Origin of the sequence: Rothia sp. HMSC066G07 (genome assembly GCF_001814485.1) — a bacterium.
Lineage (GTDB): Bacteria > Actinomycetota > Actinomycetes > Actinomycetales > Micrococcaceae > Rothia.
In genome coordinates this window covers 67,895-125,565 of the sequence record NZ_KV816927.1, presented here as the reverse complement: position 1 = coordinate 125,565, position 57,671 = coordinate 67,895, and the positions used below count along the sequence as shown (strand labels likewise).

The 57,671-nt window shown below is 57.4% G+C and carries 48 protein-coding genes and 1 tRNA gene; 15 read left to right on the top strand and 34 right to left on the bottom strand.

Annotated features, from left to right (window positions below; translation table 11 throughout):
* Positions 1 to 138: 138 nt before the first annotated feature.
* Both HMPREF2971_RS06290 and rfbB read right to left on the bottom strand, forming a co-directional pair.
* Positions 139 to 1,563 (bottom strand): sugar nucleotide-binding protein, encoded by a 1,425-nt coding sequence (locus HMPREF2971_RS06290; protein ID WP_049350006.1) that lies wholly within the window; start codon positions 1,561 to 1,563, stop codon positions 139 to 141.
* A complete protein-coding gene (rfbB, locus tag HMPREF2971_RS06285) occupies positions 1,563 to 2,561 on the bottom strand; it encodes a dTDP-glucose 4,6-dehydratase (RefSeq protein WP_005506949.1) in 999 nt (332 codons plus the stop codon). Before rfbB ends, HMPREF2971_RS06290 begins: the two co-directional genes overlap by 1 nt.
* A gap of 74 nt (positions 2,562 to 2,635) precedes the next feature.
* On the opposite strand from rfbB, the gene rfbA reads away from it, so the two are divergent.
* The 4 genes from rfbA (at position 2,636) to HMPREF2971_RS06265 (ending at position 6,340) form a co-directional block, all read left to right on the top strand.
* On the top strand, positions 2,636 to 3,496 hold the full coding sequence (gene rfbA, locus HMPREF2971_RS06280) for a glucose-1-phosphate thymidylyltransferase RfbA (RefSeq protein WP_012904014.1): 861 nt from the start codon (positions 2,636 to 2,638) through the stop codon (positions 3,494 to 3,496).
* A 96-nt stretch (positions 3,497 to 3,592) separates the two neighbouring features.
* Positions 3,593 to 5,065, top strand: coding sequence for a tyrosine-protein kinase domain-containing protein (locus HMPREF2971_RS06275; RefSeq protein ID WP_012904015.1), 1,473 nt, complete (start codon positions 3,593 to 3,595; stop codon positions 5,063 to 5,065).
* 112 nt (positions 5,066 to 5,177) lie between these two features.
* Entirely contained in the window at positions 5,178 to 6,035 is an 858-nt protein-coding gene (locus tag HMPREF2971_RS06270; protein ID WP_049356079.1) for a nucleotidyltransferase family protein, read from the top strand.
* A complete protein-coding gene (locus tag HMPREF2971_RS06265; RefSeq protein WP_070507827.1) occupies positions 6,032 to 6,340 on the top strand; it encodes a PqqD family protein in 309 nt (102 codons plus the stop codon). Before HMPREF2971_RS06270 ends, HMPREF2971_RS06265 begins: the two co-directional genes overlap by 4 nt.
* 88 nt (positions 6,341 to 6,428) lie before the next feature.
* On the opposite strand, the gene HMPREF2971_RS06260 is transcribed toward HMPREF2971_RS06265, so the two are convergent.
* The 12 genes from HMPREF2971_RS06260 to HMPREF2971_RS06205 form a co-directional block, all read right to left on the bottom strand.
* A complete protein-coding gene (locus HMPREF2971_RS06260; RefSeq protein WP_070691947.1) occupies positions 6,429 to 7,676 on the bottom strand; it encodes a glycosyltransferase in 1,248 nt (415 codons plus the stop codon).
* Between the two features lie 12 nt (positions 7,677 to 7,688).
* On the bottom strand, positions 7,689 to 8,636 hold the full coding sequence (locus HMPREF2971_RS06255; protein WP_049352040.1) for a glycosyltransferase family 2 protein: 948 nt from the start codon (positions 8,634 to 8,636) through the stop codon (positions 7,689 to 7,691).
* A 65-nt stretch (positions 8,637 to 8,701) separates the two neighbouring features.
* Positions 8,702 to 9,745: a glycosyltransferase family 4 protein gene (locus tag HMPREF2971_RS06250; protein WP_070691945.1), complete on the bottom strand. Its 1,044-nt coding sequence runs from the start codon at positions 9,743 to 9,745 to the stop codon at positions 8,702 to 8,704.
* Positions 9,746 to 9,749: 4 nt separating this feature from the next.
* On the bottom strand, positions 9,750 to 10,658 hold the full coding sequence (locus tag HMPREF2971_RS06245) for a glycosyltransferase family 2 protein (protein ID WP_070691943.1): 909 nt from the start codon (positions 10,656 to 10,658) through the stop codon (positions 9,750 to 9,752).
* Positions 10,651 to 11,982: an O-antigen ligase family protein gene (locus HMPREF2971_RS06240; protein WP_070691941.1), complete on the bottom strand. Its 1,332-nt coding sequence runs from the start codon at positions 11,980 to 11,982 to the stop codon at positions 10,651 to 10,653. The genes HMPREF2971_RS06245 and HMPREF2971_RS06240 overlap by 8 nt, the downstream gene beginning before the upstream one ends.
* Complete coding sequence (locus tag HMPREF2971_RS06235; RefSeq protein WP_070691938.1) at positions 11,979 to 13,097, bottom strand: glycosyltransferase family 4 protein; 1,119 nt, start codon at positions 13,095 to 13,097, stop codon at positions 11,979 to 11,981. The genes HMPREF2971_RS06240 and HMPREF2971_RS06235 overlap by 4 nt, the downstream gene beginning before the upstream one ends.
* Positions 13,094 to 14,179: an acyltransferase family protein gene (locus tag HMPREF2971_RS06230; protein WP_070691936.1), complete on the bottom strand. Its 1,086-nt coding sequence runs from the start codon at positions 14,177 to 14,179 to the stop codon at positions 13,094 to 13,096. The genes HMPREF2971_RS06235 and HMPREF2971_RS06230 overlap by 4 nt, the downstream gene beginning before the upstream one ends.
* Before the next feature lie 11 nt (positions 14,180 to 14,190).
* Positions 14,191 to 16,434 carry an N-acetylneuraminate synthase family protein gene (locus HMPREF2971_RS06225; RefSeq protein ID WP_070691934.1) on the bottom strand — a complete coding sequence of 748 codons (2,244 nt, stop codon included), beginning with the start codon at positions 16,432 to 16,434 and terminating at the stop codon, positions 14,191 to 14,193.
* A 90-nt stretch (positions 16,435 to 16,524) separates the two neighbouring features.
* Entirely contained in the window at positions 16,525 to 17,253 is a 729-nt protein-coding gene (locus tag HMPREF2971_RS06220; protein WP_070691932.1) for an acylneuraminate cytidylyltransferase family protein, read from the bottom strand.
* On the bottom strand, positions 17,253 to 18,353 hold the full coding sequence (locus HMPREF2971_RS06215) for a hypothetical protein (protein ID WP_005506930.1): 1,101 nt from the start codon (positions 18,351 to 18,353) through the stop codon (positions 17,253 to 17,255). The genes HMPREF2971_RS06220 and HMPREF2971_RS06215 overlap by 1 nt, the downstream gene beginning before the upstream one ends.
* Complete coding sequence (locus HMPREF2971_RS06210) at positions 18,344 to 19,342, bottom strand: CgeB family protein (RefSeq protein ID WP_070667137.1); 999 nt, start codon at positions 19,340 to 19,342, stop codon at positions 18,344 to 18,346. Before HMPREF2971_RS06210 ends, HMPREF2971_RS06215 begins: the two co-directional genes overlap by 10 nt.
* A 258-nt stretch (positions 19,343 to 19,600) precedes the next feature.
* On the bottom strand, positions 19,601 to 20,521 hold the full coding sequence (locus tag HMPREF2971_RS06205; protein WP_070691930.1) for a glycosyltransferase family 2 protein: 921 nt from the start codon (positions 20,519 to 20,521) through the stop codon (positions 19,601 to 19,603).
* Positions 20,522 to 20,702: 181 nt separating this feature from the next.
* Between HMPREF2971_RS06205 and HMPREF2971_RS06200 the strand changes: the two genes are divergently transcribed.
* Together HMPREF2971_RS06200 and HMPREF2971_RS06195 are read left to right on the top strand one after the other, a co-directional pair.
* Positions 20,703 to 21,665 (top strand): alpha-1,2-fucosyltransferase, encoded by a 963-nt coding sequence (locus HMPREF2971_RS06200; RefSeq protein ID WP_070691927.1) that lies wholly within the window; start codon positions 20,703 to 20,705, stop codon positions 21,663 to 21,665.
* A complete protein-coding gene (locus HMPREF2971_RS06195; protein WP_070691925.1) occupies positions 21,662 to 22,630 on the top strand; it encodes a glycosyltransferase family 2 protein in 969 nt (322 codons plus the stop codon). The genes HMPREF2971_RS06200 and HMPREF2971_RS06195 overlap by 4 nt, the downstream gene beginning before the upstream one ends.
* Before the next feature lie 109 nt (positions 22,631 to 22,739).
* On the opposite strand, the gene HMPREF2971_RS06190 is transcribed toward HMPREF2971_RS06195, so the two are convergent.
* Genes HMPREF2971_RS06190 through HMPREF2971_RS06180 form a run of 3 tightly spaced genes read right to left on the bottom strand, consistent with a single transcriptional unit; the run spans position 22,740 to position 26,649 of the window.
* Positions 22,740 to 24,557, bottom strand: coding sequence for an ABC transporter ATP-binding protein (locus HMPREF2971_RS06190; RefSeq protein ID WP_070691922.1), 1,818 nt, complete (start codon positions 24,555 to 24,557; stop codon positions 22,740 to 22,742).
* An 8-nt stretch (positions 24,558 to 24,565) separates the two neighbouring features.
* Positions 24,566 to 25,642, bottom strand: a complete 1,077-nt coding sequence (locus HMPREF2971_RS06185; RefSeq protein ID WP_070667129.1) for an acyltransferase family protein — start codon at positions 25,640 to 25,642, stop codon at positions 24,566 to 24,568.
* A 32-nt stretch (positions 25,643 to 25,674) separates the two neighbouring features.
* Positions 25,675 to 26,649, bottom strand: coding sequence for a glycosyltransferase family 2 protein (locus HMPREF2971_RS06180; RefSeq protein ID WP_005506913.1), 975 nt, complete (start codon positions 26,647 to 26,649; stop codon positions 25,675 to 25,677).
* A gap of 318 nt (positions 26,650 to 26,967) precedes the next feature.
* On the opposite strand from HMPREF2971_RS06180, the gene HMPREF2971_RS06175 reads away from it, so the two are divergent.
* Positions 26,968 to 28,098 carry an arsenate reductase/protein-tyrosine-phosphatase family protein gene (locus HMPREF2971_RS06175; RefSeq protein ID WP_070691920.1) on the top strand — a complete coding sequence of 377 codons (1,131 nt, stop codon included), beginning with the start codon at positions 26,968 to 26,970 and terminating at the stop codon, positions 28,096 to 28,098.
* Positions 28,099 to 28,258: 160 nt separating this feature from the next.
* On the opposite strand, the gene HMPREF2971_RS06170 is transcribed toward HMPREF2971_RS06175, so the two are convergent.
* The 3 genes from HMPREF2971_RS06170 to HMPREF2971_RS06160 form a co-directional block, all read right to left on the bottom strand.
* Positions 28,259 to 29,239, bottom strand: coding sequence for a ribose-phosphate diphosphokinase (locus HMPREF2971_RS06170; protein ID WP_049327934.1), 981 nt, complete (start codon positions 29,237 to 29,239; stop codon positions 28,259 to 28,261).
* 20 nt (positions 29,240 to 29,259) lie between these two features.
* Positions 29,260 to 30,714, bottom strand: coding sequence for a bifunctional UDP-N-acetylglucosamine diphosphorylase/glucosamine-1-phosphate N-acetyltransferase GlmU (gene glmU / locus HMPREF2971_RS06165; RefSeq protein ID WP_049362296.1), 1,455 nt, complete (start codon positions 30,712 to 30,714; stop codon positions 29,260 to 29,262).
* Positions 30,715 to 30,801: 87 nt separating this feature from the next.
* A tRNA-Gln gene (locus HMPREF2971_RS06160) sits at positions 30,802 to 30,872 on the bottom strand.
* A gap of 235 nt (positions 30,873 to 31,107) precedes the next feature.
* On the opposite strand from HMPREF2971_RS06160, the gene HMPREF2971_RS06155 reads away from it, so the two are divergent.
* Entirely contained in the window at positions 31,108 to 32,937 is a 1,830-nt protein-coding gene (locus tag HMPREF2971_RS06155) for an ABC-F family ATP-binding cassette domain-containing protein (RefSeq protein ID WP_049362297.1), read from the top strand.
* Between the two features lie 86 nt (positions 32,938 to 33,023).
* Here the strand turns inward: HMPREF2971_RS06155 and HMPREF2971_RS06150 are convergent, their stop codons facing one another.
* The 6 genes from HMPREF2971_RS06150 to rsmI all read right to left on the bottom strand — a co-directional run bounded on the left by HMPREF2971_RS06150 (position 33,024) and on the right by rsmI (position 39,625).
* Positions 33,024 to 34,028, bottom strand: a complete 1,005-nt coding sequence (locus HMPREF2971_RS06150; RefSeq protein WP_049362299.1) for a GHMP family kinase ATP-binding protein — start codon at positions 34,026 to 34,028, stop codon at positions 33,024 to 33,026.
* 68 nt (positions 34,029 to 34,096) lie between these two features.
* The gene (rsmA, locus tag HMPREF2971_RS06145; protein WP_049355014.1) at positions 34,097 to 34,969 is read right to left on the bottom strand and encodes a 16S rRNA (adenine(1518)-N(6)/adenine(1519)-N(6))-dimethyltransferase RsmA; all 873 of its coding nucleotides are present in this window, start codon (positions 34,967 to 34,969) and stop codon (positions 34,097 to 34,099) included.
* Positions 34,970 to 35,014: 45 nt separating this feature from the next.
* A complete protein-coding gene (locus tag HMPREF2971_RS06140; RefSeq protein ID WP_049346770.1) occupies positions 35,015 to 35,836 on the bottom strand; it encodes a glycosyltransferase family 25 protein in 822 nt (273 codons plus the stop codon).
* Positions 35,837 to 36,221: 385 nt separating this feature from the next.
* Positions 36,222 to 37,043 carry a glycosyltransferase family 25 protein gene (locus tag HMPREF2971_RS06135; protein WP_044150717.1) on the bottom strand — a complete coding sequence of 274 codons (822 nt, stop codon included), beginning with the start codon at positions 37,041 to 37,043 and terminating at the stop codon, positions 36,222 to 36,224.
* Between the two features lie 476 nt (positions 37,044 to 37,519).
* Positions 37,520 to 38,593: a TatD family hydrolase gene (locus tag HMPREF2971_RS06130; protein WP_070691918.1), complete on the bottom strand. Its 1,074-nt coding sequence runs from the start codon at positions 38,591 to 38,593 to the stop codon at positions 37,520 to 37,522.
* 66 nt (positions 38,594 to 38,659) lie between these two features.
* The gene (gene rsmI / locus HMPREF2971_RS06125) at positions 38,660 to 39,625 is read right to left on the bottom strand and encodes a 16S rRNA (cytidine(1402)-2'-O)-methyltransferase (RefSeq protein ID WP_070691915.1); all 966 of its coding nucleotides are present in this window, start codon (positions 39,623 to 39,625) and stop codon (positions 38,660 to 38,662) included.
* Between the two features lie 197 nt (positions 39,626 to 39,822).
* Here rsmI and HMPREF2971_RS06120 point away from each other — a divergent pair, with 197 nt between their 5' ends.
* Entirely contained in the window at positions 39,823 to 41,469 is a 1,647-nt protein-coding gene (locus HMPREF2971_RS06120; protein WP_070691913.1) for a dolichyl-phosphate-mannose--protein mannosyltransferase, read from the top strand.
* Between the two features lie 167 nt (positions 41,470 to 41,636).
* Here the strand turns inward: HMPREF2971_RS06120 and HMPREF2971_RS06115 are convergent, their stop codons facing one another.
* The 3 genes from HMPREF2971_RS06115 to HMPREF2971_RS09470 all read right to left on the bottom strand — a co-directional run bounded on the left by HMPREF2971_RS06115 (position 41,637) and on the right by HMPREF2971_RS09470 (position 43,789).
* Positions 41,637 to 42,968 (bottom strand): TIGR01906 family membrane protein, encoded by a 1,332-nt coding sequence (locus HMPREF2971_RS06115; protein WP_070691910.1) that lies wholly within the window; start codon positions 42,966 to 42,968, stop codon positions 41,637 to 41,639.
* A gap of 162 nt (positions 42,969 to 43,130) precedes the next feature.
* Positions 43,131 to 43,352, bottom strand: coding sequence for a DUF3499 family protein (locus HMPREF2971_RS06110; RefSeq protein WP_070691908.1), 222 nt, complete (start codon positions 43,350 to 43,352; stop codon positions 43,131 to 43,133).
* 20 nt (positions 43,353 to 43,372) lie between these two features.
* Positions 43,373 to 43,789, bottom strand: a complete 417-nt coding sequence (locus tag HMPREF2971_RS09470; protein ID WP_049346778.1) for a WhiB family transcriptional regulator — start codon at positions 43,787 to 43,789, stop codon at positions 43,373 to 43,375.
* Positions 43,790 to 44,483: 694 nt separating this feature from the next.
* Here HMPREF2971_RS09470 and HMPREF2971_RS06100 point away from each other — a divergent pair.
* The gene (locus HMPREF2971_RS06100) at positions 44,484 to 45,284 is read left to right on the top strand and encodes a TIGR03089 family protein (protein WP_044150721.1); all 801 of its coding nucleotides are present in this window, start codon (positions 44,484 to 44,486) and stop codon (positions 45,282 to 45,284) included.
* A 180-nt stretch (positions 45,285 to 45,464) separates the two neighbouring features.
* Here the strand turns inward: HMPREF2971_RS06100 and HMPREF2971_RS06095 are convergent, their stop codons facing one another.
* A complete protein-coding gene (locus HMPREF2971_RS06095; RefSeq protein ID WP_012904046.1) occupies positions 45,465 to 46,082 on the bottom strand; it encodes a GtrA family protein in 618 nt (205 codons plus the stop codon).
* A gap of 363 nt (positions 46,083 to 46,445) precedes the next feature.
* Here HMPREF2971_RS06095 and HMPREF2971_RS06090 point away from each other — a divergent pair, with 363 nt between their 5' ends.
* From HMPREF2971_RS06090 to HMPREF2971_RS06080, 3 genes are all read left to right on the top strand, one after another.
* Positions 46,446 to 47,636: a 5-(carboxyamino)imidazole ribonucleotide synthase gene (locus HMPREF2971_RS06090; protein WP_070635024.1), complete on the top strand. Its 1,191-nt coding sequence runs from the start codon at positions 46,446 to 46,448 to the stop codon at positions 47,634 to 47,636.
* Positions 47,637 to 47,735: 99 nt separating this feature from the next.
* The gene (gene purE / locus HMPREF2971_RS06085; RefSeq protein ID WP_049350050.1) at positions 47,736 to 48,374 is read left to right on the top strand and encodes a 5-(carboxyamino)imidazole ribonucleotide mutase; all 639 of its coding nucleotides are present in this window, start codon (positions 47,736 to 47,738) and stop codon (positions 48,372 to 48,374) included.
* A 19-nt stretch (positions 48,375 to 48,393) separates the two neighbouring features.
* On the top strand, positions 48,394 to 49,395 hold the full coding sequence (locus tag HMPREF2971_RS06080) for a lipid II:glycine glycyltransferase FemX (RefSeq protein ID WP_070691906.1): 1,002 nt from the start codon (positions 48,394 to 48,396) through the stop codon (positions 49,393 to 49,395).
* Between the two features lie 215 nt (positions 49,396 to 49,610).
* Here HMPREF2971_RS06080 and glpX read toward each other — a convergent pair whose 3' ends face one another.
* Complete coding sequence (gene glpX, locus HMPREF2971_RS06075; RefSeq protein WP_049327916.1) at positions 49,611 to 50,618, bottom strand: class II fructose-bisphosphatase; 1,008 nt, start codon at positions 50,616 to 50,618, stop codon at positions 49,611 to 49,613.
* Between the two features lie 417 nt (positions 50,619 to 51,035).
* Here glpX and HMPREF2971_RS06070 point away from each other — a divergent pair, with 417 nt between their 5' ends.
* Positions 51,036 to 51,755: a carbonic anhydrase gene (locus HMPREF2971_RS06070; RefSeq protein WP_005508935.1), complete on the top strand. Its 720-nt coding sequence runs from the start codon at positions 51,036 to 51,038 to the stop codon at positions 51,753 to 51,755.
* 224 nt (positions 51,756 to 51,979) lie between these two features.
* Complete coding sequence (locus tag HMPREF2971_RS06065; RefSeq protein WP_049338717.1) at positions 51,980 to 53,386, top strand: class II fumarate hydratase; 1,407 nt, start codon at positions 51,980 to 51,982, stop codon at positions 53,384 to 53,386.
* Positions 53,387 to 53,564: 178 nt separating this feature from the next.
* On the opposite strand, the gene HMPREF2971_RS06060 is transcribed toward HMPREF2971_RS06065, so the two are convergent.
* The 3 genes from HMPREF2971_RS06060 to HMPREF2971_RS06050 all read right to left on the bottom strand — a co-directional run bounded on the left by HMPREF2971_RS06060 (position 53,565) and on the right by HMPREF2971_RS06050 (position 57,177).
* A complete protein-coding gene (locus HMPREF2971_RS06060; RefSeq protein WP_049350049.1) occupies positions 53,565 to 55,316 on the bottom strand; it encodes a pyruvate dehydrogenase in 1,752 nt (583 codons plus the stop codon).
* A gap of 183 nt (positions 55,317 to 55,499) precedes the next feature.
* Complete coding sequence (locus HMPREF2971_RS06055) at positions 55,500 to 55,790, bottom strand: NUDIX hydrolase (RefSeq protein ID WP_246822917.1); 291 nt, start codon at positions 55,788 to 55,790, stop codon at positions 55,500 to 55,502.
* Positions 55,791 to 55,905: 115 nt separating this feature from the next.
* Positions 55,906 to 57,177 (bottom strand): MFS transporter, encoded by a 1,272-nt coding sequence (locus HMPREF2971_RS06050; protein WP_246825058.1) that lies wholly within the window; start codon positions 57,175 to 57,177, stop codon positions 55,906 to 55,908.
* Positions 57,178 to 57,671 lie beyond the last annotated feature (494 nt).

The window sequence follows — 57,671 nt, the reverse complement described above, 5'->3', positions numbered from 1 at the left end:
TCGTGTATTCCACCGCCTTGGCCAAGACAATATTGTACAGGTTCCCGGCTCTTCTTCAAGGGCCGGGAACCTGTGATATGGCGCTTTTCACGCCTTTTATGCTGTTGTCAGCAGATATAGAGCCAATTCCTTAGAGGATTAGGAGCCCATTTCTGCCAAGTAGGCGGCAAGCGCCTCGCGGTGATCGCGCGGGGTGAAGCCTGCAGCAATCAGCTTGGACAGGTCCATTGCCGAGTTCGTCGGACGGTGAGCGAAGAGCTCAGCGTTGGCGAAGTATTCCTCGGTGGTGGTGTCGCTGACTCGTGCCGGGTCGTGGCCGGTGCCCTCGTACACCGCACGAGCGAACTGTGCCCAGTTGATGACTTCACCGGTGTTCGACACGTTGTAGGTGCCGTATTCAGCGCCGGAGAAGAGCAGGTGCAGAGCAGCAGCTGCCAGGTCCTGGGTGAAGGTCGGGCGGCCCCACTGGTCGGCGACCACGGACGGGTCGATACCGCGCTCAGCCAGGGATGCCATGGTGCCAACGAAGTTCTTGCCGGCGCCAACAACCCAGCTGGTGCGCAGGGTGTAGTGCTTACGCCATGCGGCAGCGGCAACCTCACCGGCAGCCTTGGACGCGCCGTAGACGCTCAGCGGTGCCAGGGGGTAATCCTCCGGGTATTCCTCGCCCAGGGGCAAGGAGCCGTCAAAGACGTAGTCGGTGGATACGTGAACCAGCGGCAGGTTAGCTTCTTCACAGATGGAGGCAAGAGCGCTCACGCCTAGGGCATTAGCTGCCCAGGCGTCGCAGCGACCCTCGGGGGTTTCAGCCTGATCCACTGCGGTGTACGCTGCAGCGTTGATGACCGCGCGGAAGGAACGCCAACGGAATGCGTCGCGCCACTGCTCGGGCTTGCCCAGGTCGAGGCGGTCGCGATCCACAGCCAGGAAGGGTACGTTCTGCTCGGTGAGCTGGCGAACCAGCTCGGTGCCGAGCTGACCGCCCGCGCCAATGATCAGGATCGGGTCGGCTTCCAGGGGCTTGATCTCGTTCAGACGCGGGTGGTTACGGTCCTTCTCGGAGAGCTCTGCCTTCGCCAGGTCGATGGGCCAGTCGATTGCGACGGTCTCATCGGCAAGGTTCAGGAAGCTGTAGCCGGATACTGCGTCCGCCGACCAGTGGTCGTTCACCAGGTAGGTGTAGGCGGTGTTCTCTTCCAGGGTCTGGAAGGAGTTACCCACGCCGCGGGGCACGAAGATTGCGGTGTCCGGGCCCAGCTCCACGGTGACGACCTTGCCGAAGGACTCGCCCGCACGCAGGTCAACCCACGCACCAAAGATACGGCCGGTCGCAACAGAAACGTACTTATCCCACGGCTCGGCGTGGATACCGCGAGTGGTACCTACCGAAGCGTTGAACGAGATGTTGTTCTGGACGGGGTTGAAGTCGGGCAGACCGGCGGCGAGCATCTTCTCGCGCTGCCAGTTTTCCTTGAACCAGCCGCGGTTATCGCCGTGAACCGGCAGGTCAATAATGAGCAGACCCGGAATCTCGGTTTCAGTAACCTTCAATTCCTTAGTCATTACTGGCCAGCCTTTGCGTACTTAGCCTCAACCTCAGCCTTCAGAGGCTCCCACCAGCCGCGGTTCTCGGTGTACCACTTAATGGTGTCGGCAAGACCGGACTCGAAGTCGGTGAACTTCGGCTCCCAGCCGAGCTCTGCACGCAGGCGGCTACCGTCGATTGCGTAGCGCAGGTCGTGACCGGGGCGGTCAACCACGTGCTCGAAGTCGTTCTCGTCCTTGCCCATTAGGCGCAGGATGGTGCGCAGAACGGTGATGTTGTTCTCTTCGCCGTCTGCACCGATGAGGTAAGTTTCGCCAATCTTGCCCTGCTCCAGGATGCGCAGCACAGCAGAAGAGTGGTCGGATGCGTGAATCCAGTCACGAACGTTCAGGCCCTCGCCGTACAGCTTCGGGGTCAAACCCGAGAGGATGTTAGTGATCTGGCGGGGGATGAACTTCTCGATGTGCTGGTAGGGGCCGTAGTTGTTGGAGCAGTTAGAGATGGTTGCTTCAATACCGAAGGAGCGGACCCATGCGCGCACGAGCAGGTCGGAGCCTGCCTTAGTGGAGGAGTAAGGGGAAGAGGGGTTGTAGGGGGTGGTTTCGGTAAACTTTGCCGGATCGTCCAGCTCGAGGTCACCGAAGACCTCGTCGGTGGAGATGTGGTGGTAGCGAGTGCCGTGCTTACGGACTGCTTCCAGGAGGCTGAAAGTACCGATGAGGTTAGTGTGAATGAACGGTTCGGGGTTGGACAGGGAGTTGTCGTTGTGCGATTCCGCTGCGTAGTGAACGACAGCGTCTGCCTTGCCGACCAGCTCGTCAGCCAGCTCGCGGTCGGCAATGTCGCCTACGACGAGCTTGAAGCGGGATTCGGGAAGACCCTCCAAAGACGCAGCATTTGCGGCATAGGTCATCTTATCCAGCACAGTAATAGTGTGATCAGTGTTATCGATGAGGTGGTGAACAAAGTTCGAACCAATAAAACCGGCGCCGCCGGTAACAAGAATGTGAGCCATACGGTAGATTTTACCTGGCTAAACAGCGATTTTTATGCCTCAACAAAGAGATAAACATGACACAATAAGAAGTTATGAAGGGAATTATTCTTGCCGGCGGTACCGGAAGCCGTTTGCACCCTATCACTCAGGGCATTAGCAAGCAGCTCACTCCGGTCTATGACAAGCCGATGATTTACTACCCGCTGTCCACTCTCATGCTGGCGGGTATCCGCGATATTTTGATTATTACCACTCCTGCCGACCAGGAGCAGTTCCAGCGACTGCTCGGTGACGGTTCCCGTTTCGGTATTAATCTCGAATACAAGGTGCAGCCTTCCCCGGACGGTCTTGCACAGGCATTTATTCTGGGTGCCGACTTTATTGGTAATGACCCCGTAGCCCTCGTGCTCGGTGACAACATCTTCTACGGTCCCGGTCTGGGTACTCAGCTTGCCACCTACGAGCAGAAGGACGGCGCAACCGTCTTCGCTTACCGGGTTGCTGATCCTCGCGCCTACGGCGTGGTGGAGTTCGACGAGAACTTCAACGCACTGTCCATCGAAGAGAAGCCCGAGAACCCCAAGAGCGACTACGCTATTCCGGGTCTGTACTTCTACGACTCCAAGGTTGTAGAGTATGCACGTCAGATTAAGCCTTCTCCGCGCGGTGAGTTGGAAATCACTGACCTCAACCGCGTCTACCTGGAACAGGGTAAACTGAAGGTTGAGGTTCTGCCTCGCGGTACCGCGTGGCTCGATACCGGAACCTTTGATTCACTCGCTGATGCCACTAACTTCATCCGCACTGTTCAGAGCCGTCAGGGCCTGTCAGTTGGTTGCCCGGAGGAAATTGCGTGGCGCCACGGTTGGCTCTCCGATGAGCAGTTGCGCGACATTGCTACCCCGCTTGTTAAGAGCGGTTACGGTAGCTACCTGCTCGGATTGCTCCGCTAATAAACACCAGGGGATTTTCGTATCCCTTCACCGCCTGCAACAACACTCCACGTTGCAGGTACACTAACTCAAACTTTCTGGAGTATTCTCACTACCATGACCATTTTGGAATTTTTCCGCACCACGAGGGCTAACCTCTGGCTGCTGATTATTGGCATCGTTGTCGGTGCCGCAGCGGGCTTCGGCTATGCCTCTCTCCAGCCGAGGGTCTACGCTGCTTCGTCCTCGGGCTACGTGACCGTGGGCGAGTCCGGTACGGTGGATGTTCTCTCCGGCTCTACAGCCGCTAAGGAGCGCGCTCGTTCCTACGCTGCTATCGTCTCCTCTGAGGCCGTGGCACAGAAGATTAAGCAGAACAACCCCGAACTCTCCATGACTACCGGGCAGATTCGTGCAAGCCTCACTGCAACTGCGGGTGATAACGCCGCGCTGATTACCGTGAGCGCGCAGGCTTCTTCCCCGAAGAACGCACAGTTGCTCGCTAACGGTGCGTTGCAGGCTACCGCCGACTACATCAAGGAGATTGAGCAGAACCCCGGTAATGCTCAGGCTCTGGTAAACGGCGAAAACACCGGTGCATCCCCGACTGGCGGCAACACCGTTCGCGTGATTCCGCTGAATAACGCAAGCGTGAACCCGCCGCTGGTAGCTCCGAATTACCAGCAGAACACTCTTATCGGTGCTGGCACCGGTTTGGTTCTGGTCTACGCTGCAATCTTCCTGCGCCGCGCACTGGATCAGCGCATCCGCACTCGTGACGATGCTACCAAGGCAACCGGCGCGAGCATCCTGGGTGTTCTGCCCGTCAGTGACGACCTGAACGAAGAAAACATCGTTAACGGCAACACCGACGACCACATCGCACAGGAATCCATTCGTCAGTTGCGCACCAACCTGCGCTTCGTGAACGTTGACACTCCCCCGCGTTCGTTCATCGTCACCTCCGCAGTGCCCGGTGAAGGTAAGTCTACCGTGTCGCTGTCGCTGGCTCGCGCAATGGCTGATGCGGGTTCGCCCGTCATCCTCATTGACGCCGACCTGCGCCGCCCGACCGTGGCTAAGAAGCTGAAGCTCGACGCTAAGGTCGGTCTGACCCAGGTTCTGGCTGGTCAGGTTGAGATTGCTAACGCTGTGCACCAGCTGGGTGATTCGAACCTCTTCGTCCTGCCTGCAGGCCGTATCCCCCCGAACCCCTCCGAACTTCTGGGTTCGGATAAGATGCGCCAGCTGATTAACGAGCTCTCCGAAGAGTTCATCGTGGTCGTTGACGTTCCGCCGCTGTTGCCCGTGACCGACGCTTCGCTGCTCTCCCACTCCGTGGATGGCGTGATCCTCGTTGGTTCTATCGGCCGAAGCCACCGTGAGCAGATGACCGAGGCTGCCAACATCCTGAAGAAGGTCAACGCTAACCTCCTCGGTATGGTTCTGAACCGTGCACCCCGTAAGGGTCTGGGTAACTCCTACTACGGCTTCGGCTACGCAAGCGCCTACGTTGGTTATGCAACCTACTACGGTTACGGCAAGGACGGCGACAAGAAGTCGTCAAAGAAGTCCTCGGCTAAGAAGTAATAACGTAATAAGCGCCCTAAATTATAGGGAGCGACTTAGGGCGGGATGGGCAGTATTTTCTGTCTGTCCCGCCTTATACTTATCTGGTATACATGTGCACCGAAAGGCTATTGTGACCACTCACTCATCCAATACCCCGGAGCCGCAGACTACTCCGCTCGCGGCACGGATTCGGCTTGCGCACGCCTACTTCCAGCGAATTGCCGACATGCACTCCATCGATATTCTGCATGTCAAAGGCTACGCTTTCTCCCAGGAAATTTACCGCAAGGGCAGGTACAGCTCCGACGCTGACCTGCTCGTCCGTCCCTCTCACGTGGACCGCTTTGTAGAGATCCTTCTGGCAGATGGATGGCGTATCCAAGCCCACTTCGAAACAGGTTCCGTGTTCGAGCACGCGATGACGCTCTACCACGCTTCATGGGGCCTGACCGATATTCATCGTTTCTTCCCCGGTCTGGGACGCCACGGCGACTACGAGAAGGCGTTTGACCGCATCTGGGCAGCGCGCAAGACCCGTATGATTGCACACCGCCCCTGCACTGTCCCCAGTGACCTGGACGCGCGTCTTCTCGTGGTGCTTCACCGCGCCCGCGCTGCCTCACGTTACAGCGCAGATATTAACTACCTGGTCTCCCTGCTCTCGTACAGCGATTGGCAGCGCCTGCGAGCCCGCGCGGAAGAGCTTGACTCCTCCCTCGCATATAGCGCGGCTATGGGCGGTCTGGAGCAGTACCGTGACGACCGAGACTACCTGCTGTGGCTGTCGGTCTCGCAGGATGTGCCCCACTACATTCAGTGGATTGGGCGTTTGCAGTCGGCATCCACCCTGCACGATAAGCTGCGCACCCTCAAAAATATTTTCTTTGTGAACAAGGACCATTTGGCGATGCAGCTGGGACGCACCCCCACTAAGGCAGAGATACGTGCAAAGTTCTTTGAGCGTTTCGGAATCAAGGTGAAAAAATGAGCAATCCGGTAGATTCCCGTCAGACCGTCTACGGTATTCCCGAGAACATCGCGTACGTTCATTCTGAAGAGTTCGCTAAGTACTCCCCCACGGCAACTTATCTCGCGAATCTTGCCAACGGGGAGCTGTCTGTCCTTCAGGACTCAGCCTCCATTATTTGGAGTATTTTTGAAGACCCGATGTCTCTGCAGGAGGCTATCGACGTGCTCTGCGAGATGTATGAACAGCCCGTAGAGACTATGGGGCCGCAGATTGAGGGTTTTATTCCCGAGTTGCTCTCCAAGGGGCTCCTAGAGGCCCGCTAAGGCCTCCAGAAGGCGCAAAGAAGGCGGGGCGGTAGAAAAAACCTTAGTTTCTACCGCCCCGCCTTCTTCTATGAGCCGTTGAGCTCTTTTAGTCTTCAGGCAGAGCCTGCACGTACATCTTCAGGCGGCTGATGAAACGAGCCTCCGAGAAGCCATCAACGTGCTCACGGATGTAGTCGGCATCCCAGTCATCCGGATTGAAAGCCTTGAGGGCTTCCACCAGCTGTTCCACAGTCGGCTGGTTGATGAACATGCCGGTCTTACCTTCCTGAATGGTATCCAGGAAGCCACCCGCACGGTAGGCAATCACGGCCTTGCCGCTAGCGCCCGCCTCCAGCGGGGTAATACCGAAGTCCTCATAAGAGATAGCCAGCAGCGCCAAGCAGTGACGGTACGCGTAACGAAGCTGCGCATCCGAGACACCCGAAGCAATACGAACAGTCGGGCCAGCAAGGGCCTCCAGGCGTTCCTTCTCCGGGCCGCGACCAATCACCAGCAGCTTCTTACCCAACTCATTACACGCCTCAACAGCCTTATCAACATTCTTGTAGGGCAGCAGACGCGAAACAATCAGGAAGTAATCGTCCGATTCGGTAAACTCTTCCAGACCCGGAATAGGCTCAACCGGTGCGGTGGCGTCTACCGAGTGCGGCGGGAAGAAAATCGGAACGTCCTTCTTACCGTAGACGTTCTCAATACGCTTCTTAATCACGCTCGCATTCGCCACGTACACCGCCGAACAGTGAGCCGCCCAGTGATCCCACAGCATCAGTGCAGGACGCAGAGTCTTCAGCAGCAACGGCACGGGACCGGTGCTCTTCTCACCCAGGTACTGATCGCTCAGGTACAGCCAACGCGCCGGCGAATGGCAGTAAATGAACTTACGACCAGCAAAGTTGAAGCCGTGCGCCCAGCCGGTCGTCGACACCACAGCACGCTCAGCCGGCACCTTCAAGAGAGAAGAAGCAAACGGCAGAATCGGCAGAGCCATACGGTGGTTACGACGCAGGTAGCCAATCTTGTTCAGCGGACTCGTGATAATCTTCGCGTCCTTGAACTCGGGGAAGGTGCCCTCCGGGTCGTACAAAGTCGTGTAAATCGGTGCGTCAGGGAATGCACGATGCATTGCCAGCACAACACGCTCCGCACCGCCACGCTGAGTCAGGTAGTCGTGGGCAATTGCTATCTCTTCAGTAGCCTCAGGCTTGACCAGCGGCACGTAACGGCGCGCCAGATGGGCAAGCTTCTTGAGGCTCTTCGGGATATCCGCGAGCACCGCGTCAGGGTTCTTCGGCCCGGTAAACGGAGCGGAGGTCAAGAGCTGAGTGAGTGACATTTTCTTTTCCTCCTAAAAGACTTTCTGAGCACGCTCAGGGTAGTGAATACCGGCGTAAGATGCAGCCTCAACCTGCAGTGCCACAAGCTTCTCAGCGGCCTTAGCGGGCAGCTTCAGCAGAATCTTATCGCTCGCATCGCCCAGAGCCTTAATGGTCTTCTCGGTGGTGAAACGAGCGAGGGTCTTGACCAGCAAACCCCACGGACCCGTCGGGTTCGGGGCAGGGTGTGCTTCCTCGCCGTGCTTACGCACGAAGATGGTGCGGGCAGAGCCCGAGTGCAGGGCACGCAGGGCACGCACTGCAGTGGTGGTAGCCTCGGCATAGTGCTTGACCTCAACTTCATCAGAGATGATGATGCGGCCACCAGCGTCATGAACCATTTTGCCCATGTCTACGTCTTCCCAGCCGTAGAGACGGTACGCGGGGTCGTAGCCGCCAGTACGCTCAAAGTACTCCGCAGAGATAGAAGAGTTACCGTTCCAGTACAGCCAACGGCCTTCTTCAGCTACGCTGAGGGCGCCCTCTTTGAATCGAGCATCGCGGAAGTTACCGTACACACGAGAGTAGGGAGTGTCCGGGTACACGTTCTTCAAGGTACCAATCACACCGTCGTAATCACGGTGCAGGCGGATCTGCGCCTCGACGTAGTCGGATGCCGGCTCAAGATCATCATCGCAACGGATGAGGACATCCGCATCAGCCGCACGGTGGCCAGCGTTCAGCGCAGCCACGCGGCCACGGTTCTCCTCGAAAACGATCTTGGTCAGGTTCAGCTTGCCTTCGGCAATGTAGCGGTCAAGCACAGCTTCACTGTTATCGATATCGCCGTCGAGGACCACGATAACTTGGAAGTCCTTCTCGGTCTGGGCGGCAAGCGCATCCAGCGGGTAGTGCAGAATATCTGCACCACCGCGAGACGGAATGATAACCGCGGCCTTGTAACGGTGGGTAGTCGTCATAATTTTCCTTCGGGGTTTGAGTGAGAGGATATCCGTTGGGAATGGCCTATACGTTTAGAGGCACCTTAGCGGATAAAACGCTCCAGAATCTCACCAACACGGACCTGACCAGCCTCAGGCGAATAGTTCTCCTGCCAACGCCAGAACAGCTCGGAGGTTCGCTCCGCCAGGGCATCCGTATCTTCTCGAAGCTCAGTACCCAGGCTCTTAATGGCCTGTGCAAGAGCTACCGGCTGATCAGCAGGCACAACGTACGGGTACGACGCGCCGCCCAGCACCTCCGACAGAGCACCAGCATCACTGACAACCACAGGGACGCGCGCGCTCATCGCTTCAGCGACCACCAAGCCAAAGGACTCAGGGGCAATCGAAGGTACAACAAGCATGTCAATGTCACCGAAAAGACGGTCCGGGGTAGTCCAGCCCAAACGCGTGCTGAACGTAGCAACACGGGCTAGGGCGTCCTCAACCTCAGCACGTTCTTCATCAGATGCGAAGACAGGCTCACCACCAATCACCAGGTCGTATTCAATACCGTTAGAGTTCAAGGAACTCATCGCCTGGCACAGGGTCGCGATGCCCTTAGACGGAGTCAAACGCCCCAGGTAACCGACGCGAAGTCGGCGCTCCCCCACACGGTGATCCAGCTCGGTGGATACGCCACTGACCCAGTTCGCGAACAGCTCGCTACCGGGGCAGGCACGAGCCACATAGCGGCTAGGCACCAGGGTGACAGACGCCTTATGGCGGGCAAAGGGTACGAGCTTCGCGTTCACACCGGTAGGCAGCTGGTGCAGGTGCACGATGCGGTTCTTACGGCCGCCCGTTGCCGCTGCGGGAACCAGACCATTGCACCACAACAGAACGTCCTTATGGCGAGCGTGCCAGCTACGCAGAGCCACCATGTACTGTGCGCGGTTCTTAGCCGGCAAGACAATGCGGGGGAACCCCTCATCCGCAGCAGCTTCTACAAGCTGCTTCGGCTCGGAAGGACCCACAATAGTGACCTTGTAGCCAAGGCTACGGGCTGCGCGAGCAATATTCAGGAGCATGACCTCGCCGCCGCCCATGTCACCGTTATTGGTGGCGATGTAGAGTTCTTTCTCCATCCTTCTACTCCTTCACCAGCTTGCGGGCGGGCACATAATTCTTACCGGAGTATTTGATACTTCCGCGGATACGGCCCAGCGATGCAACCCAGTTGGCAACATCTCGACGAGCAACTTTACGTTGGGTCACAGCCTGACGCAGGATATTCAACAGCTGCTGAACGCTGCCAGTCACAGTAGACTTCAACGAATACGTTGCAGAATCATACTTCGGGAAACGACGGGCCATCAGCACACGTCCCACACCCAGCTCGTACTTCTTACGGATAGAGCTCTTCCCCTCCGAGAGAGTAAAACGAATCTCTGCTTCAGGGATAAAGCGCATCACACCGTCGGCTTCCTGATGACGCCACGAAATATCCACATCCTCGTAGCCGTAGCGGGGAAGGGACTCATCGTAGCCGCCAATTTCAAAAAAGCGTGCACGGGTCATAGCGCAATTGCAGTTGCCCACGTGCGGCAGATAAGGAGTTGCAATCAGACCTTTGCCGAAGGCATCGGGGCGAGGGCTGCCATTAGCGTCAAAAGCGCGAATCCAGCCACCTGCCAGTTCCATATCCTGCACCTCTGAAAACGCCTGAACCCACTGAGGAGATACTTCATCATCAGCATCACAGAATGCCAAGACTCTACCCGATGCGGCACGTGCACCGGAGTTACGGGCCGCGGGAATACCTGGAGTTGCGGAGGCGTCCACGACCTTGACCGTGAACTTATCCTCTCGGGGTTCCTGAGCCCACGCTTCCATAACGGCGCGGGTGTCGTCCTCTGAACCGTTGTCTACCAAAATTACTTCGTACGGAAGCTCAGTTTCCTGGTTCTCCAGGGCCTTAAGCTGGCGAGGAAGAGTCAATGCAGCGTTCAGCGCACAAATAATAACGCTAACTTCAGGAGCTCGATTAGTCTTAGACATTTTCTTCCTTCCACATCGGCGCAGCGTGCCGCGACTTTTCTTCCGCCTCACGAATTTCAATTCGCTCGTCGAAGCCTTCGATATTCGCTTCATCATGGCCGGTGCCAAGACGCTGTTCGCGTTCAAGCAGCAACACGCGCAGAGCCAAACCACAGGCAACAGCCCACGGCCAGGTGTAGAACACCTCGCCCAGACGCGATGCACAAATCATGATGGCAACGCCAGCACCCTGCACGACATAGAACTTCGGCGGCAGAGTCTTTTTGCCGCTAAACACGTTCACGATAAAGAGCAGGGTGATGGTAACAACCAGAATCATCCATGGCCAGCCGCCCTCAATCAGAGCAGACCAGTACGAGTTATGGAGGAACCAGGTCTTCGAACCGGTATGTGCCAGGTATACGTATGCCTCGCCCAAGCCCTGGCCGAAGAAGCCAGTTGCCTGAACCTTGATTTCAGATGCCTGGTCAATCAGTGCACGAAGCGCATCCGAACCTGCGCGGTCGGCGAACACACCCGAACGAGAGTAGTCGCTGGTCAGCACATCAATCATGACGTACAGGAAAATACCCAACGTAATACGCCCAAAAGTCCTCATGCGGTGAGCAATAACGACCCAAATCAGACCCGCTACATACGCAGCAATCGAGGTACGAGAACCAGTAGCCCACAACAAAGCAGAGAAAACCACAATGGCAAGAATGACTTCAATCTTGTTACGGGCGAAGCTCAGAATCAGCAAGCCAAAGAGGCAATACACCAGACCCGCGAAATTCTTATCACCCAGCCAGCCGGTCAAACTACCATAGTAGCCAGTAACCGGGGCAAAACCGGCAAAATAGGCTACCGCGTTGAAAAGAATCGCCGTTGAGTATCCAAGAACAATAGAACGAATATGCAGACGCCCAGCAGCAATAGTCCAAATCAGCACTGTCGCAGCGACTAGACGAATCAGACGACGAGTCCAGTCTGAGCCGTCCTCAGAGTGCACACCGTTGATTGAAACGATTGCGAGGTAACCCATCGCGATAAACATGATGGCGCGTAGGCCCGAAAAATGACTCACATCAAAAGTCGGTTTACGGGTCAGACCGTACACGGCCAGTGCTATGATGACCGCTTGGTTGAAGGGCAGACCAAGACCCGGTACCGCGTCACCAAAAAGCAAGAGGAACGCCATGATGAACTCAGGCATACGAATCTGGCTAGTCTGATGGCGGACGTAATCGCTACCGCGAGACATAGTTTCAGAGAAACGCGAAATCTCTGGCTTCTCGGTGGGTTCGTTCAAATGTGCGTAAACCTGCGAAGTCTGGCTCATCATCGACCTCCTCGAAGTACACGAGTGTAAATATCAACCGTCTGAGCAGCCATCTGCTCATTCGAAATCCAGGTGAAAGGCTCAGCCTCACTCTTCTGCAGCTGCGCACGCATAGCCTGCAGAACATCCTGAGTCAAGGTTGCGCTTTGACGGTCTACCAGCTCGTCGGCGCCCAAAATCTCCGGGTTGCCGCCCACAGCGGTAGCGATCGTCTTCAGACCAGCTGCCTTAGCGTCCAGCAGAGTGTATGAGCAGTTCTCCCACACCGACAGCTGAACAATCATGTCGCTACGGCCCATCGCCTCAATCGGGTTAACGAAGCCGCTGAAGGTCACCGATTCCCCCAGGTTCAGACGCTGAGCCTGAGCCTGCAACTCGGACGCCAAATCGCCAGAGCCCGCAATCTCAAGATGAGCCTGCGGGTAATCAGCACGAAGCTGCGCAAAAGCGTCCAGTAGCACGTCAATGCCCTTCTCAGGGGACAGACGGGACAGCGAGAGAATACGCGGACCTCCCTCTGCGGGAACACGCTGCTGCTCAACAGCCGCATGCACCTCGGGGATATCCACGCCGTTGTACACCAGCTCCACGCCACGAGCGCCCCACTTGGCACGCATCTGATCAGCGGTAGAACGAGAAACAGCAATGGCCTGATCGGTGCCCCACAGGCGCACACGATGCACGGTCTCCATGAGCTTAGAACGCCAGGAGCTACCGTGGTACACCGAGTCATTACCGGCAATACCGTGCTCAGTGGTCAGAAGCTTCGGTACGCAGGTGCCGCGCTTGATGACGCTACGGATGCGTAGTGCGTTGACCACAGCGGTCGCTACAACGTCCGCATACGCCAGGTGGCTGTGCACAATATCCGGGCGGAGCTGCTCAACAGCCTTCTGCAAAGAAACAAAGGAAGTCTTAAAACCGTAGTCGGGGCCGAACTCAGCCTTGATGACGGTGACGCCCAGTTCCTCGAGGCGGCTCGTGAGCTTACCCTCGGGCGCGAGAACCACCAGGTTAAAGCCGGGGAGCCCGGCACGTGCCATATCGACAACGTGCCGAGCTACTCCACCAAAATCGGGAACCGGAACGACCCATAGAGCCGTTGGTGTAGAGGTCATGCCTTAGTCAACTTTCGAGTGAGGAAAGAACGGAAGGAAGCAGAAACCTTAGTTTCAATGGAAATATGCACCAGGTAGGCGAAGCAAATCACCAAAACCAATGCGATGATGCGTGAACCCCATTGACCGGCCACCGGGTAGAACAGGTCCAGCAACATATAGCCAACCATTGCGTGCCCCAGGTACAGGGGGTAGGAGATACGACCCAGGAAGTTCAGCGGACCCCTCGAAAGTACCGGAACGTTCTTGAGGTACACCACCACGAAGAACATGAGGCAGATAAATGCCACACCGATACCATGATCAAGGTCATGCATCAGCGCTGCGTTGATGGAAGCCAGAATCGCGAAGAATGGGATATGCCAGGTGAACTTTCGATCATGGCTGTACATAAAGAACACCATGCCCAAGCTAAAGAGCGAGGAGTGCTCCGCAACAGCGGCCCACACAATCATCTTCGGTGCCCCGCCCAAAGAATTCTCCGGGTGGAAGAGCAGGCACAGAGCCGTACCGATAACCGACCAGGTGAGCAGAATCGTAGTCAGCTCCCTACGGTAAATCTTTCCGCGTCGGAGAATCAGGTACAGGGCAACCATCACGTAGAACTGCAGCTCCACTGCCAGCGTCCAGTACACCTGATCCACGTTATCCACACGCAGGAAGCGTTGCAGCATCGTCGTGTTAATCAGGGTCTGCGGAATCGTAATATGGCGTCCGGGGTTTCCGTAGACGAAATACACCAGAGCCGATACAGCCAGCGCAAACCAATAGGTCGGGTAAATACGAGAAAAACGCGAAATAGCGAACTTCAGTGCCGAGCCGCTCTTGATAGCGCTGAGCAGGATCACGAAACCAGAAATGATGAAAAAGAGCTGCACACCCAACTCGCCCAGAGGGATGTCATAGGGGGCAGGGGCGATCCGCGGATAGTTTTGAGTAGCCGGAACACCCCAGTGATAAATCACCACGGTAATGGCAGCCAGGCCGCGGAAGCCGTCCAGCTCCCGGAAACGCCCGGGGGTGATAAAGTCTTGATCTAGAACTTCACCCTCCCGAGCTTTTACGGTCAGAGAGTTAGCCATTGACCTTGCCCCTATAGCCACTTCTCGAGGCGGTCCAGTGCGGTGAAGAAGCCTTCACCGTTGTTGATGTGGCCCTGCCAGATTTCGGGAATGAAGGATGCCTTCGGTGCCAGCTCACGCAGCTGCTTGCCCAGGGATGCCCAGTCGACGTCGCCTTCGCCAACCTGAACGCCTTCACCGTCAACGCCGGTGCCGTCCACCAGGTGCAGGTGGATGGACAGCGGTGCCAGCTGCTCAACAGCCTCCGACAGCGGAATGTTCAGGAAGTTGCAAGCAAGCATGGTGTGGGAGATGTCCAGGCAGAGCGCGGTGTCGAACGCACGCGAGAACTCTGCAGTGTCCTTCGGATCCAGGAACAGGTTGTGGTACTGCTGACCACCCATCAGCCAGGGGTACGGAGGCAGAGTCTGAGCAGCCAGGCGAACGCCAGATGCGTCCAGACGCTTCAGAGCCTCACCGATACGCTCGTACTTCTCAGCACGTGCAGCAACGGGGATATGCTTGTCCTTGGTAAAGCCACCCATGGTCACAACCATGACCGGGTCCTCATCCACAGTGAAGTAGCGAGTCAGGTCACGGGTGATGTCGATGGTGCGCTGCACCTCAGCGATGGAGCGCTCCCACACCTCAGGATCCTTGGACGCGAGATCCACCAGGAAGTCACCTGCGAACAGGTCGGGCAGGTGGGTGGTGAAGCCCATGTCCAGCTTGGAGTCAAAGACGTCGTCGATGTTAATCTCGAGGTCCTTGTAGGAGAAGTGGAACTCCAGGAAGTCCGGCTTAGCCTCTTCAATCAGCGGCTTGTAGTCGTGGTAACGAACCGGCAGACCCCAGGGGCGGTCGAACTTGAAGTCGCGGCGGGTCACCAGGTCGTCCTTCAGATCGCCCTCGAAGAAGAATGAGCCTTCTTCAACGTCGCGCTGCATGGTGCGGCCCAGCAGCTGCGGCAGGTAGTTCGGCTGCAGACCGCGGCCGGGGGACTTCACAGCAACATCAGCCTCGGTCACAACCTCGCCCTTAGCGATGTGGCGGGTAGCAACCAGGGACTTTGCCAGGTTCACACGGTTCATCAGCTCACCGGTGGACACCTCGCGAGGAGCAGCAGAGCCAATAGCCGCCTCAACCTCACGAATCTGCTGAACCATTGCCTTGAATTCCTCAGGCAGCAGGGAGACGGTGTGGTCGTTACCCTCGAGGGTCTTGTCGGTGGTGAAGTGCTTCTCAATAATCTTCGCGCCGCGAGCAACAGCAGCAATCGGCACGTGGTAGCCACGCTCGTGACCGGAGTAGCCGACCAGGCACTGACCAATCTCAGCCAGGCGGTCCATATACGCCAGGTTGACGTCCTTGAAGGGTGCCGGGTATGCGGACTGGCACTGCAGCAGAGCGTAGGACGCGCCAGCGTTACGCAGCAGGGCAACCGACTCGCGGATTTCCTCTTCGCGGCTCATACCGGTGGAAACCAGCATGGGCAGGCCGCGGGAAGCCACGTCGCGCAGCAGCTCGTGGTTGGTCAGGTCAGCAGAAGCAATCTTCATGCCCTGGATGCCGTAGTCAACCAGCGCCTGAACGGAGGGTGCGTCCCAGGGGGTGCACATGATGTCCATGTCGTGCTGCTTGACGTGGTCGAAGACCTCGTACATCTGGTCAACGGTCAGGGAGAAGCGAGAGAGCAGGTCCAGGGTGTACTGCACGCCCAGGTCCTCGCCCGCGGTGGCGGCACCGCGCTGACGGTAGAGGGCGTCCATGTCACGCAGCTGGAACTTCACGGCGTCGGCACCGGACTCAACGGCCAGGTCCACCAGTTCCTTAGCGAAATCAACGCTACCCTGGTGGTTGTTGCCGATCTCGGCGATGATGAAGGCCGGGGAGTCCTCGCTGATGGTGTGCTTACCGATGCGCAGGACGTCCTGCTCGTCCATGGCGAGCGCCACGAGGTGGCCGCGCTCGTCGGTCAGCGGAACGTGGTTGATGCCCTTGGCAAAGTATGCGCGCAGGGTCTCGGGGTCGGCATCTGCCGGAGCGGTCTGCGGGTTGGTGTTAGCGGCATCCAGGGCGCTGGTCTCCAGGGATGCGGTCGGGTTAGCAATCAGCCAACGACGGAAGTCACCGTCAGAGAGCGAACCGCGCAGAATACCGGACTCATTCACCAGGAAGATGATGCGCTGGCCGTTAGCAGAAATCTTCTGCAGGGCGTTGAGAATCGGGTCTTCAGCGAAGACCACGTAGGGGGCAATATTGCGTTCAATAATCACGATTTTGACCTTTTCGTTTGAGCGTTTAGTTGAATGCCTGAGTGCTGGTCAAGCCGGAAGCGGCAGAAGAGGTACTGCCGCGGGTGAAGGTTACTTGCCTTCGGACAGGATCTGAGTGAGCTGGTGCTCTGCCGCGGAGAAGTCAATCGGTGCGTCAATATCGACACCCTCGACCTCGTCCAGCATGAACAAATCAATGGTACCGCCGGGGTAGCCCGCCAGGCGGTTGTGGTGGTCCATGTACACGTGGGTCTTGGTGATGTACATCGAACCGTTCTCACGGTAGCGGAAGGTTTCCTTGGTCAGCTCCTGGCGGCGCGGGCGAGCCATAATCTCGAACGCCGCGGTGGGCTCACCGTCAGCGTGCCAGGTCCAGATGAACGGACCAATCGGAATCACACCGACCATGGAGTCCTTACCGTTCTCCGCGAACTGGCGGACCGCACGAGCCAGAGTACCGGGCAGACGCACCGGGCTGGTTGCCTGCAGCAGCATGACGGCCTCGGGTTCCCAACCGTTTTCGGTGTAGAACTCGATGGCGTGCTCGATGACCGGCTCGGTTGCAGTGGTGTCTTCAGCCAGGTGTGCCGGACGAATGAACGGTACCTCAGCACCGTACTCGCGGGCGATATCAGCCAGCTCAGCATCGTCGGTGGAGACGACAACACGCAGCTCGTGCTCGCCGGCTACTTCTTCCTTAGCAGCCAGTGCCTGCTCGATGGTCCATGCGACCAGCGGCTTACCCGCGATGGGGCGCAGGTTCTTACGCGGAATGCCCTTTGAGCCACCGCGCACGGGGATGACGCAGAGAATACGCATTATGCCTCCAAAGTTTCAATCATTAGTTCAGCGATACGCTGTGCCGGTTCCTTCTTCGGCTGAACCGGTGCCGGGGTCGGTTCCTGACCCCACTGGTTCATGCCGTAGCGGTCCCAGAATTCCACCAGCCATGTCGGCGGTGCCGGGTGGTAAACCCACGCCGGGATACCGCGGATTGCAGCCTCCAGAACACCGGTAGAGAAGATGGACACCACCGGGTTCGGTACCTCGTTCAGCGGGGTGCCGGAGCGGTCAATGCGGATGCCTTCCTTCTCCCACAGCTTGTGGGTCAGCACCGACAGCTTGTCCTTCTCGCTCGGGTGCGGGCGGTAGGTTCCACCAAACTTCTTCAAGAAGGAGTGCGAAGCGTACGCGAAGGATGCGCGCGGCAGTTCCGCACCGTGCATCTGTCCAAGGAAGATCGGTTCCAGGTCGTTCTGCTTCTGCGCCTCAGCACCGGCTGCCTTCTGCGCCGCGAGGTAGAGTAGCTGCGAACCCACCGCGTGAGTGGTGACATCGCGGCGGCCTGATGCCCAGAATTCGGCATCAGCTTCGCTGAAAGCCAGCAGGGTACATCCGACCGGTAGCGGCGGCGCCTGAGGCACCAGCAGGCCGTGCTGAACCACCCAGTACTCAGCGCCAATCGCGCGAGAGAACTCGTAGGCTGCCGCACCGCGTGCCAGGTAGTGGCCCAAGGAGAGAACCACACGCACACCGGGCAGGAGCTCCTGCAACTGGTCTCCCGTCGCTTCCTGTTCGCTCCAGGCATCGCGGTCGTAACGTTCAGTGGCGTACTGGCCGTTGAGGTACTCCGAAGCGTCCTCAGGGACCCACAGGGCCACACCCACGTTTTCGAGGTACTTGAGCGGCTCCAATAGGGAGTTACGGCTCGTCGGCGAGAACGAATCGAGCACGATGAGCACGCGGGGTACGGCACCGCGGGTGTACAGCACGCCGCCGACGGGGCCTTCCTGTTCAGCCGCGCCTCCGCGCAGACGTCCCATAAGAGCGCGAGCCTCGCTCTTAGCCCAGCGCAGGGTATTCTGGCGCTTCTGCCAGGCAGCCCATGCATCAATATCAATGGGATAGGTTAGGCCCATAGCTGCTCCAAAATCTTGACACGCTGATCGAAGGTGTGCTCAGCCAGAGTACGCTTCTGACCGGCTTCACGAATCTGACGAGCCCACTTCGGCTCACGGAAAATACGGGTACAAATCTCGATGAGCTCATCAATACTCTCGTAGACCAGAACCTCTTCGCCAGGAATGTAGTAGCGATCCACATCGGCACGGTCAATCACCTGCAGAGCGCCCACGCCGGGAGCCTCAAAGGTGCGCATGGTGAAACCATCCTGGTTATTGTGGATGTTCAGCGTTGCCGGGGAGGACGCCATGATGCCGTACGCCTCAGAGCGGTCAATATCGCGGCCTGCAGGCACGCCGGAGTCCTTGAACTGCTTAGTGCGCAGAATGTCGTAAGGGTGACGCGACCAAGCACGGCCGTAAGCACGCACCGGCAGACCGGCTGCGACCAGCGCCTGCAGGGTCTCCTCACGGTTCGGGTACTTAGCACCCACAAAGTTGATGGAGTCCTCGCGCATGGGGACAACCGGGCAATGGGTGTCGTAGGCGTTGGGCATATCGAGCACCTCGAAGCCCTGCTCACGCAGGTGCTGCGCATCCAGCGGGCTGTAGCTTGCCAGCGAGCCCAGGTGGTGCAGGTCCTCTTCGGTGTAGCTCATGCGGCGCATTTCGTCGTAGAGCCAGGTGCCGTAGCGAACACCGGAGGTCTTCAGCAGGTCCCACCATTCGCGGGAGAGCATATCGCCCTTAATGACCAGCACAATATCGGGGCGGAACTCGTTGAAAGCGTCAATAGCCTTACGGGTAGCCTGCGCTGCGAAGCTTTCGGGGCGGTACTTCTCGGGCAGCTCGTGGGCAAGCTTGTTGAGGATGCGCTCGGGCAGAGTACCCGGCGCATCGTAGATGTGGGTGCGCACTTCGTATCCATGCACTTCCAGGGATGCCTGAATTGCCTTCCAGTACCCGTGGAATGCGGGCGAGAGCAGTAGAAGTTTGGGCTGAGTCATATGAGGATTGAATCCTGTCGGCGTTTGCTATAAGAACCCGCAGGGTAAAACCGTGCGGTGCTATGTGTTGGAGTGAAGAGGAACGGAAAGTTTCACCTACAACTTGAGGCAAAACATACCTATTGAAATTTTACAACGAAAGCAGGAGACGACACACTCGAGTGCACTGTGTCGCCTCCTACGTTCTATATGCGCCTTCTTACGAAGAGAGCTAGAAATCCTCCGGAATTACTCTTGCAGACTCCGCACGTTTCGTGCCTAGTTCTCGCGGCGCTCTGCCTTGGCAATACGCTCCAGCTCGGTGGCAAGGAAGCCACGAGCGTCCACATCCTTATTGCGCAGGCCGCGCACCGAGTTCACCGCAAAGTTTGCGTAGCTGGTAGCACGCAGAGCAGCAGCGAGCTTCTTCTCCCAGCCCCACTTATCCGCATAAATGAAGCGAGCGGTGGTCAGCCACTGCACACGACGCTCGGAGGGCGAAGATCCGCCACCCTCGTGGGTTACAGTCACCGAAGGAATCAGGTAACGGTCCACACCAGCGTTCGAGAGGCGGTACTGGAAATCCACCTCTTCGCTGTTCATGTAGAAACGCTCATCCATGCCACCGATGCGGTTGAAGGTCGCACGAGGAACAACCATGCATGCACCCATAACCCAGTCGACCTTCGCGTCCGAGGTACCGGTGCATGCTTCAACGTCGTGACCGACGCCGCGGTGCCACCAGTCGGTCGGCTTGAAACGAGCCAGCGGAGTGAACCATTCCCACGCAATATGCGCTGCGGTGGGGAACTTACGTGCGACCCACTGCTGCTTGCCGTCGTGGCCAATAATCTGGGGGCTAGCCAGTACCTCGCCGTGGCGTTCCACGGCTGCGAGCATGCGCGAGACGAAAGTGTTATCCAGCTCCAGGTCGCTGTTGAGGATGAAAACCCATTCACCGGTCGCGGCAGCAACACCGGAGTTCACAGCCTTACCGAAACCACCGTTAACAGGGCGGCGAACCACGGTCACGCCCTCAACCTCGGGGAACGGGATGGGCGAAACATCATCAGAGACAATAATCTCAATGTCTGCGGAGTCAATGCCCTGCTGAGCACGCAGAGTGTCAATAATGGCAAGAACCGGCTCCGGCTCGCCGTAGAAAGGAATAACCGCAGAAACGCGGGGAAGGAAGGTCATGTATTACAATCTTTCTTGAGTGAGAGGGATAATAGAAACCACCGTAGCGGTGGATGCTATCGTCTCTAGGATTATACAACTTCACTACTTTTTCAGCTGCACTTTTCAATCACCTATGCAGTTAACAAATACTCGCCCACTATCAACTCGCTATCTTACACATCCGAAAGGGGACTTTCTCGTGGATTCTGATATCCAACCCATCAATGAATCAGAAAGGGTCGCCGTATACACTGTTCAGCACCCCGCTTTCAAACGTGCTGTCGATACGGCTTACAACTCTATTCGCCATAAGTATCTGGGGAAATATATTAACCTTCTACGCCGCGGCGAAAAATTTATTCTCCTTTCCTACCCCATCTCCCGGGGAGGTAATTGGCTGTATCTATGGGCCCGCGCGGCTACTCTCCGCCATCACGGCACCGACAAAGCATCTTTGCTCTATGGTCCCGGGATGGAGGCATGGACCGAGGAGTTCCCGAAGCTTGCCTCCATTACGGCTCCTTCGTCAGAGTATACGTTCTTTACCCGCCGTAGCGGCTACTTCCCGACGGATATTGAGAAGGATATCAGCGAAGAAGATTTGCACTTTTTTATTCGCGAGTACCTTCTTTCTTCAGAGTCCTTTAGCGAGCGCCTTGCAAGAATGCAGGACATAGTGGATGAAAATTCTCTCGTCATTAACATTCGCCGTGGCGATTACTATTCTGTGCCTCAAATTAATGAGGTTTTCGGAATTGATACGGTGACCTATGTGGAGGAAGCACTGAAGAAACTTCAGGATACCGTAACTCCTTCAAAGATTATTTTTGTATCAGATGATCTTCAGTGGTGCGAGGAAAACCTCTCACACCTGAACTCAGTAGCACCCTGTATCTTTGAAAAGCAGGGTTCCGGCATGTTCGATGACCTGGCCCTTGTGGCCAGTGCCCCTTACCTGATTCTGACCAACACGACTTTCGGTTATTGGGGTGCCTATATCGGTGAGTTACTGACCCAAAAGCTCGTCCTTTCCCCTGATATTCATCAAGTTATTCCTGAAGATGCTCGTATCTATCAGAGCCGCCCAAAGATGCACCGTACTCATTGGGTTGCTGTGCATCACCCCGAAGGTAAAAACTGGATTACGGGTGAAATGCTGTGATTAACACTCTTAAATCCCTCAAGCACCAGCTTTTCCTGCTGAAAATTAATCATGATAAAAAACGCGAAGCCATTGCGCTCCGTGAGAGTACTGAGTTTAAAGAACGTTACGCTTCGCTCGACAAAACATTTACCCACACGGTTCTCCCCTCCGGCCCCTTTATATGGGGCATAACCATGGTGAAGAACGAAGCAGATATCATCGAGCAGACAATCCGACATCTATTCGATCAAGGTGTGGACCATATCTTAGCAGCTGATAATGGCTCTTCAGATGGGACCTATGAGATACTGCTCGAACTCAGCAAGATCCTACCTGTGCACGTTATTCAGGACCGTGAACTAGCCTACTACCAATCAGAGAAAATGACCTGGCTTGCTGACCGGGTGATGGAGGCGGGCGCTGAATGGATTATCCCGTTCGACGCTGATGAATTTTGGTATGGTGTTTCAGCTCCGCTATCGGAAGTCCTACGCTCGCAAAAGGGGCGCACTATCGAACTGACGAAGCTGTACAACGTTTTTCCCAGTATTGAAGGACCTAGTCTCAGGGTTGATCCAACTCCCCACTGGGACCTGAAAGTGTGTTTCTCACGCTGGGAAAATGCCGTTATCAAAATGGGTAACCATGAGGTCATTGCACCGGGTAAGCAGAAGCTTAATGAAGTTGCTATCATCCACTACCCCTGGCGTTCAAAGGAACAATTTACTCGCAAGCTACGTCAAGGGGCTAAGGCGTTGGAAGCCACCGATCTGCCTGAAGATATGGGCTACCATTGGAGACGTAATGGTGATATAACCATTGAAAGTGCTACCCCCCTGTGGGAAGCACTTTTGCGCGGCGAGGTTAACCATAAAACCGTCACTTGGCATCCAACCGGCCCTCTTACACCTATTGGTTCTTTACCTCAAGAGTTTAAAGAAATCGTTCATTTGCTCAATGAGAAGACAAGCACAGGTATTTAACAAGGACCTTTCCATACGGCACAAATACAACATAAACATGCTGTAACAAAAGAAGGGGTTCTCGTTCATGACGAGAACCCCTTCTTTTTTAGATATGCATCCTATGAGACTAATCCGGCAACTGGCCCAGCTTCACCAGATTAGCAAACTCTGCGTTTGCTTGCTGTACCTCAGCGAAGGTGCCTTGATTAGCAATCTGCCCCTTGGAGAGGTAAACCAGCTGATCAACATTGCGAACCGTCGATAGACGGTGAGCCACGATAATGACCGTAATATCCTTAGAAATACGTTCGATGGTCTTCGTAATCTTGTGCTCGGTCTCGTTGTCCAATGCGCTGGTCGCTTCATCCAGAATCAACACACTCGGGTTACGGTACAGAGCACGGGCGATACCCAGGCGCTGCTTCTGACCACCCGAAAGACGGGTCGCGTTGTAGCCAATCATAGTTTCCAGGCCATTCTCCAGGGAGTCGATGACCTCGGTCAGAGCAGCCACTTCGAGGCAGTACTTGACGCGTTCCACGTCAATTTCCTCCGGCTTTAGGCCGAACGCCACAGCCTCCAGCACAGTGGAATCTGCGATAAAGACATCCTGAGGAACATAGCCGATATGCTGGTGCCAGGAACGCAGATCCTTCAGAATCGACTCACCATTCTGCAGCACCTGACCACGGGTCGGTGCAAAGAGACCCAGAATAAGGTCAATCAGAGTAGTCTTACCCGAACCAGAACCACCCACAAAAGCAATTGAGGAACCCATCGGGATGTCAAGGGTGATGTCCTTCAGCACAGGCTTATCACCGTCAGGATACTGGAAGGTCAGATTATCAATCTGGATATTAACCGGTTCAATGCTCTTGTTGATGTAGTCGTGGTTCTTCGGGACGACCGGTGCAGAGGGCATCTTGAACATACGCTCTTCAGGAGTAAGGTGTTCAAGCTCTTCCAACAGTTTCTCGCTGGCATGTTCACCTGCGCGGATGCTACCAAGAGAGGCAACCATACGGGTGTAGTTAGGCAAAATACGAATGCAGGCACCAGCAAAGAGAAGCAAGTAGCCAGTGCTATCAGCACCTTGCGTAGCGCTCATAAAGGCCAAGAGAGCAGCAATACCAACAATGAAGATGATTTCCAAGGTGTACTTCGGGAAATCGGAGAGGAAACCACTACGCATCGACGCATTCACAGAGTCAATTCGCTTTTCCTGGTAGCGGTAGGTGTAGCGTTCAGTCACACCGTACATGCGGATTTCACGGAAGCCCACTACAGCTTCGATAGCTGCGTCCAGCGCACCCTTAGTCGCGTTCAGTACGATGACGCCCTGTTCGCGATTCTTGCGCTTGAGCAGAGCCTGTAGCACGAACGAAGCCAGGCCGAAGTAGATAAAGGCGAGAAGAGCGGGCACCGGCATAATGACTAGTAGCATTACCATCAACACAATAATTGACAGTAGGTCACCGATAAAGCCAAGCACACCGTTGACGAAGGTGCCGTAGGCCTGGCCCACCACATCATTTACGGAGTTCAGCACCGGGGCGGTACCGCGCTTACGGTGGTCCAGGTAGGGCTCACGCATGTAGCGGTTTAGCAGAGTCACTGAAACGGCGCTCTGCTGGGTGGCGATAAAGCCGAGGCTCCAGCGACGAATAATTAGGGAGAAGACACCCTTGAAAACAAACGCTGCGACGAGAGCCACGCCGAAGATAACGATTAGGGTGGGGGTATCCGGATCGCCGAAGAAGTTAGAAACTTTCAGGATGAAGCCTTCACGTGGGGTTCCCATGGCGAGGTTCACCAGAGGAAGTACGAGAGCCACACCAAGCATCTCAAAAAGCGATACCGCAAAGAGACCCAAAACGTTTAGTACCAGGAGCCTAAACTTTTTGCCCGGGAAAAAAACCCGAATTTTAGAGTAAACACTCTTCACAATAAGACCTATACCTTCTGTGAATATTTTTTCACAATAAATCGATGAGCCGGACGCTCAATAAAATAATGAGCCAGAAGCGCGAGAATGCTCGCGATGATAAGAGAAATTACGACATACAGCAGACCCGTTATACCGCCGTGAGCGGAGGCAGCCAAAGGTGCCGATCGCACGTATGCCAGCACCAGCTCATGCACCAGGTAAAAAGCGAAGCTCGCCTCACCGGCAATAACGGCAGCCTTCCAGAACAGGTTCTTTTCACGAGGCATGGTAGAACGCCGAATATCCCAGAGAGCCAGTACAAGAATCAATACCGCCCAAACCGGTGCCAGCAACAGGCCATGAGCCGTCTGAAGCAAGTAGAACTTTGAGCTGACATACATGGCCCCAAGAGCCAGAGTAATCATCGCCAAACAGTGGTAGCCACGAATCACAGGAACGCGGTAACCATCACGCACCATGAGAGCAAAGAGGCCCAGAGCCAGGCCGAGTGCGAACTCGCCTGAACGCAGAAGCGGGTTGGCATACACCACCACGTCCATGAAGTTCGACTGGGCGGCCAGAATGTAGGAGACCGTTGCCATCAGCAGGAACCAACCACCCAGTAGAGCAGCTTTCACACGGTAGCGCATACCATCCAAACGGTTCAACACGAACGGGGTCATGAGGTAGAAGAACGCCTCGCAGGAGAGAGACCAGCTCACCGCGTTATTCGAGAAGATAACCTCCCAAGAGGGCACCCACGCTTGTAGCAGAACTAGGTTCAGCAAAGCGCTTAGCGGGTTGAGGTTTCCAGCAGAGTTAGACACCCCAAACAGCAGAAGACCCATCAACGCCACGCAGTAGAAGAAGAAGTGCAGGGGGTATACCCTCGCAAAGCGACGAAGGTAGAAACTCTTTGCACCGGCATTCTTGTTGTACGACCATGCCAGCACGAATCCAGAAAGAATAAAGAAGAGCGAAACGCCCACGTAACCGAGACGCGCGCCCGGAATCCAGTTAGCCCACTGCGTACCGTGGATAACGTGGTAACCGAACACGAGAAGTGCTGCGGGACCGCGCACCGCGGTCAGCGAATCTAGCATAATCCTGGAGGAGGGTCGTGCGGGCGCCGCCATTAGGCGTCTCCCTTGGGGATTGACCCGTCTTCATTCCAGTAGTTCCATTTCAGGAACTTACCATGAACAATCGGGCCTTCCGCTACGAACTTGATTCGCTCATCGGGGCGGCCATGCGAAATGTTCTCCCATACCTCAGCAATTTCAGCATCGCTGAGCTTGCTACCCGCCTCCCAGTGAGGTGCAAAGTAGCTCAGGTCCTCACCAGTACGACGGGAGGTCTCGGTTCCCACACGTACCTTACGCGCAATCTGAGCAATACCTCGGTACTGCAGGTGAACAATCTCAAGTCGCTGCTCAATATCACCGAGGCGGCACACATCATGGTTGCCGGGGATTACCACGGCAAAGGGGTGGGAACGGAAAGCGCACTTACCCGGGAAGGGATAGGAAGCGTCCATCACCAATTCGGTGTCGACGATGTTCTCTGGCGAATCAACGGTAGGCACAGTGTGGTGGAATCCGGCATAGTAGATACCCATGTTATCGGGTGCATTACGTAGGAAATCACCAAGCTTCTCATCCTCCGCGTACCAGAATTCGTCACCGTCAAAAGGAATAATCCAGCGAGCACCACTACGCCAAGCCAAGTGCGAAAGATAGGTTATCTTCTCAGACTGAATATGTCGGTCGCAGTTATCTTCAGCAAAGATAAGTCGCGAATCCTCGTTTGCTCGCTGACGCAAGTACTCACGAGTACCATCAGTCGAGAGGTTGTCGGCAACAATAATCCGATCAATTCCCTGAGCAAAAAAATGGTCGAGCACAGAGGGCAAAATATCTAGCTCGTTCTTAACGACAGAAACAGCCCACACTTCCTGACGAGGACCTTTAAGATGCGGTGCAGGAAGGTTATGGACTTTGAGAAAACGAATGGCTTCAACCTGATCTCGCCAGAGTTTAGGGGTGTTTCGCCGTTTAAAGGAATAACTAAGCTGACCCAATTCTGAGCGGATTTTTGAGAGAAGGTTCATGATGCCTTTCTCGACCCGTCACAAATTGCAGACGGGCCCATGTAATTGAGGAGTGATGAGTAGAGTCTAGGCATAATTCTAGCATGCAAGCTTTCTTTAGCTTTGGAGAGTTTTCTGTACTTTAGGTCATTTTTAAACAGAAGTTTCTACGAACGCTGCGGCTCTTCCACTGACTTGTAGGGTTATTCGCCACACGCAGGAAAAGGAACCGTTGAAGGTGCAAGTAACTCGGTATGATAGATACTATTCATTCAACCAACCCGACACTTCCGGCTTCCCTGTTCACTGTTGGGTACGTCAATTAGAAAAGGCTTTTTGATGGGCATCTTCAACATTAAGTCCCTCAAGGACAAGTACGCTTGGGGCTCCTCCGAGGACAAAACCAACTCCGCAGAAACCACCGAGGAGCAGCAGGCAACCGCCGCCTCTCCCTCCGCAAATATTGCCGACGGAGTCCGCTCCCTCATTAAGAGCAACCCCGAACTGGCGGGTAAGAACCGCCGCGGGGTTGCCGGCCGTACCATCACCCCCGACGGTTCACTCCGCGAAGCCATCGGAGACTACGAAGTCCGTTCCCCCTCCGAGGTAGCCGCTCAGGAAGTCACTCCCGAAGAAGAGCTCAGTGCCGACGGCACCGCAACCGTCTCCGCACAGCCTCTCACCCACACCGACATCGAGGCCACCCCCGGCGACATCCTCGACGTAGACGGTAAGCCCACCGGCCCCAGCATTATCCGCGTGGGCCAGCACAACGCGCCCACCGTTGATGCCGAAGAGCTCGCCAACCCCGAAGAAGCCAACAGCCAGAGCGCAGGAAACGCACACTCCTCCCCCACTACTAACTCCCGCAGCGAACGCACCCCGCTCTTCAAGTTCTCCCCCAAGACTCTCAACCGTACCGACAGCACCGACAAAGACGGCCCCTTCGAAGCACTCTTCGTGTGCACCGGCAACATTGCCCGCAGCGCATCCGGTGAAGTTATCGCCAAGCACCTCGCCGCAGAATACGGTCTGGAAGACAAGTGGATTTTCGCCAGCGCGGGCACCGGAGCACTCGTCGGTCACGGCGTCTACGAGCACGTAGCCAACGAGCTTATTGAGCGTGGCTACAACCCCGAAGGTTTCGCCTCCCGCCAGCTCAACGGCCAGATTGTCGAGAACGCCACCATCATCCTGGTCGCTGAGAAGGTACACGCCGACTGGATCGTGCGCGAGTGGCCCCAGCACCACGCCAAGATCAAGCTACTCAAGCAGGTTGCACGAATCCGCGAGGACGCACGCCGCGCCGAGCCGCTCTCTTACCTCTACTCGCACGGTGCTCGCCCGCTCGATAGCGACAAGCTGGAAGACCCCTACCGCCGCGGCCCCGCAGCAGCTAAGGTCGCAGTGGACGAGGTGGAGCAGTCCCTGCGCATCATTCTGCCCTGGCTCGCACAGGCACACCGCTAAGCGCACACCGCTAAGCACACGACACTAAATACAGCACTAACCCGGCTGGAACAGATATCTGCTCCAGCCGGTTAGCTTTAGCCTCTATAACTTAGCCTCAATAGCAGAAAGTCCCCCGCCGACAGTAGTCAGCGGGGGACTTTCGTTAGGCTTTAGAAGCTTAGTGCTCGAAAATCTCGGTCACAGAGCCCTCATCGAAGACCTCGCGAATAGCGCGAGCAATCAACGGAGCGATGGAGAGAATAGTCAGGTTATCGAACTGCTTCTCTTCCGGCACGGGCAGGGTGTTGGTCACGACGACCTCCACAGCACCGCACTGGGACAGACGCTCAGCAGCCGGATCAGACAGAACCGGGTGAGTTGCCGCGATGATAACTTCCTTTGCGCCCTTGTCCATGAGGACCTTCACGGCGCCAGCAATGGTGCCACCGGTGTCGATCATGTCGTCAATCAGCACGCAGGTACGACCCTCGATGTCACCCACAACAGTCTTAGAAACAGCCTGGTTGGGGACGTTGATGTCGCGGGTCTTGTGCACGAACGCCAGAGGCGCGCCGTCCAGCAGGTCAGCCCAGTGCTCAGCCACGCGGACACGACCGGTATCCGGGGACACAACGGTCACGTTGGACAGGTCGTCCACGCGCTCGCGGATGTGCTTAGCCAGAACCGGAATTGCGAAGAGGTGATCAAGCGGACCGTCAAAGAAGCCCTGGATCTGCGAAGTGTGCAGATCCACGCACATCAGGCGGTCAGCACCCGCGGTCTTGTACAGGTCCGAAATCAGACGTGCCGAGATGGGCTCGCGACCCTTGTGCTTCTTGTCCTGACGAGCGTAGGGATAGAAGGGAGACACCACGGTAATGGAACGAGCGGATGCACGCTTGAGCGCATCGATCATAATGATCTGCTCCATGAGCCATTCGTTGATGGGTGCCGGGTGCGACTGAATCACGAAAGCGTCCGCACCGCGCACCGACTCCTCAAAGCGGACGTAGGTCTCGCCATTGGCGAAGGTGTATGCGGAGGTGGGCAACAGGTCGTGATCAAGTGCCTGTGCAATCTCCTCGGCAAGCTTGGGGTGTGCTCGACCGGAGACCACTACAAGCTTGCGCTCACCGGGGTTGGTAATCTCGCTACTCATGGTGTTGTTCTTTCCTCGAATTAGGATTCTGCCGGATCCTGAGCGCCAGCAGCCTTAGCAGCCTCGGCGGGTTCGGTACCGGCACGGTTCTTCAGAACCCAGCCATCGATGGTGCGCTGGGAAGTCTCAGAGTAGGCGAGGGCGCCAGCAGGAACATCCTTACGGATCAGCGCGCCCGCGCCGGAGTAGGCACCGTCACCGACGGTAACAGGTGCAACGTAAATGCCCGCAGAACCCATACGGGCGTGCGCGCCGATAACGGAGCGGTTCTTCACCAGACCGTTGTAGTTCGCAAAAATAGATCCAGCACCAATGTTCGCGCCTTCACCGATGGTGGCGTCACCAACGTAGGACAGGTGCGGAATCTTTGCGCCATCTCCAATCTGCGAGTTCTTAGCCTCGCAGAAGGTGCCAAGCTTAGCGTCCTTGCCCAGGGTGGTACCGGGGCGCAGGTATGCGAAGGGACCAACAGTTGCACCTTCGCCGATGACAGCACCAAAACCGTGAGCGCGGATGACGGTAGCGTCAGCCTCAACGGTCATATCGGTCAGGGTGGAGTCCGGGCCAATGGTAGCGCCGGTAGCAACGGTGGTGGAGCCGTGCAGCTGCACACCGGGCAGCAGGGTTACGTCGTTCTCAATGGTGACGGTAACGTCAACCCAAGTGTTCTCAGGATCAACAATGGTCACGCCGTTACGCATGTGAGCCTCAAGGATGCGGTTGTTGAGCATACGACCCAGCTGAGCCAGCTGCACGCGGTCGTTAGCCCCTTCAACCTCCCAGCGGTCCTCAATAGCCAGAGCGGAGGTGCGGTAGCCCTTAGAACGAGCGATGGACAGAACGTCGGTAATGTACTTCTCGCCCTGTGCGTTGTTGGTGGTCACCTCGAGCAGTGCCTCGCGCAGAACAGCGGCGTCAAAAGCGTAAATACCGGAGTTAATTTCGGTAATTTCGAGTTCTTCGGGGGAAGCGTCCTTCGCCTCAACAATGGCGGTCACTTCGCCAGCCTGGTTACGGACAATACGACCGTAGGCGCCGGGCTCATCAATGTGGGTGGTCAGCACGGTTACGGAGTTCTTGTCTTCTTCGTGGAAGGCAATCAGTTCGCGCAGAGTCTCGGGGCGCAGCAGAGGAACATCACCGTAGGTCACCAGGACGGTGCCGGAGACGGGTGCCTGCGCATCCAGGGCATTCAGACCGACCTCAACCGCGCGACCAGTACCCGGAATCTCATCCTGATCAACGATGGTTACCTCAGGGTCAAATGCAAGAACGTGCTCAGCAACCTTATCGCGCTGGTGGCGCACCACAACAGCAAGGCGCTCAGGGTTCAAATCGCGTGCAGCAGCGACAGCGTGCTCAACCATGGATCGACCACCGATGCCGTGCATGACCTTGGGGGTAGCGGACTTCATGCGCGTACCAGCGCCTGCGGCGAGAACGATCACTGCAGAGGGTGCCAGTTCAGTGTTCACTGGGAAGACTCCTTAGTAGTGGTTGTAAGAGTGAGGAGTGAGCGCGGACCGCTAACTCTCTATCAACGGTGCCGTTGAGTGCTTACGCTCCGCCACTAGGACTCGAACCTAGACAAACGGCTCCAAAGGCCGCTGTGCTGCCATTACACCATGGCGGATTATCCTTACATTCACGACAAGCCCCCGCTAGCGGGTCCTCATCGTCATTGACCGCCATTTTGGGCATAGAACAGCGCAATGCAGGAAATGCTTTCCTCAGTTTATCAAATATCTGTGCTCAACTTAGCCGCGCGCCCCGCAATCCCCACAGCTTTTCTCAGCACCGCCAAGTAGCCCCTCATCAAAGCTTGGGGCGCTACTTGAACTGAAGACTCACCCTGTACCCTAGAAGGCGTGGCACATCTACTTGGCGGCGAATCGCTGCACCTCGAATTCCCTACCCGAACCATCTTTGAAGGCATCACGGTCGGCCTGAACGAAGGCGACCGCATCGGCATTGTCGGTCGCAACGGCGACGGCAAGTCCACCCTCATGAAGATTCTTGCCGGCCGGCTCGAACCGGACTCCGGCCGCGTTACCGTGCGCGGCGGCACCCGCATCGGCTACCTCGACCAGTCAGACGTCCTCAATGACGACCACACCGTCGGCTACGCAATTGTGGGCGACACCCCCGAATACGAATGGGCGTCGCAGGCACACATCCGCGATGTCATCTCCGGTCTGGTCTCTGACCTGCCCTGGGATGCCCCCGTCTCTTCGCTCTCCGGCGGTCAGCGCCGACGCGTAGCGCTCGCCTCACTGCTCGCGCAGGAGTGGGACGTACTCATGCTCGACGAGCCCACCAACCATCTGGACGTTGAAGCCATCACCTGGCTCGCCAACCATCTGAAGTCGCGCTGGGCAAAGAACGCGGGCGGCCTCATGGTTGTCACCCACGACCGCTGGTTCCTCGACGAAATCTGTACCGACACCTGGGAGGTGCACGACCGCATCGTCGAGCCCTTCGAGGGCGGCTACGCGGCGTATATTCTGCAGCGTGTGGAACGTGACCGTCAGGCAGCCGCTGCGGAGGCGAAGCGTCAGAACCTGATGCGCAAGGAGCTCGCCTGGTTGCGCCGCGGTGCGCCCGCACGTACCTCCAAGCCGAAGTTCCGCATTGATGCCGCCAATGCCCTCATTGCGGACGTTCCGCCCGTGCGCGACACCGTGGAGTTGAAGAAGATGGCAGTCTCCCGCCTCGGCAAGGACGTGGTCGATCTCGAAAACGTTTCCGTCGTCTACGACGATTCCTCGATGCCCGGCGGCAAGCGCCCGGTGCTGAAGAAGGTTACCTGGCGGATTGCCCCCGGCGAGCGCACCGGAATCCTGGGCGTGAACGGTGCGGGTAAGTCCACTCTGCTTTCGCTCGTGACGGGCGATCTGAAGCCGACCGAGGGCCGCGTCAAGCACGGTAAGACCGTGAAGATTGCGACCCTCACCCAGCAGCTCGATGAGCTCAACGAGGTTGCTAACGACCGCGTCTCGGATGTGATTGGCCGTAAGAAGCGTAGCTACATTGCCGATGGTAAGGAGCTATCCCCTTCGCAGATGCTGGAGCGTCTGGGCTTTACGAGCGCGCAGCTGTCTACCCCGGTCAAGGACCTTTCGGGTGGTCAGAAGCGTCGCCTGCAGCTCATGCTGATTCTGCTGGATGAGCCGAACGTGCTGATTCTCGACGAGCCCTCCAACGACCTGGACACCGATATGCTCGCCGCGATGGAAGATCTGCTGGACACCTGGCCGGGTACCCTGCTGGTGGTCAGCCACGACCGTTACCTCATGGAACGCGTCACCGATCAGCAGTACGCCGTGATTGACGGTTCGTTCCGCCATCTGCCCGGCGGTGTGGACGAGTACCTGGCACTCTCGGCGGCAGGTGCTGGCGGTTCTGCCGCCGGTAGCGTGCAGGCGCGTGCCGCCTCCTCGGCGCAGGCTTCTGCTGAGCCGGATACCCCGAAGGTCTCCGGTGCCGAGCTGCGTGCGGCGCAGAAGGAATCCGGTGCGATTGAACGCCGCCTCGCCAAGCTCGCTGCAGAACAGGAGAAGCTCTCCGAGCAGATGAGCGCGCACGACGCCTCCGACTACGCCGGTTTAGCGGCACTCGGCGAGCAGCAGCAGACACTTCAGGATGAGATTGACGAGCTAGAAATGCGCTGGCTCGAACTCTCCGAGCTACTAGGCTAAGGTCTATTGGCATAGAAGAATGCCGGTTCTAGATTCAATCTAGAACCGGCATTCTTCATATATTCAGCGCTCAGCTACAGCGGCAACTAAGGGTGATTCAGAATCGCACTAACCGCGCTCACAGCGTGGTTGCCCGCAGCGCGAAGAGTGGAGGCAAGAGCCTCCGCCCGAGCCTGCGAAGAAACCAGCAGAAGCACCGTCGGACCGGAGCCGGACACCAGGGACGCATACACGCCCTCGCTATCACGCAGGTTCAGGGTATGTTCCAACTGCGGGGCGCACGAAAGCGCGGGAGCCTGCAGGTCGTTACGGAGCAGCGGCGCCAAGGAGGCGAGCGCCGCCTCCGAACCGTCATAAGAGTTCAGAGCTTCCAGAAGCTCTGCGGGTTCCACCAGTTCACCGGAGGCGGGATACTCACCGGCGGCACGGCCCGCATCCAGCTGCTTGAAGACGCTGGGGGTTGAGAGGCCAAACTGCGCGGCGACAATCACCAGGTGCAGAGGGTCCCGAGGCGCCGCAACATTCTGCAGCTCGGTGCCGGTCCCCTGCCCCAGTGCGAGGGTCTGCCCGAGCGCGGCACGCACGCTAAAGGGAATATCGGCACCCAGCTGCGCGGCAAGACGTTCATAATCCGTCTGGGTCAGGAGCGCACCGGTGCGGCCGGTTGCGTGCAGGTAGCGGTCCGTAGCAATGAGGGCGGCAGCCGCGTCCGCTGAACCGCCCGCCATACCGCCAGCCACGGGCACAGCCTTCGCAATATGCAGGTGTAGCGCCGGGACAGAGCCAATACCGTGCTCCGCAAGGATTAGCTCCGCGGCACGGTACACGAGGTTCCGCTCATCCATCGGCACATCGGCTGGGTCGAACTGCCCCGCCTGCATCTGCTGCTCCACCAGGGAGCCGGGCATAATGTCCATGCTCAGGCTCAGCCCCGGCGTCTGCCCCTCAGAGACCGTAATGGTCTCCGTCAGAGAGACCGCCGCAAAAAGCGTAGTCAGCGGGTGGTAGCCGTCCGGGCGGACGTCCCCCACAGCGAGGTACAGATTGACCTTACCGGGAGCATCAACCGAAATAGCGACCTGGGTACTCATCAGCGCATACACCTTTCGCGCGGGAACTCGCGTGAGAACGTCAGTGAAAAATTCAGAGCGGAAAGAAGCTACTCCGCTACAGGCTCAGCCGGAATAGTCAGCGAAGCCTCCGCAATGCGGATAAAGCCGTGAATATCTAGCTTCTCACCGCGTTCCGTCGGAGCGATACCGGCAGCCACCAGAATCTGCTCCGCACGCGCACCCGAACCCGCCCAGGAACTCAACGCAGCGCGCAGAGTCTTACGGCGCTGAGCGAAAGCGGCATCCACAATCGTGAACACCAGGTCACGGTCAACGGTAGAGAGAGGCTCCTCGCGCATACGGAAACCCACCAGGCCCGAGTTAATCTTCGGCGCAGGCCAGAACACGTTCTTGCCAATCACGCCCGCCTTATACACCTCGGCATACCAATTAGCCTTCACCGAGGGCACACCGTAAATCTTTGAACCCGGGGTCGCCGAAAGACGGTCGGCGACCTCGTCCTGAACCATCACCAGGGCGTGACGAATGCTCGGGAACTGCGCAAACAGGTGCAGAAGCACCGGAACCGCCACGTTATAGGGCAGGTTCGCCACCAGAGCATCCGGAGTGCGAGGCAGCTCGGTGACCTTCAGGGCGTCCATGAGCACCACATCAATATCGCCCGCCTTCTCAGGGCGGAACTTCTCAATCGTGTGCGGAAGCTGCTGAGCCAGCGGCGGGTCAATCTCCACCGCCACCATATCCTTCGCAGCGTCCAGGATGCCGAGGGTCAACGAACCCAGGCCCGGGCCGACCTCCAGCACCGTCTCCTCCGGTGAAATCTCTGCCGCGTTGACAATACGACGAATCGTATTAGGGTCAATCACAAAGTTCTGCCCAAGAGTCTTCGTAGGACGAATACCGAGCATCTCGGCAAGCTCACGAATCTCAGCAGGGCCGAGCAGGGGCAGATCGTTCACAGCGTTCCTTCACATAGGTGGATGGTGGGGAGGTTACAGTTTAGGTTACCGCGAGAAACGCTGCTTTACCTCATCAACAGTGGCTTCCAGAGCGTTCTTAGCATTTGTAATACGCTTCTTCGGTGCCAAAGCGATACGCACTCGATCCAGCGGACCAGTACCGTGCTGGAGACTATTCACCTTATCCAGATGACGCTTACCGGATTCCAAAATGACGCTGCTGCCTTCCCAGCCGCACAGGCCAGGCTGCACAAAACGCACATCCACACCCCACTGCTGGTACAGCTTGTAATCATCAGCTACGGTGCCCGGTACCTTATCCTCAAATTGCTTGAGCAACAGCTCAGCACCCGAACGGGAAATCAGGTACAGACCGGTGCAAATCAGGGGCCAAGTACCGTACGGCTTACCCATACGGTACTTACCGTGTACAAAAGGAGACAGCAGAGACAGGCGGATGTATTCCACCTGCGGGTTCAGCTTGCCGGCATCATTCGCAAAAGAATCGCTGAGGTTCACCAGCTGCACCTGCGGGTACTTCGTGATGATTGCGTTCACCACCGCCTCAGCATCCGGAGAAAGAAGAATGTCGTCTTCAGCAATCAGTGCCCAGTCGGCGTCGCTCGCAACAAAGTCACGCCACATCTTCACGTGGCTAAGCATGCAACCCTTCTCCGCGGGGCTCGGGTCGCGATGCCAGCGGCTACGGAAAAACTCAACGTCAAATTCTTCATCAGTGACGTGATTATCGCGGTTATCCACCGCAGAATAACGGACAAAATCCTGCGCGGGTGCGCCCACCGAATAGAACGAGTCAAAACGGTTCGCGCCATCCAGGCCCAGAACATACTTCAGAATCTTTGCCATGTTTTTCCCTTCAATAGCTCATCCAGAAGACCTAAGCAGTAGAAGATCGCGTCGGTTAATGATGAGTTTTCAGAACTTCAGACCACCTGCACAACAGAGGGGTTCATCAATCTTAAAAATCAGTGCGTAAACGGCAGGGAGTCTGAAATATTGAGCGTGTGATAAATACGCACACCGCAGTGCAACGTAAAAAGAATTCTATCATTCACCATGCGCCAATCTCAGGTCTCCTCAGGTTAAAACGCGATGTGGCACGCGTCGTACTGGTGCACAGCAAAAATCCCCTCCCTACCGGATATACACAATAGGGAGGGGATACTGGACAGGCAGAAGACCCACATATTTAGATTTTTATGTGATGACAGTAGCCCAATCCGTCTCTGGGTTATCGTCCCAGGCGCTGCTTCACATCATCAATGGTGGCTTCCAGAATATTCTTCGCGTTCGCAATACGCTTCTTCGGCGCCAGGGCGATGCGCAACCGATCGAGAAAACCAGTGCCATGCTGCGTGCTCTTGAGGCTTTCCAAGTGACGAACGCCAGAAGTTTGAATGAGGCTAGTACCTTCCCAACCGCATAGACCGGGTTGCACCAAATATACGTCTACCCCCCATTCTCGATAGAGGGAATAATCATCGGCAACAACGCCAGGAACCGTCTCTCCATAACATTCCACGAGTCGTTCAGCCCCAGAACGCGAAAGAAGATACAGGGCAGCACCATACAGAGGCTTTGAACCATAGGCATTACCCATACGGTACTTGCCGTACACAAAAGGAGAAAGCAACGAAAGACGAGGGTAATCAACCTGCGGGGTGAGCTTGCCAGCTTCAGAAGCGTAGATATCGCCCAGGTTAACCATCTGCACGTGAGGATACTTTTCGATAATCCTATCCACTACAGGTTGCAGGTCAGGGGAAATGAGGACATCGTCCTCAGCAAACAAAGCCCAGTCGGCATCTGAAGCGAGGAAGTCCTTCCACATGTGGTAGTGGCTCAAAGCGCAACCCTTCTCGGCAGGCCTCGGCTCTTTACCGTAACGAGCCAAGAACTGCTTGCTATCGAATTGCGCATCAGTGACGTGATCATCGCGGTTATCCACCGCAGAATAACGCTGAAAATCTTGAGCGGGTGCCCCCACCGAGAAGAAAGAATCAAAACGGTTCGCGTCGTCCAGTCCCAGAACGTATTTCAGGATTTTTGCCATGGTTTTCCCTTTGCTGTGGCACGCCCATACAGTCTTTATCTGAAACGACAGAAGCCACGCATGAGTGCCGAGTATTGACTTGGCAACGACAAACGCAAAGCGCGCAGAAAATATGCGCGCACGATAACAAGTCGCCCAGTCAGTGAGTGATGAATCGTATGTATAAAAATACACTATCATTCAATTGAATGATAGTACCCAACAATTGGCGTACGGCCCCCTGTTATGTCTCGCACGTTACATGCTACCTCACGCACTAGAGCTGAAAATAGCTACAAAAAAGCCTCTCCCCGCCATACATATATGACAAAGAAAGGCTTTCTCAAAGAGGCTTACTTATTTCGCCTTGCCCAGACGCTGCTTCACCTCATCAATGGTGGCGTCCAGGGCGTTCTTTGCATTCGCCAAACGCATCTTTGGAGCCAAGGCAATACGCAGGCGATCCAGAGTAGCTCTCCGCTACAGGCTGTACGCGCCTACCACTGACCGTAAACGCGCTCCGAATTCTCACGGATACGGCGGCAGAGCGCCTCCAGCTCCTCACCGCGGTGAGCCGCCATGAACCGCACCGTGTAGTTCGTCATGTAGGACGCATTCGGGCGGCCACGGAACGGATGCGGGGTCAAGAACGGCGCATCCGTCTCAGCCAGAATCAGCTCCGGACGAGCCATCACCAACGACTCCTGAATACCCTTCGAGTTCTTGAAAGTCACCGTGCCGGCAAAGCTCATGTACCAGCCGCGCTCATTGCAGATTTCGGCAAGCTCCGGGCCGCCCGAGTAGCAGTGGAACACGGTACGTTCCGGTGCGCCCTCTTCATCCAGGATGCGCACAACATCCTCGTGCGCGTCACGGTCATGAATCTGCAACGCCAGGTTGTGCTTCTTCGCAATGCGAATATGCTCGCGGAAGCTGTAGTGCTGTGCTTCCTTACCCTCCTCGCCGGTGCGGAAATAGTCCAGGCCGGTCTCACCAATAGCGCGTACACGGTCGGCGGTGGCGAGCTCGTCGAGGGTGGCTAGCGCCGCCTCCAGCTGACCGGCTGTAGCCAGCTCGGGGGCGGTATTGGGGTGAATCGCAATGGCGGCGAGGACACGCTCATCAGCCTGCGCGGCGGCGACCGCGTACAGGGAGGAGGGGATATCGTATCCGACCTGCACAATGCCGGCGATGCCGAGCTTTTCGCCGGCGTCGATTGCATCGCGGGCGCTGATTTCCACTTCGCCGTCGAGCAGGTCCATGTGGGTGTGGTTATCCACGATGGGGTACGGCAGCGGCTCGGGGGCGGGAGGGAAGACCAGGTTACGGCTGCGGCCGTTCTCGCCGGTGGTGGAGCGACGGCGGGTGCCTTCTCCCCCTTCGGCGTCGCTGATGCCGGTGTAGAGTTCCGCCTTATAGGGTGCGGGGACTTCACCGGGGACAGGCGTCCAGCCGTTAGGCAGGGCGGTTGCCTGAAGTGCCGCGGGGGTGGGCAGGGTGTAGTTCGCCAGGGCGGCGAGGGAGTTCAGGTACTCCTGGGTGATTTCAGGACCGGGATAGCTCTGACACATTGATAAATCCTCGGGATAAAACAGCGGGGTAAAACTTAGGGGGTAAAATTGCGCGGTGATTCTGGGCTATTCGGAGCGGGCAGCCAGTGCCGCCTCATACAGGTCGCGCTTGGAGGTGCCGGTCTCAGCGGCAACCGCGGCGCAGGCGCTCTTGAGGCGCTCGCCGCCCGCTACACGGTCGAGGACCAGTTGCACTACGTCCTGTGCTTCGGGGGTTTCGGGGGCTTGTGCACCCTCGACAATAATGACGATTTCGCCGCGGACGCGCTCAGACTCAGCCCATTCGGCAAGCTCTGCCAGGGTACCGCGTCGAACCTCTTCGTGGAGCTTGGTTAGCTCACGGCTGACAGTTCCACGGCGGTCAGCGCCGAAGATCTGCACGAAGTCTGCCAGGGTTGCGGCGGTACGGTGCGGGGATTCGTAGAAAATCATGGTGCGCTCCTCCCCCGCCAGCGAGGCGAGGCGGCGCGAACGCTCGGAGCCCTTGCGGGCGAGGAAACCCTCAAAGGTAAATCGTCCGGTGGGCAAACCGGAGAGCGCGAGCGCGGTCAACGCGGCGGAGGGGCCGGGCACCACGGTGACGGGCAGGTCGGCTTCTGCGACGGCTGCGGCGGCAACGTAGCCGGGGTCGGAGATGGCGGGCATGCCCGCGTCCGAGAGCAGCAGCACACGCTGACCGTCCTGTACCGCCTGCACGATGGTTTCGCTACGTTCGGCTTCGTTGTGGTCGTGGTTGACGATGATGCGGCCGCGGGTGCGCACACCAAGCCCGGAGGCGAGGGTTCGTAGCTTGCGGGTGTCTTCGACGGCGATGAGGTCTGCGGTGGCGAGGGCTGAGCGCAGTCGGTCGGAGGCGTCAGCGAGGTTGCCGATGGGGGTGCCGCCGAGGATGAGCACGCCGCCTTCTTCGGCGGTGACGGCGGTGTCTGCGGTGTCAGCAGTGTCAATCTCGAGTGCCTTGACCGTTTCTGAGGGGGCTGTGGTTTCTGAGGGGGCGGCGGTTTCTTCGGTGTATTCTGCGGGTGCGGTCATGGCAGGCCTCATGTCTGTGTCTGGTCTTCGTGTACCCACTAAGTGTAACGCCCGCGCTCAATCCGGTGCCGGGTGGGCTTACCGGGTGAGCCCGCCGATAGAAGTAGCTAGTGCGGGTGGGGCTCCGAGCGCGTCATATATGCTGTTCACGGGCTGAAATGGTGCATCGTGCGTTCTGACCCTTTAGGATTGATGGGGTGAAGATACCTAAGCTACTTTCTCCCGCATCTGCCGCTCCAGCTGGTCAGGCTGATTCGGCCCGTTCTTCGTCTGAACGTGGTCGTTACAGCCTCGATTCGCTGCTGGATGCGCTCGCTGTTGCCTATATTCGTGCCCCGCGTTGGGGTTGGCTGGCGCCCGCACTGATTGTGCTGGTTGCCGGTATTCTGCGTTTTTATAATTTGGCGCATCCGAACGCCATTGTTTTTGATGAGACCTACTACGCCAAGGACGCTTACTCGTATGTGCATTATGGCTACGAGTTGAGCTGGTCGAAGGACGCTAATGCGTCCTTTGCGGCGGGTCACCCGTCGGGCCTGTTGACGGATTCGCCGGAGTATGTGGTGCATCCGCCGTTGGGTAAGTGGATGATCGCAGCGGGCATGGCGATTTTTGGTGATAATAATCCCTTTGGTTGGCGTGTTTCTGCTGCGGTGATTGGCACCCTGTCGGTGGCGTTGATTGCCTATGTTGGCTGGTTGCTGTTCCGTTCGATGACGGTGGCGACTATTGCGGCGCTGCTGGCTGCTGTGGATGGTCTGATGCTGGTGGAGTCTCGTTTGGCTCTGCTGGATATTTTCCAGATGTTCTGGATTTTGGCGACTTTTGCGTGTCTGGTGCTTGACCGTATTCAGGCGCGGCGCGTGTTGGCACGCCATATTGCGGAGGCGGCACGCCAGAATGGCGGTGTGCTTCCGCCGATGCCGTGGGGCCCGAGCATGGGTCTGCGCCTGTGGCGTTTCGCTGCCGGTGTGTGCGCCGGTGCCGCGGTGGGCGTGAAGTGGAATTCGCTGTTCTTCGTTGCGGCGATGGGTCTGCTGACGGTGTTCTGGGATATTAATGCTCGCCGTATTGTGGGTCTGCACAAGTGGGGTTTGACGGCGCTGGTGCGTGACGGCATCCCCGCCTTCTTCCAGATGATTGGTGTGGGTCTGCTGGTGTATCTGAGCACTTGGGCGGGCTGGTTCCAGTCGTCGAATGCGTATTTCCGCCGTTGGGCTGTTGAGAACCCGGGCAAGGGTGTCATGTGGCTTCCTGAGGATTTGCGTTCCTTGTGGGAGTACCATGTCTCGGCGTTTAAGTTCCATTCTGGTTTGAGCAGCCCGCATACGTATTCTTCGCAGGCGTGGCAGTGGCTGGTTTTGGGTCGCCCGACCTCGTACTACTATGAGTCGCCGAAGCTGGGTTCTTCGGGTTGTACCGTGAAGTCCTGTTCCGAGGCTATTTTGAATATCGGTAACCCGGCGATTTGGTGGGCTTTTATTCCGGCGATTATTGTGGCGCTTCTGGTTCTGCTGCTGAAGCGGGATTGGCGTTTTGGCGCGCTGCTGGTTGTGTTCGGTGCGGGCTATTTCCCGTGGTTTATGTACCCAACTCGCACGATGTTCTACTTCTACGCCCTGTCCTTTGAGCCGTTCCTGATCCTGCTGTTGGCGGGTGTTTTGGGTCTGGCGCTGTCGGGTGCTCGTGGTTCGGTGTTGCGTGCTCGTTTGGGCGTGACGCTGGTGGCGATTTACCTGGTGGGTGTGCTGGTGTTGAGCGCGTACTTTATGCCGTTGTGGACTGCTCAGGTGATTCCGTATGAGCAGTGGTATTCGCATATGTGGTTTAAGTCCTGGATTTAGGCTCGGAATCTAGCCTCGGTTTTTAGGTTCGAGCGATGCGAGCTTAGGTATAGCAAAGGGGGCTGGGTTCTACCGTGTGGTAGAGCCCAGCCCCCTTTGGGTGCCCTTTCCGCGCTGGCTTGCGCGGTGAAGTGGCTGATGATTTTTAGTTGTCGCCGACGCGTGTGTTAGTTGTCGCTGACGCGTGCGGAGGCGAGCTTGACGCGCAGGTCCTGGCGTTCCTGGCGGCGGCGTTCTGCCTTGAGCTTGCGGTATTTGGTGGGCCAGGTGGTCACGAGCAGGAGGGTAATCTGCACTGCCACGAGGACCGCTACGGCGATTGCTGCATCGATCCAGAATTGCGGCGGGTAAAGGCGGATGAGGGAGCTTCGTACGGAGAACTCCCAGTTGCCCTGCGGGAAGAACACCTGGTGGAAGGTGGTGAACAGCCATTCCCAGCCGAAGAAGCCCACAACGCCGAGCACCGCGATGAGTCCCAGGGTAATCCACGCGCCGGTGAAGAGGCTGCGGCGGATGGTTCCGGGGGCGCGCTCACGCAGGGAAATGTTGCTAAAGAGGGTCACCAAGAAGAGCGCGGCAACGGCTACAGTGGCGATGAGCAGTACCCACTTCACGTCGTGCATGTGGTTCACTTCTGCTTCGGTGAAGGCGAGGGTATTATCGGCACCGGTGGTAACGCGGGCGAGGTATTCTCGCGGCGCGAAGTTGTTGATGTAGTCCACGCCGTAGGAGCCCAGGCGCATCCTCTCGACGAGGTAGTAGCCGTAGCTGTCTTCGGGGAATCCGGGGCGGTGATATTCGAGCCAGAGGAAGGGCGCGGAAGCTACAGTGCGGATCGCGATCATGAGTACGGTCAGCGGTACGGTGAGCGCGATGAGGGTTGCACGGAGCTTGAGGAAACGCGGGGTGTCTTCCACAGCGTCTTCGCGTGCCGCGGCGCGTTCTGCGGCCTCGGGTGAGGCTGCCAGGGAGGACAGGGGCGCGTTGGGGTCTGCGACCGCTTGGGTGTGGCCGGTGCGGGTGGTTTCGGTGCGGTACTTGCGTCCGGCGGTGGAGGCGCTTGCCGCCTCCGCTGTGGCGACGGTTTCTGCTTCAGCGGCTTTTTCGGCTTCTGCTGCTGCTGCTTCTGCTTCTGCTGCCCTCTGCATGGTTTCGCGGTTGAGGTCGCTGAGGGTCGGGTTTTTGGGGGTGCTTTGCGAGTCGCGAACGAGGGGCACGAAGCCGGTGGAGACGTTGGTGCGGGTGCGCACGCGGGTGCCGACGCCCTGTTCACGGAGTTTGCTGCGTGCGGGTACGACGGGTACGGAGCCGGTAGGCAGGTCGGGTTCTTCGGCGACGGTGGGTACGTCTGCTGCGATGCGCCCGAAGGCGCCGGTGTGCGGTGCCGGTTCGCTGGTTTTAGTTTCGGTGCGTCGGGCGTGGAGTAGTTCTTCGGCACTGGTGCGGCGGATGGCCGGGCGCAGTGCGCCCCACATTCCTCGGTGTGTTTCTTGGGTCATGGATCTCGCGTTCTTTTCGAGTGATCGGTGTTTGAGTGAGTTGCGGGTGTCTGTACTATCTGCCAGTTTCTCATACGCAAAGAACCTTCCGCATGAATTCGCGGAAGGTTCTTTGCATTCGGGTGTTTAATTCTTAGTTTTGAATTCTAGAATTCGGGAATTCTAGGATTCGGTGGTGTCCTGAACGGGTACCTTGTAGACCACTCGCCAACCCTGGGGTGCCGTCAGCCGTGCAGCGTGATGGTCGCAGAGGTCATAGGCGTGGGGTTCGCGGAACTCAGAGAGTGCATCGATAAGTGCCGTGGAGTCTGCGTAGGAGTACTGGAGAGTAACAGTCGCCTCTCGCTGGCAGGTCTGGCGGGAGCACAGTCGTGCGGTCTGCATGTGGGTGGTACCTTCCTGGCTTAGTTCGCCTGCTTACGCAGTCGGCGGCGTTCACGTTCTGACAGCCCGCCCCAGATTCCGAAGCGCTCGTCATTGTCCATTGCATATTGTAGACATTCTTCGCGCACGGGGCATACACCGCATACCCTTTTGGCGTCTCGGGTGGAGCCGCCCTTCTCGGGGAAGAAGGCCTCGGGGTCGGTTTGGGCGCAAAGCGCTTCAGCTTGCCAGGCGAGTTCTCCGTCTTCGCCTTCGGTTCCGTAGAGTCCTGCCGCGGCGGTCCATACGTCGGTGCAGGCAGGCATGTTTCGTTCTGCTTCTGTGAGAAAGGCGTCGGCGGCTTTTTCGAGGGGCTGAGTGGGATTCATGCTACGGCGCTGAGCGCCTGATGCGCGCGCGGCCGCGACAGAGCGGTCGGATGCAATGTAGGAGCCCATGGGTTTTCCTTCCGTATTCTCATTGTGAACTTAATGAGTCTGCGGATCCGTCGTGGACGGAATCTTCGTGTGTATGGTGTGGCATGGTTTGCTCTGGCCTCTACGGTCCCTTCCAGAGCAAACACGCTTATATATCTATTAGACGTGCGACACGCCGTTTCGTCAAACTAGACTTAATCAATGTTTAGATGTATGTGTTACAGGCGTCATATTTAATGTGAATTTGACCTTTATATATTTTTCACCCCTTCACTTGCCCCTGGTCACATCTTGAGCCAGCCTCAAATTTCCCCTTTCAGGACCACTTGCCGCCGAATGCAAATTCCGCATCTTGACCGCAAATATAAGGGAAGTCGGCGGTGCAACCCCCTGCAGGAATCTCCCAAACCCCACTCCCAGAAATTTTCAGGAAATTCGAAAAGAAAAGTTTATCTTTTTGACATCCATGTTCTGCATATTTTTCCAGGCTTATTGCGAAACATTTATATTCCCAATTTATCTGCATGCCCTATTTCAAAATAGGACCTTAGTTAGTGCAAAGGTTTTTCATCATTAGGTTTTTTCAAGCACCATCAGAAGTTTTTACTTTACTTCTGTACTTTTCTAGCCCGGCAATCGGCCCTCCCCTCCTCTCCGCTCCCGGAATTGTCCCTGCGCCTCCGCTCCTTCTGAACCGTGAGGTAGAGTGAAACCCATGGTTACTCTCTCCCCCACCGGCGCGTCCGCGCCCACGACTCTGAACCGTTTCTTCGAGAAACTCAGCACTCAACAAACTCCCGCCCTCATCTGGTATTCGGCGGCAGGCGAGCGTATTGAGCTCTCCGGCAGGGTCCTCATGAACTGGGTAGACAAGAGCGCAAACCTGTTGGTTGAAGAATGCGAACTGGCGCCCGATGAAGGTTTTGATCTGCAGGCTCCCCTGCACTGGCGCACTATTGTTCTGGGTCTGGCGGCTCTGCGCGTGGGCGCGATCCTCGATCAGGACGAGCCGCTGGTTGCCGTGGTCTGCACCGAGCAGGAGGCGGGCTACACGAATGACCCCGCGTACCTTCTGGCGGTTGACCGTGCGCCGCTGGCTCTTTCCTACACCGGCGATCTGCAGGCACTGGCTCCGCACGCCGAGGAGGTACTCGATTACTGCGCTCTGGTGCGCAGCTTTGGCGACCAGTACTCGGGTCTACTTCCCGATGATTCGGCAGAAATTATTGAGGGTTTCAGCTATGCGGAAGCCTACGAGCAGGTTCTTGCGCAGGCACAGACCTATCGCACGGCGGGGTACACGCTACCTTCGGGGCAGCGGGCGCTCGCACTGGAGTTGAGCCCCGACTACGGTTTTGATGCTTCGGAGGCGACCCTGAGCGCTCTGCTGGAGGTCCTAGCTATTTTGGCTTCGGGGCATGCGGTGTTTGTGGCTGACCCGAGCGTCAACTGGCAGGATGGACAGCTGGCCTCTCTGATGGTTGCTGAGCGTGCGGTGGAGATTCCCCGCGCATAATGCGCCTTCCCCTGTTGCCCGAAAAATCGCGCGGAAGGCTAACGACCGCGCAGGGTACCAGCAGACACAGCACCAACAAGCACATAGGGGTTTAAATGATTCATCCCCCGATACCGTTCGTATCGGGGGATGAATCGTTATATCACGTTCTAACTATGCTGCTTCTACAATCCGAGGAGCTTAGGAGTTCTGCGAGCCGGGCTTCGACTGCGCCTCGGATGCAGCCGCCTCAGAGCGTGCCTTCTGCTTGGTGGTTTCTTCGCCGTCGAGAATGGCGGCGGCCTCATCAAACATGCGGCCGAGCTCTTCGTGGTCGGTGCCTTCGCCCTTTTCAACCTGCTTGCGGTGCGATCCGTACACCCAGAAGCGGTAGAGGAAGTAGCGAAGAATGGTGCCCAGAATGGTACCGATAATCGTACCGGAGATGAAGGACGCCTCGGGGGTACGCAGGTTCAGCACGTAGGTACTGAATGCCACACAGCCGGCTTCGACGAGAATACCGAGCAGGTTCACCAGACCGAACTCGATAGCTTCGCGCTTCCAGTTTTCGGAGCGGGAGTCGCGGAAGGTCCACAGGCGGTTCATGAGCCAGGAGAAGATGGTTGCGACAACACTCGCTACAACCTTCGCCTTGGTGTGGGACTCCGACATGATGGTCATCATCAGCACCCACACCGTCACAGAGTTGACGATGAAGGCGGCGCCGCCCACGGTACCGAATTTGAGAACCTCAATACCGTAGCTGTCCCAGAGGGATTTCAGGCGTTCGGTAATGGTCGGTTTCGTCTGTGCGCTCATGCGGGGCCTATCTAGCGGGGTTTTATCGGAGAAAAAGGTGCCGATGCTGCGACGGTGAGCGTTGGTTACGTTGTCACTGCGTGGCGCTTCGGTCTCTTTTACAAGCTCTTATATGTTAGTACAGTCCCGGTACGTTGTTTGTCCCTTTGGGAGTTTTTCCATAGACCTCTCAGCTACCGGGTGACTCTTTTCATCATGCGCTGATAGTTTCGTCTCTGCCTGACCGCGCAGAAGGCAGGTTTTTACGATTTCTTCCGGTATTCACGCCCAAATATTGGGCTCTGAAGCCCAGTTGAACCCATTCTGCGACCTTCATGTGGTCTTGCTCCCATAAGCACTCCGAACCCGGTACACTTAGGTGATGTGACTTACCCTGTGACTGGACCCGTAATTGGTGTCATCGGCGGCGGCCAGCTGGCCCGCATGATGGCTCCCGCAGCAACTAACCTTGGCCTGAACCTGCAGATTCTCGCGGAGGCGCCCACCGTTGGCGCCGTGGCAGCGGTACGTACCGCTCCCGTCGGGGACTACAAAGATCTGGACACCCTCCGCGAATTTGCTCGCGGCAAGGATGTCATCACTTTCGATCATGAGCACGTGCCCACTGAATTTCTGCGCACCCTCATGGCAGAGGGCGTAAATGTGCAACCCCGCCCGGAGGCTCTGCAGTACGCTCAGGACAAGCTCCTGATGCGCGCCGCTATTGAGCGTCTGGGCCTGCCGAACCCCCGCTGGGCTAAGGTTTCTACCCTGGACGAGCTGCTCGCCTTCGGCGATGAAATCGGCTGGCCCGTAGTGCTGAAAACCCCGCGCGGCGGTTACGACGGCAAGGGCGTACTCGTTCTGGATTCCCCCGAGGAGGCTCGCGAGCGCAGTACTGCGTGGTTCGAGCAGTTGCCTTCCCGCGCTGATTTCTCCGCCCTGCTTGCCGAGGAGAAAGTGCCCTTCACCCGTGAGCTGTCCGCGCTGGTTGCTCGCCGTGAAAGCGGCGAGGTGCGCCCCTGGCCGGTCGTTGAGACCATCCAGGTGAACTCTATCTGCGACGAGGTTATTGCCCCCGCGCAGAACCTGGACCCCGAGATCGCTGAGGCTGCCGCAGCCGCTGCTGTGACCATTGCCTCCGAGCTGGGGGTCACCGGTGTCATGGCTGCTGAGCTTTTCGAGGTGCCCGGCTCCCCCGCCGGCTTCTACATCAACGAGCTGGCGATGCGCCCGCACAATACCGGCCACTGGACTCAGGACGGCTCGGTGACCAGCCAGTTTGAGCAGCATCTGCGTGCGGTACTTGACCTGCCGCTGGGTGATACCTCCGTGCTGGAGGGTGTTGCCGTGATGAAGAACTACCTGGGCGGCGAGAACGAAGACATTTTCGGCGTCTACCCGCTGGCGCTTTCAGCTGAACCGCGCGCGAAGATTCACTTCTACGGCAAGGAAACCCGCCCGGGCCGCAAGATTGGTCACGTGAACATTACCGGCACGGTGGCTGAGCTTGAGGCGTTGCGCCATAGCGCCGCGAATGCCGCCTCCATTTTGCGTGACGGCCGCCCCCTGTAGCCCTATTTTTAGCCGGTGCGTGGGGTGGGCACATCCTGCGTATCCGGATCCCCCTAATGATGGTGGTTCGCCACCGCATCCTGAAAGGATATGAGGATTATGTCTCAGTCTCCCTATGATTCTTCCCAGCCTATTGTTGGCATTGTGATGGGTTCGGATTCGGATTGGTCGGTCATGGAGGCCGCAGCCGAGGTTCTGGACGAGTTCGGCATCCCTTACGAGGCTGATGTTGTTTCTGCACACCGCATGCCCGAGGACATGATTGAGTACGGCAAGAAGGCTCACAGCCGCGGTATCCGCGTGATTATTGCCGGTGCTGGCGGTGCTGCTCACCTGCCCGGTATGCTCGCTTCCGTGACCGCTCTGCCTGTGATTGGTGTTCCGGTGCGTCTGAAGAACCTCGAGGGCATGGACTCGCTGCTGTCGATTGTTCAGATGCCCGCCGGTGTTCCGGTAGCTACCGTCTCCATTAACGGTGCTCGCAATGCGGGTCTGCTGGCTCTGCGTATTCTGGGTTCGGGTACCGATGCGTTTGCTCAGCAGGTTCACGCTGATTTGCGTCAGTTCTCTCAGGATCTGCGCCAGACCGCGATGGACAAGGGAGCCGCTCTGCGCACCCGAGTTGCCGAGGCGAAGGCTAAGGCAGCGGCCGAGCGCGAGGCGGAGGAGAGCTCCTCCGCCCCCCGCCCCGCTTCTGCTCCCGAGGCCTCGTCGGAGCCCCAGGCTTACGTTCCCTAAGCTCGGATACACTAGAAGTATGAGCAATATTCTTCAGTCCGATATTTGGGCACGTTTTCAGGAATCTAATGGTCACACCGTAATCCGTAAGAGCGGTAACGGCTGGTCGTACCTTGCAACCGTTGAGGGCGGCGCTACCGGCCGCTACCTGTACAGCCCGTACGGACCGGTTGCTTCGAGCGCTGTGGCCTTCGACGAGGCTCTCGCGTCGTTGAAGGAAGAGGCCGCGAAGCACCGTTGTCTGTTCGTGCGTATCGAGCCTACAGAATCGGCAATCTGGGGTGACCAGGATGTCGCTACATTCCTGGCTCGTCGCGGCGCGGTTCTGGCTCCTCGCCAGGTGCAGCCTTCGCACACTCAGATTATTGATCTTTCGGGCTCTGAGGACGAAATCCTCAAGGGAATGATCCCCAGTTACCGTAATCGTCATCGTAATCTCCACAAAAAGGGCGTGACCGTTGAGGTTTCGACCAATCCCTCGGATATGACGATTCTCTTCGGCTTCCTCGAGGAAACCGCGGACCGTAACGGTTTTAACCGTCAGCAGGATGAGTACCTGATGCAGGTTGCTCGCGTGCTGATGCCCGCCGGTGCGGCGTCCCTGTACATTGCGAAGCTGACCGATGAGAACGGTGAGAGCACCCCGATCGCGGCGGCGTTTGTGTACGATTCGGATGACACCCGCACCTACGCGCACGCTGCGGCTTCTTTTGAGCACCGCAACCTTAGTGCAGGTGTTGTGGTGGTGACGAACTTTATCCTGGACGCTAAGCGTAAGGGTCTGAAGTACGTTGACCTCTTCGGTATTGCGCCGGAGGATCAGCCGGATCACGAGTGGGCTGGTTTCACGAAGTTCAAGAAGTCCTTCGGCGGCGAGTCGGTGGAGTACCCGGGTACCTGGGATGTTCCGGTAACCTCGTTGGGTTACCGCGCCTACACGCTGGCGTACAAGGCTCGTCCGGCAGTTCGTGATGCTGTGTCGAAGGCGAAGGCGAAGGTTCAGTCTTTCCGCTCTCGCTAACGGGTTCAGGCTCGTCCTTACTGGGGCGTATCCTGAGAACTAAAAGCTAAATACATGAGGGAGCCGCCCTCACCGAGTTCTTCGGTGGGGGCGGCTCCCTGTGTATGTATGTGCAATGTTTGAGGAGTCTTAGCGCGGCTCCTCAGCCCTTGCGGGGGCGAAGATTACTGCCCTTCGAGGATTACTGCGCTTCGAGGATTACTGCGCTTCGAAGATTACTGCTCTTCGGGGCTCTTGGTGTGCGAGAGAATCTCGCGCAGGCGGGAGAGGCGGTGCTCTGCCTCGACGGTACGCACGGTACCCGAGGAGGAACGCATAACCAGCGACTGGGTGGTCACAACGTTCTTGCTGTAGCGCACGCCGCGCAGCAGCTTGCCGTCGGTGATACCGGTTGCGGCGAAGAAGCAGTTGTCGCTGGTGACCAGGTCGTTGGTGGTCAGCACACGGTCGAGGTCGTGGCCGGCTTCCAGTGCCTTTTCACGTTCTGCCTCGTCGGTCGGTGCCAGGCGGCCCTGGATGACGCCACCGGTTGCCTTGATAGCGCATGCTGCGACAACACCTTCGGGGGTGCCGCCGGTGCCGAGCATGAGGTCCACGCCGGTGTTTTCGCGGCAGGCTGCGATAGCGCCGGCGACGTCACCGTCGAGGATGATGCGGGTACGGGCGCCGGCCTCGCGAATCTCCTGGATCAGCTTGGCGTGGCGGGGGCGGTCCAGCACGCATACGGTCAGCTCGCTGACCTTCTTGCCCTTAGCCTTAGCGACCAGGTGCAGGTTCTGCTTGACGGGCAGGCGCAGGTCGACGAACTCTGCGGCTTCGGGGCCGGTGACCAGCTTCTCCATGTAGAACACTGCGGAGGGGTCGAACATGGTGCCGCCGTCTGCCACAGCAATCACGGAGAGGGCATTGTCCATGCCGAGTGCGGTCAAGCGGGTACCGTCGATGGGGTCAACCGCCACGTCGAGGGAGGGACCGGAGCCGTCGCCGACGTTCTCGCCGTTGTACAGCATGGGAGCCTTGTCCTTCTCGCCTTCACCGATGACAACGGTGCCGTTGAAGTTGACGGTGGAGAGGCGGTAGCGCATTGCGTCTACGGCTGCACCATCTGCGAGATTCTTTTCGCCTGCGCCGACCCAGGGGCCTGCAGCAATTGCTGCTGCCTCAGTCGCGCGGACCAGTTCCATTGCGAGGTTGCGATCGCCGTGGTTGTTGTTCGTAGTCATAGACTCACCTTCGAGATTTCTGAATACACCGTCGGCTGGCTGGTTCTTTCCAGCACGAAGTCGCCGACGCAGTAGTGCTCCTTTCAGGATAGCGCGCGGGCGCTTCGTTTTTCTTGTTCTGAACGAGTTTGCGTGCGTGTTGACTTTAAGGTGAGCAGATGCGGCAAATTGGTGAGGGCTGCGTCTCTCTTCGGCGCTTCATACGCTCTGAGGCACTGATTTTGGGTGTTGTGAAGGCGTGCCAAACTAGCTATTTTTCGCATATTTAAGGCATATTTGAGGTAGGTTCTTTCTCCGGGAGGCTCCCGGCGAGAAACTCAGCTTCAGCGCGAGCGCCTGAAGCCCCACATACCCGTTCGCAGATTCGCTGCCTCCGACGGCATGCGTTATCTGTACTTGTCCGCTAAGGAGCATCACATGGCTGGCATCCAACCGACTCCCGCAGAAGCATGGAAGCGTCTGAAGGACGGTAACCGCCGTTTTGTTGAGGGCAGCAACGAGCACCCCAACCAGGACACGATTCGCCGTACCGACCTGGCATCGGGTCAGTTCCCGTTCGCCTCGATTTTCGGTTGCGGTGACTCTCGCCTCGCGGCAGAGATTATTTTTGATCTGGGCCTGGGCGACGCGTTCGTGGTGCGTACCGCCGGCCACGTCCTGGAGAATGCCGCGCTCGGTTCGTTGGAGTACGCGGTTGATGAGTTTGAGACCCCCATTGTGATGGTTCTCGGTCACGACTCCTGCGGTGCTGTGACTGCGGCCAGCAAGTCCTTGGAGTCCGGTGAGATGCCGCACGGCTTCATCCGTAACCTGGTGCAGCACATCCTGCCTTCGGTGATGTCCCCGAAGCTGCCGGAGAACCCGGTCGTTAACGACATGGTGCGTGAGCACACCCGCCAGACCGCCATCCGCATTATTGAGCAGTCCCACATCATTTCGGATGCGGTGGTTGAGGGTAAGGTCGCCGTGATTGGTGTCTTCTACCATCTGAAGGAGGGTAAGGCGGAGCTGGTGTTCAGTTCGCAGGATCTGACCCTGCCGGAGGAGAAGAACGACGCGCAGAACCCGCCGACTCAGACGCTTCCGGTGGTCGTGAAGACTCCCCCGCGCGTTGTGGTTGCCGAGAACCTGGACTAGGTTTCCTCTTCTCCGCTCATTACGAGCCTTAGCGCGAGAACCCACATGCTCGCACTTAACAACAGATTTTTCTATGGGATACCCCCGCCACGGTAGCGTGTTCGCACATCTACCGGGGCGGGGTTTTTACGTGCCTTCTCACGCCTCAAAATTTATGAGCGTTTTTCCTCTTTTGACACCTTTTCGAGGCGACGTAAGCCACTTTGAACGCCTATGCTAGAGGTATGGCTGAAAACATTGAATACCGCATTGAACATGACACCATGGGCGAAGTTCGCGTTCCGGCTGATGCACTTTACCGTGCACAGACCCAGCGCGCAGTCGAGAACTTCCCGATTTCGGGTCAGACCCTCGAATCCGCCCATATTCGTGCGCTTGCCCTCGTGAAGAAGGCAGCCGCGACCGCCAATGAGGAACTCAAGGTGCTCGACGCTGAGCGCGCCCAGGCTATCCGCGACGCAGCGGATCTGGTGGCAACCGGTAAGTACGACGCCCACTTCCCCATTGACGTCTTCCAGACCGGTTCCGGTACCTCCTCGAACATGAACGCGAACGAGGTTCTGGCAACCCTGGCAACCCGTTCCCTGGAGTCCAAGGGCATTGAGGTTCACCCCAATGACCACGTGAACGCTTCCCAGTCCTCCAACGACGTCTTCCCCACCTCCGTGCACGTTGCTGTGACCGAGGCTCTGGTGAAGGACCTGATTCCCGCTCTCGAGGTGCTCGCTGAGTCCCTGGAGCGCAAGTCTGCTGAGTTCAAGGACGTTGTGAAGTCCGGTCGTACCCACCTGATGGATGCAACCCCCATCACCCTGGGCCAGGAGTTCTCCGGCTACGCCGCAACTGTGCGTTACGGTATTGAGCGTGTGAACGCTTCCCTGCCTCGCGTGGCTGAGGTTCCCCTGGGCGGTACCGCTGTGGGTACCGGCATCAACACCCCCGACGGCTTCTCCGCTCGCGTGATTGAGCTGCTTGCTGAGGAGACCGGCCTGCCCCTGACCGAGGCTCGTAACCACTTCGAGGCTCAGGCTAACCGTGACGGCCTGATTGAGGTTTCCGGTCAGCTGCGCACCCTGGCGTACGGCCTGATGAAGATCAGCAACGACATCCGCTGGATGGGTTCGGGCCCGAACACCGGTCTGGGCGAGCTGCACATCCCCGATCTGCAGCCCGGCTCCTCGATTATGCCCGGTAAGGTCAACCCCGTGATTTGTGAGGCTACCATCATGGTTGCCGCTCAGGTCATCGGTAACGACGCAACCATTGCTCTGTCTTCCACTAACGGCGCGTTTGAGCTGAACGTGGGTATCCCGGTGATGGCTGCTAACCTGCTGCAGTCGATCCGCCTGCTCGCTAATGTTTCTCGCGTTTCGGCTGAGAAGATGATTGACGGTCTGACCGCTAACGTTGACCGTTGCCGCTTCCTGGCTGAGGCTTCGCCGTCGACCGTGACCCCGCTGAACAAGCTGATTGGTTACGAAGCTGCTGCGAAGATCGCTAAGTACTCGGTGGCTCACAAGGTGACTGTCCGTGAGGCAGTTGTGGCTCTGGGTTATGTGGAGCGCGGCGAAGTGACTGAGGAGCAGCTGGATGCGGCTCTGGACGTCACCAAGATGCTGGGCAACTTCTAATCCAAATCGTCTGATCACACCGCATACAGAATCGGGTGTGGCGCTACTGTTCCTACGGTATCGTCACACCCGATTTCTTATGTTCGTCTTGCCTCCCACGTGCGCAAAAGTAGTAGATACGACGGAGGGGCCCGCCTTTCGACGGGCCCCTCCGGTAGCGTTAAGCATCCCTTACGGACTAGCTGAACTGCCTCCACGCGGACATGTTACGCAGGTTCGAGCGAGCCATTGCCACGGCCTCCGCTGCGCCGCGGTTCAGCGCAATCTTGGAGAGCGAGGTGGCGAAGCCAACGATCTGCTTGGCCTCGACCTCGGGCGGCATCGACAGAGCGTTGGGGTCGGTAATGATCTCGACCAGGGAGGGGCCGCGGTGAGCCAGGGCGTTGCGCAGCGCACCTTCCAGGTCTTCAGCCTTCTCAACACGCTGAGCTTGGAAACCAGCGGCGGTTGCGATGTCGGCGTAGTTGACGAGCGGCACATCCACGCCGAAGTCCTCGAAGCCCTGAACCAGCTGCTCAAGCTTCACCATGCCCAGGGTGGAGTTGTTGAACACCACGATGGTCAGCGGCAGATCGTACATGACCGCTGTCAGAATATCACCCAGCATCATGGACAGGCCACCGTCACCCGAGACCGAGATGACCTGGCGGTTAGGCTCGGCAATCTGGGCGCCCAGGGCCATAGGCATGGCGTTCGCCATGGAGCCGTGGAGGAAGGAACCCAGCAGACGGCGCTTGCCGTTGGGGGTGATGTAGCGGGCGGTCCACACGTTGCACATGCCGGTGTCCGCGGTGAAGATGGCGTCATCGGAGGCCAGCTCATCCAGCACGGATGCGGCGTACTCGGGGTGAATCTTGCCCTTGGTGGGGTTGTGGGTGTAGGCGCCGACGACCTTGGTCATGATCTTCTCGTTCTTCTTCAGGAGCTTCTCCAGGAACGAGCGGTCGCTCTTGCGCTGCACGAGGGGCAGAACGGCCTTCAGGGTTGCGGCAACGTCAGCCTCAATCAGCAGGTCGACGTTGGTACGGCGGCCCAACACCTCGCCGGCACGGTCAATCTGAACGGTCTGCACGTTGGGCAGGAACTGGTCGTAGGGGAAGTCGGTACCCAGCAGGAGCATCAGGTCGGAGTCCTTCATACCCTCTGCGGCCTCACCGTAGCCCAGAAGACCGGTCATTCCCACATCGAAGGGGTTGTCGTACTGGATGTACTCCTTACCGCGCATCGTGTGGCCCACGGGAGCCGCGACACGGTCGGCCAGCTGAACGACTTCATCATGTGCACCGGCCACACCGGCACCAGCGAAAATCGAAATCTTCTTGGCCGCGTTGATGCGATCGGCCAGGTCGCGCACGGTGGTCTCATCGGGAACGATAGTGCCGGGGCGGTAGTCGCCCCATGCGGGCACGTGGTCAACGGCATCCTGGATGGCAATATCGCCGGGAATCGATACGACGGCCACACCGCGGCGGGCGATAGCGTGACGCATACCGGAGTTGATGATGCGCAGGGTCTGGTGGCCAGAGACTGCCATCTCGTTGTAGACCGAGCAATCCTCGAAGATGCGCTCGGGGTGGGTTTCCTGGAAGTATCCGCTACCAATCTGGCCGGAGGGGATGTGGGAAGCAATCGCCAGCACCGGAGCGTGGGAGCGGTTGGCATCGTAGAGACCGTTGATGAGGTGGGTGTTGCCCGGACCGCACGAGCCGGCGCACACGGCCAGCTTACCGGTCACCTGGGCCTCGGCGCTTGCGGCAAAGGCCGCGGCTTCCTCGTGGCGCACGTGAATCCAGTCGATACCGCCGTTCTTCGAGCCGCCGGAGGCGCGCACTGCGTCCACGATGGGGTTCAGGGAGTCGCCCACCACGCCGTAGATACGCGTGACACCGGCCTCGACGAGCTGTGCGACAATCTGTTCTGCCAAGTTCATAATTACCCTCTTTCGTTGGCGTTCCACGGGGTGCAACGGCCCGATGGGGGAACGCTGTGTATCCCCTCAGAATAGCACTCTTTCCTCGTCAAAGAAGGTCTTGTTTTTATAACACTTAGGGTGTATCAACTTGGCATAAAGTCGGGTCTCGTTCGCGCAGGGCGGAGGGCAACCCTCGCTTGGCTAGTCCTCTTCCGGCGGCACCGATTCCAACCCAAAACGGCAGTGACCGTCATAGTTCAGCGCCGCATCAATACGGTCCAGCATCCGCTCCGAAAGCAACGCACGCTCCGCCGGGTCAGACACATCCACCCAACGCACCTGCGAAGACTCCTCATCGTTCACCTTCGCCTCACCAGAAACCCAGCGGCACAAGAACGTATGATCCAAGAACTGGCAGCGGTCACCATTACCGAACTGCATCGGCGGGTCAGCCTTCACCTGCGCCAGCTCCAGCACCTCAATTGCCTGCACCTCGCTGAGGTTCGCGGCTTAACCATAGAGGGAGGGGCGACTCGCCATGACGGCGGGTCGCCCCTCCCTCTGTATGTGTTCTCTGCTCCGTCAATGAGTTGGTAGCGGGTTCTCGCTATTGTTCAACGATATTAAACACTTTGAACTGTTTATAGTGGACCAGCGTGTAGATGAGGCAGAGTACAGCCGGGATACTGACGACAAGCGCAGCGTTGAAGGAGCCGAGATGGTCAAGCATCAGTGCTACCGCGCCCATGGAGTACAGCGTTCCTAGCCCAAACACGGCACCGTCAAGGGAGCTGGCACGCCCCAGTAGCTCATTCGGTGTAATGCAGTCACGCAGATTGTCGGAGAAGATGAAAGCTGATGCCCATCCTACGTCCAGGATGAAGAGCAGGGCGCCGAGCACTACGGGGTTATTGCTGACGGTGACGAGCGGTATTCCGAGCAGGGATACGACGTTGGCGACCAGTAGCATTCCTTGCGTGTTCTCAAAAGAGAGGAAACGATCGATGATGAGTGCCGCAACGATACCGCCGATACCGCTGCAGGCCATAATCATGCCTACCACTGAGGCTTCAAAAGTGAGCTCCTCATACAGGCGGTAAATAATGATGAGTGAATACGATGCCGTAGCTGCCGCCAAGAAGAACGTGTAGACAAGGATAAGTCTCTGCGGGGCACCGGAGAACATGTATTGGATACCGTCAAACATGCGGTGAATAAACCCATGTTGCGCGGTTTCGCGTTGCTCAGTTTTAGTTTCCATCTCTACGGATGGCAACGTTGCGTATGAAATAGTTGCCGCCCCGAAAAGGAGCACCGGGACGATAAGACCGACCGTTGCACCCGCGACAAGAACAATAAATCCTGCTGTAGGGGGCGCAATGATTGCGGATATTCCCTCGCAAATTTCACGACGTGCATTGTACGAAAGAAGGTTTTCTCGTCCGAGAAGCTGCGGAATATATCCTGCTTCTGAGGCAGCAGCCAGCTCAGAGAAGACACCACTCACAAATCCTAGTGCGGCGATGGCGAACCATGACAGCATATGCTGCTCAATCATCAACGCCAAGGTAAGGATGCTGAGGATGTTTACTGCCCCGGCAATCACAATCATAGGTTTTCGAGGCAGACTATCCGATAGGGTTGCTAGTGGATATGCCAAGGCGATATTGGGGATTTGCATGGCTACCGCCATTACGCCAGCCAGCCCAATTTCGCCTGTACTAGCGAGAATCGCAATGGGTAGGGCGAAGGAATATATTCCTGTACCCGCCAGAGAGCCAATAAGGGCTACGTAGATTCTCCAGGGTATTTTATGTGTTGTCATGCTTTGCTCCTTCCAGGACGCATCAAAATAGCGACCAAGAATTGCGATGAACACAATGAGCCTAGTTCACAGAAAAATGGCATGCCTTAAAGATTTATAGGCAGAGTAAAAGGAAAGCGACTACGCTCACCAGAACATCACGTGAACGAATCTTTCTCGGGTTACTGACTAATACGGGGCCGTCACTCCCAATGTAACCCGTGTCATATATAAAGCATCTCATGCAAACCACTCATAACTCGATACACAGACGCAACTTAAGGTAAAGAAGACAAAAACAAAATAAAACCACGGCAACCTTTAGGCTTCCAGTCCCCCACTCCCACAGAAAAACAGGAAGAACCACCCAATAACATGTAACAAACTGTCATAAAAAATGCTGGGAGGGGCGACTTGCCATGACGGCGGGTCGCCCCTCCTTCTGTATGTACAGGTTTAGTTCGGCAGCTTTTACTCAGTCCCAGTAACCGGTCTAGAGCTCTTCCGGCGGCACCGACTCCAAATCAAAACGGCAGTGGCCGTCATAGTTCAGCGCCGCATCAATACGG

Excerpts from the sequence above, each read along its gene's own strand:
- HMPREF2971_RS06275 (WP_012904015.1), top strand. The coding sequence starts at position 3,593 with ATGACCATTTTGGAATTTTTCCGCACCACGAGGGCTAACCTCTGGCTG.
- HMPREF2971_RS06245 (WP_070691943.1), bottom strand. The coding sequence starts at position 10,658 with ATGTCTAAGACTAATCGAGCTCCTGAAGTTAGCGTTATTATTTGTGCG.
- HMPREF2971_RS06250 (WP_070691945.1), bottom strand. The coding sequence starts at position 9,745 with ATGGAGAAAGAACTCTACATCGCCACCAATAACGGTGACATGGGCGGC.
- rfbA (WP_012904014.1), top strand. The coding sequence starts at position 2,636 with ATGAAGGGAATTATTCTTGCCGGCGGTACCGGAAGCCGTTTGCACCCT.
- HMPREF2971_RS06235 (WP_070691938.1), bottom strand. The coding sequence starts at position 13,097 with ATGACCTCTACACCAACGGCTCTATGGGTCGTTCCGGTTCCCGATTTT.
- HMPREF2971_RS06255 (WP_049352040.1), bottom strand. The coding sequence starts at position 8,636 with ATGACGACTACCCACCGTTACAAGGCCGCGGTTATCATTCCGTCTCGC.
- HMPREF2971_RS06180 (WP_005506913.1), bottom strand. The coding sequence starts at position 26,649 with ATGAACCTTCTCTCAAAAATCCGCTCAGAATTGGGTCAGCTTAGTTAT.
- HMPREF2971_RS06290 (WP_049350006.1), bottom strand. The coding sequence starts at position 1,563 with ATGACTAAGGAATTGAAGGTTACTGAAACCGAGATTCCGGGTCTGCTC.
- HMPREF2971_RS06185 (WP_070667129.1), bottom strand. The coding sequence starts at position 25,642 with ATGCTAGATTCGCTGACCGCGGTGCGCGGTCCCGCAGCACTTCTCGTG.
- HMPREF2971_RS06215 (WP_005506930.1), bottom strand. The coding sequence starts at position 18,353 with ATGGGCCTAACCTATCCCATTGATATTGATGCATGGGCTGCCTGGCAG.
- HMPREF2971_RS09470 (WP_049346778.1), bottom strand. The coding sequence starts at position 43,789 with ATGGGCTCCTACATTGCATCCGACCGCTCTGTCGCGGCCGCGCGCGCA.
- HMPREF2971_RS06170 (WP_049327934.1), bottom strand. The coding sequence starts at position 29,239 with ATGAGTAGCGAGATTACCAACCCCGGTGAGCGCAAGCTTGTAGTGGTC.
- HMPREF2971_RS06175 (WP_070691920.1), top strand. The coding sequence starts at position 26,968 with ATGGGCATCTTCAACATTAAGTCCCTCAAGGACAAGTACGCTTGGGGC.
- HMPREF2971_RS06135 (WP_044150717.1), bottom strand. The coding sequence starts at position 37,043 with ATGGCAAAAATCCTGAAATACGTTCTGGGACTGGACGACGCGAACCGT.
- glpX (WP_049327916.1), bottom strand. The coding sequence starts at position 50,618 with ATGACTACGAACAACAACCACGGCGATCGCAACCTCGCAATGGAACTG.
- HMPREF2971_RS06100 (WP_044150721.1), top strand. The coding sequence starts at position 44,484 with ATGGTTACTCTCTCCCCCACCGGCGCGTCCGCGCCCACGACTCTGAAC.
- HMPREF2971_RS06240 (WP_070691941.1), bottom strand. The coding sequence starts at position 11,982 with ATGATGAGCCAGACTTCGCAGGTTTACGCACATTTGAACGAACCCACC.
- rfbB (WP_005506949.1), bottom strand. The coding sequence starts at position 2,561 with ATGGCTCACATTCTTGTTACCGGCGGCGCCGGTTTTATTGGTTCGAAC.
- HMPREF2971_RS06095 (WP_012904046.1), bottom strand. The coding sequence starts at position 46,082 with ATGAGCGCACAGACGAAACCGACCATTACCGAACGCCTGAAATCCCTC.
- HMPREF2971_RS06150 (WP_049362299.1), bottom strand. The coding sequence starts at position 34,028 with ATGAGTACCCAGGTCGCTATTTCGGTTGATGCTCCCGGTAAGGTCAAT.
- HMPREF2971_RS06140 (WP_049346770.1), bottom strand. The coding sequence starts at position 35,836 with ATGGCAAAGATTCTGAAGTATGTTCTGGGCCTGGATGGCGCGAACCGT.
- purE (WP_049350050.1), top strand. The coding sequence starts at position 47,736 with ATGTCTCAGTCTCCCTATGATTCTTCCCAGCCTATTGTTGGCATTGTG.
- HMPREF2971_RS06065 (WP_049338717.1), top strand. The coding sequence starts at position 51,980 with ATGGCTGAAAACATTGAATACCGCATTGAACATGACACCATGGGCGAA.
- HMPREF2971_RS06265 (WP_070507827.1), top strand. The coding sequence starts at position 6,032 with ATGAGCAATCCGGTAGATTCCCGTCAGACCGTCTACGGTATTCCCGAG.
- HMPREF2971_RS06130 (WP_070691918.1), bottom strand. The coding sequence starts at position 38,593 with ATGTGTCAGAGCTATCCCGGTCCTGAAATCACCCAGGAGTACCTGAAC.
- HMPREF2971_RS06080 (WP_070691906.1), top strand. The coding sequence starts at position 48,394 with ATGAGCAATATTCTTCAGTCCGATATTTGGGCACGTTTTCAGGAATCT.
- HMPREF2971_RS06220 (WP_070691932.1), bottom strand. The coding sequence starts at position 17,253 with ATGCGTATTCTCTGCGTCATCCCCGTGCGCGGTGGCTCAAAGGGCATT.
- HMPREF2971_RS06115 (WP_070691910.1), bottom strand. The coding sequence starts at position 42,968 with ATGACCCAAGAAACACACCGAGGAATGTGGGGCGCACTGCGCCCGGCC.
- HMPREF2971_RS06260 (WP_070691947.1), bottom strand. The coding sequence starts at position 7,676 with ATGTCACTCACTCAGCTCTTGACCTCCGCTCCGTTTACCGGGCCGAAG.
- HMPREF2971_RS06210 (WP_070667137.1), bottom strand. The coding sequence starts at position 19,342 with ATGACTCAGCCCAAACTTCTACTGCTCTCGCCCGCATTCCACGGGTAC.
- rsmI (WP_070691915.1), bottom strand. The coding sequence starts at position 39,625 with ATGACCGCACCCGCAGAATACACCGAAGAAACCGCCGCCCCCTCAGAA.
- HMPREF2971_RS06230 (WP_070691936.1), bottom strand. The coding sequence starts at position 14,179 with ATGGCTAACTCTCTGACCGTAAAAGCTCGGGAGGGTGAAGTTCTAGAT.
- HMPREF2971_RS06070 (WP_005508935.1), top strand. The coding sequence starts at position 51,036 with ATGGCTGGCATCCAACCGACTCCCGCAGAAGCATGGAAGCGTCTGAAG.
- HMPREF2971_RS06205 (WP_070691930.1), bottom strand. The coding sequence starts at position 20,521 with ATGACCTTCCTTCCCCGCGTTTCTGCGGTTATTCCTTTCTACGGCGAG.
- HMPREF2971_RS06110 (WP_070691908.1), bottom strand. The coding sequence starts at position 43,352 with ATGCAGACCGCACGACTGTGCTCCCGCCAGACCTGCCAGCGAGAGGCG.
- HMPREF2971_RS06060 (WP_049350049.1), bottom strand. The coding sequence starts at position 55,316 with ATGAACTTGGCAGAACAGATTGTCGCACAGCTCGTCGAGGCCGGTGTC.